Raw genomic sequence first — 56029 nt, forward strand, 5'->3', positions numbered from 1 at the left:
GCGTCCAGGCGCGACTGCATCAGCTTGGCCACGCGGCGGTCCAGGTTGCGCATGGCCGCATGGACGCGCTCGAGCTGGGCGCGGCTGTGGACCAGTTCGGCCGCGGCCAGGCGCAGTTCGGAAAATTCGGAGGACAGGATGAAGGCGACGGCGGCCTCTTCGTCGCCGTCCAGGTGCTTGAGCTGTTCGGCCTGCTGCTCGCGCGGGCTGGCTGCGCCGGCCGCCCCGTCACGCGAGGCGGACTGCCCCTGCGCCGCGGGCTGGGCCGCTGCCGACTGTCCCGCCGCGCCCGGCTGTTCGCCTGGAGCGCCGGCTGGTTTGTCGCCACCTTGCCGCTTGAAAAGGAATTCGAACATGATGAAATCGCACTTCCAAAACCCCCATCATAGCAAAGAACCACGGCGGGGCTTGCCCACGGCGCCGACCAGGCCGCGCCGCCGGCCGGCTAGTGCGCCGCATAGTGCGGGAGCTGCTGCGAAACCGTGACGAAAGGACTTTGCCTGGCCGAAATGCGGGCCATGGCGGCCGCCGGCATCGGTCCGGCCGGGCAGCCGCGGTTCTCGTTCTGCCAGGCCTCCTGGGCCAGCATCTGGTTGGCGATGGCAAACCAGACTTCGCTCGGCACATGGCCGCGCGCCAGGGGAAAGAGCTCGCGCTCCTCGCGGTCGAGCCGTTCGAGCAGCAGCGTGCAGCAGCGCTCCACGGCCTCGGCGAAGCTGCCATCCAGCACCGCCGCGGCTGCGTGCGCATCGGCGCGCGCCTCGATGGCGGCCAGGGTGAGGGCGTCGAGCTCGGCCAGCAAGGGCCCGGCCGCGCCGGCCCGCCGCAGCGCCGGGATGACGAACTTGTCGAGTTTGCGCCAGTGACACCCGTCGAAGGCCACGCGCAGGGCGTCGCAGGCCAGCTCGAGCTGGCGGCGGGTGGGCTCGGCCTGCTTGCGGCCGCTGGCCTGCCAGCGGTCGAGCAGCACCTGCAGGCCATGGCGTGCACCGGCCTGCTCGATTGACAGGGCGACCAGCGTATAGGTTGACGTCAACACTACTGTCTCCTCTCAGGATGGCTCCGCCAGCATGCGGCCCCGGCTGTGGCCGAGGTGCAATGGCTGGGGTGGCTTTTATCGGGACGGCGGCTTGGTCTTGTTGGTCTTGCCAGCCGGTGGGAACTCGTAGTGTAGAGAGATGCATCACATCGGGATTGACGTGGCGCAAACCCGACCCGGTGGACAGCGGAGACATTTCGGGGGTGGCGATGTCCAAATATTCTTTACCGGAGAGCGCTCACCCTCGCCGCTCCCCGGCGTCCTGAGAACCTTGCGCCAGCCTCGTCCGCAGCGCCGCATCGAGCTCGTGGAGCAGGCAGTCCAGCCTGCTCGCGCCTGCCGTGCGCGCATGCATTTCGCCAAGGACGGCGCAGACCTCATAGGGAGCGGCATCGATGGCGCGCCTCAGCACGGCTGCACCGGGGCCGGGACTGCCATCGCCGGCCAGTTCCAGCGCCAGCGCGGCATAGGCCGCCGGACCCACGATGTGCTTCGTCTGCGCGACGTCCCTCAAAGGATGCGTATAGGCACTGGCGGCGGCAAGTCCAGCTGCGCGCGCGGCAGCGGCGGCAGCCGCCTCGCCCACCTCGTGCGCAGCCGCGTTGGCGTCCGTTGCCGCCCGGCGCAGCGCGGCCGTGCGCCTGCCGTCGGATGCGAACTGGCGGATGGCCTGGATGGCCATGCGTGGCCGCGGGTCGCCGGGCGCCCGGCTTTCGAAGATGGGCAGCACCGTTTCGGCGGCGTCCGCGGCCCAGGCCCCGATCGCCAAAAGCGAGCGCAGGGGCAGGCTGAAATGACGGTCGTCCCTTTCGGGGCCGGCCGTCATGCCGGTTGCACCGATCCGAGGGCGGCCTCGAGCAGGTCTCCGAAACCCTCGGGCACGGCGTGGGTGACGCGCAAGCGTGGGCAGCCGTGCCAGCGCGCGCACCGCTTCACGGCCGCGGCCACGTCGGCCGCCAGCCGCTCGCTCGGCCGCACACCCGGCTCCAGCACGATGCTGCGCAGCTCGAACTCGCCCGCCTTGCGGTGCGCCTTGGCGTCGACCCGGCCGACCAGGGCGCCGCGCCGCAGGATCGGCAGGGTGAAGTAGCCGTACTGGCGCTTTTCCGCCGGGGTATAGCATTCGAGGCGGTAATCGAAGCCGAACAGTTCGAGGGCGCGGCGGCGGTCCCAGACGATCGGGTCGAAAGGCGACAGCAGGGTCGTCAGGCTCGGCCGCAGCTCGCCGTCGGCGGCGCGCGCGGCCAGCTGCGCATGGTCGGGATGGATGTAGAGCGGCTCGTCCCATCCCTCGACGCGGGCGCGCAGCAGCAGGCCCGCGTCGGCCAGCGCGGCCGGGTCCGGATGGGGCCGGCGCGTGCGGTGGTAGTCCGGAATCCAGCCGGCTTTCGCCAGCCCGAGCGAGCGCACCGCCTGCAGCACGAAGGTGCGCCGCACCTCCTCCAGGGGCGGGGTCAGGCCGTCGTGCCAGCCCGGATGCACGCGCTCGGCCAGGTCATAGATGCGCTGGAAATTATGCCGCCGGGCGATCATCAGCTGGCCCGCCGTGAACAGCACCTCGAGGCTGCGCTTTTCCGGCTTCCACTCCCACCAGCCGCCGGCCTTGCCGCCGCTGCGCTCGAAATCGGAAGAGCGCACCGGCCCTTTTTCGCGCACGTGGGCCAGCAGGGACGCGACCTCGGCGGCGCGCTCGCGCATCCAGTTGCTGGAATACTTCCAGCCCATCGCTTCCGGGTCGAGCATGCGGTGGCGGTACAGCCCGTAGTGCTCGATCGGCAGGAAGCAGGCCTCGTGCGCCCAGTACTCGAACAGGGCGCCCTCGGCCAGCAGCTCGTCCAGCCAGGCCGGCTCGTAGTCGCCCAGCCGGCTCCACAGCACCAGGTAGGGACTGCGCGCCACGACGCTGATGGTGTCGATCTGCAACATGCCCATGCGGCGGATCGCCGCCAGCACGTCGGCCTTGGCGGCGCGCCGGCGCGGCGGGCCCAGCATCTCTTGGGCGGCCAGGTGCAGGGCCCGGGCGGCCGACTCCCTCAGTTTGATTTCGCTCATGACGATATTGTAATGACAAACCAATACTACTGTAAAAAAACACAGTCTTTTTCTGGGCGATACGGCAAGTCCGCGCTATAGTAAGCGCCGACCCCGACTTACTATTTTAACCATGCGGCTGCTCCATACCTCCGACTGGCACCTGGGCCAGACCCTGCACAACTTCGACCGGACCTACGAGCACGCCTGCTTCCTGGACTGGCTCGTGGAGACGCTCGCCGCCGAGGAAATCGACGTGCTCCTGATTGCCGGAGACATCTTCGACAACGCCAATCCCTCGGCCGCCGCCCACCGCCAGCTCTACCGTTTCCTGCAGCAGGCCAAGGCCAAGGTCCCACACCTGCAGGTGGTCGTCATTGCCGGCAACCACGATTCCCCGGGCCGCCTGGAAGCGCCGACGCCGCTGCTCGAAGCGCATGGAACGGTCGTGGTCGGCAACGTCGGCCGCACGCCGGACGGCGCCATCGACCTGGAACGCCTGCTGGTGCCGCTGCGCGACCGCGCCGGCAAGGTGGCGGCATGGTGCCTGGCGATTCCCTTCCTGCGCCCCGGCGACGTGCCGCGCGCCGTGCTCGAGGCCGAAGAAACCGCCCTCGATCCCTACCTGCACGGCACCACCCTGCTCTACCGGCAAGCCTTCGCGCTGGCGCAATCGCGCTGCACCGGCGCCGAAGCCATCGTGGCCATGGGGCATTGCCATATGGTGGACGGCCAGTCCTCGCAAGATTCCGAGCGCCGCATCGTGATCGGCGGCACCGAAGCCCTGCCCGCCACCATGTTCGATCCGCAGGTCGCCTACGTGGCCCTGGGCCACCTGCACCTGGCCCAAAAGGTCGGCGGGCACGAGCACCGGCGCTACTGCGGCAGCCCGCTGCCCCTGTCCTTCTCCGAGGTCGGCTACCAGCACCAGGTGCTGGTAGCCGACCTCGACGGGGCGCACGTCCAGGGCGTGACGCCGCTCTTCGTCCCGCGCGCCGTGCAGCTGCTGCGCGTGCCGGCCCAGCCTGCGCCGCTGGGCGAGGTCCTAGCCGCCCTGGAAGCGCTGGACGTGCCCGACGCACCCCATCACGCCCAACCCTACCTCGAAGTGCGCGTGCTGCTCGACGGCCCGGAGCCGGGCCTGCGCGCCCAGGTCGAGGCGGCGCTGGCCGGCAAGCCGGTGCGCCTGGCCAAGATCGAACCGACCCGCCGCCATGCCGGCGCCGAGCAGCCCGACCAGGCGCTCACCCTAGACCAGCTGGCCCAGCTGCAGCCGGACGACATCTTCCGCCGTTTGTGGGTCCAGCGCTACGGCGACGAAGCCCCGCCCGAACAGCTCGCCGCCTTCGCCGAGCTGGCCCATGCGCTGGGAGACCAGGCATGAGGATCCTGCGCATCGCCGGCAAGAACCTGGCCTCGCTCGCGGGCGAATTCCAGGTCGATTTCGAATCCGAACCGCTCGCGTCAAGCGGCCTGTTCGCCATCAGCGGCCCCACCGGCGCGGGCAAGAGCACCCTGCTCGACGCCCTCTGCCTGGCCCTGTACGACGCCACCCCGCGCCTGCTCAAGCGCGCCGGCAGCCAGCTGCCCGACGTGGGCGCCGATACGGTGTCGGCGCTCGACCCGCGCACCCTGCTGCGGCGCGGGGCGGCCGAGGCCTGGGCCGAAGTCGATTTCGCCGGCAACGACGACATCCGCTATCGCGCGCGCTGGAGCGTGCGGCGCGCCTACAGCAAGGCGAGCGGCGCCCTGCAGCCCTCGAAGATGACCTTGCACCGCCTGCCCGAGCTCGATCCACTGGGCGGCACCAAGACCGAGGTCGCGAACGAGATCGTGGCGCGCATCGGCCTGTCTTTCGAGCAGTTCACGCGCGCCGTGCTGCTGGCCCAGAACGAGTTCTCGGCTTTCCTCAAGACCGACGAGAACGAACGCGGCGAACTGCTGGAAACCCTGACCGGCACCACGATCTACACCAAGATCTCCAAGCGCGCCTTCGAGCGCTACCGCGCGGAGCAGGAACGAACGAAGATGCTCACCTCGCAGCTCGCGAACCAGGCGCCCTTGCCGCCGGACGAGCGCGAAAAGCTCGACGCCGAGCGCGCCACGGCCGAGCTGGCGCTGGAGGCGGCCGATGCGCGCCGCTCCGCCCTCGAACAGGAGCTGCGCTGGCACCAGGAAGCGGCCAAGCTCGCGGCCAGCGAAACCCAGGCCGCCGACGCCCTCGCACACGCCCAGGCCGCGCAGCACGAATCCGGCGAACGCCGCCGGCGCCTGGCCACCCTGGACGCCGTGCAGCCGGCGCGCCCCCTGGTGGCCGACATCGTGCGCCTGGAAGAAGAGCGCAAGGCGGCCGCCGAAGCGGGCGGCAAACTCGAATCCGCCCTGGCCGTCGCCGTCGAAGCGCGGCGCCAGGCCGTGCTCGATGTCGACGCCGCCCTCGCGGCCGTCGATGCTGCGGAAAACGCCCTGCGCACCGCGGCGCCCCAGCTGGACGCGGCCAAGGGCCTGGATGCCGCCATCGCCGCGCAGGCGCCTTCGCACGCCCAGGCCACGGCGGCTCTGGAGGCGGCGCGGCAGGAGGCGCGCCAGGCGCGCGCCGTGCACCAGGCCAAGTCGCTCGAACTCGACACCGCCCGCCGGCAACGCGACACGGCCGCCGGCTGGCTGTCCGCCCACGCGCGCCTGGAGCCGATGGCCGTCCAGTGGCCGCGCTGGGACAAGCTCCTGACCCAGGCCGGACAGCTGGTGACCGTCGATGCCGCCGCAAGCACGGCCCTGGCCACGGCCAGCCGGCAGGCGCAGGATGCCGCCCAGGCCGAACAGGCGGCGGGCCTCGCCCTGGCCGACGCGGCCGGCCGCCTCGAGGCCCAGGACGGGGCGCGCCGCGAGGCGATGGCGGCGCTGGAGGCGATCGACCCGCAGGCCATCGACGAGGAACGCCAGGCTTTGGAAGCGCGCCGCGAACGCCTCGCCGCCGCCGAAAAGGCCTGGACTGCCCTCGTTACCACGCGCCAGGAACTGCAGCACGCTAGTGGCGAGCTCGACCGCGTCGACACGGCCCGCGCCGGCGCCGCCCGCCTGCTCGAGGAAGCGCGCGCCGCCGCGCCTGCCCTGATGGCTGCCATGCAGCAGGCCGAAAAATCCCTGTCCGCGGCCGAACTCGCCTGCGCCGCCAATGTCGAGGAACTGCGCGCCACCCTCGAGGAAGACACGCCCTGCCCGGTCTGCGGCGCCCACGAACATCCCTACCACGACGACGGCCGCCAGGACGTGTTGCGCTCCATGCTGGCGAATCTGCGCCAGCAAGTCACGCAGTGCCGCAATCTGGTGCGCGACAACGAAGCGGCCCAGGCGGCGCAGGCCGCCACGCTGGCGGCAACCAGCGAAGGCCTGGCGTCCCTGCAGCGCGAACGCGCCGGCCTGGCGCGCCTGGTCGAGGAACTCGAGGCCGAGTGGAAGGCCGAACCGCTGGCAAGCGAAGCGCCGTCCGACCTCGAGCGCGCCGCCTGGTTCCTCGCGGCGCGCGATGGCGTGCGCGGTGCACTGACGGCTCTCGATGCGCGCGGCGCGTCGCTGCGCCGGGCCGCCCAGGCGCGCGACGCCGCCCAGGCCGCCTACGACCGCACCCAGGCCGAACACGCGCGCCTGCGCCAGGTGCTGGACGCCGCCCGCGAGGCCGGCGCCCGCCTGCAGTCCGAGTGGCGGGCGCGCACGGTGCAGCAGGAGGCGGCCGCCGCCCAGCTGGCCGCCGTGCTCGCCGAGCTCGATCCGGTGCTGTCCGACGCCATCGGCGACGCCTGGCAGGACGCCTGGCGCCGCGACACGGAGGCATGGCGCGGCACGCGCGCCATCGAGGCTGCGCAATGGCAGGAACAGACCGCCCTGCACGGCCGAGCCGCGGCCGCCGTCGCCACCCTGGAAGCCGAAGTGGCCGGCGCCCAGGAGCGTGTCGCCCAGGCCGACCGGCACGGGGCCGGCGTCGCCGCCGAGTTCAAGCGCATCGACGAGGAACTGGGCGCCCGGCGCGGCGAACGCGCCGCCCTGTGGCAGGGCCGGCCGGTTGCTGAAGTCGAGCAGGAGCTGGTGGCAAGCGTCGCTTCCGCGCGCAACGCCCTCAATGCGCGCCAGGCGACCATCAATGAAACCAACCAGCGTGAAGCCAGCGCCCGCACCGCGCTGGCCCAGCTGGGCGAGCAGATCGCGGCGCTCGACAATGCCGGCGCCCGCGCCGCCACCGCGCTGGGCGACTGGCTGGAGGACTACCGCCGCCAGAGCGAAGAAGCCGGCAGCGGCCTCGACCCCGTCGACAATGCCGCCGAACTCGGCCGCCTGCTGGCGGTCGGCAGCACCTGGCTGGCGCAGGAACGCGCGGCATTGGCGGCGCTCGAGTCGACGGTAGCCAGCGCCACGACCGTGCTGGCCGAACGCCGCGCTCAGCGCGCCCTGCATGCCGAGGGCCGGCCCGAAAGCGGCCTGTCGGCGGAGGCGGTCGCCGCCGCCGCCGATGCCTTGACGAGCGAACGCCGCGAAGCCCACGACCGCGCCACCGAGCTGCGCATGCGCGCGGCCCAGGACGACACGCGCCGGGTGCAGGCCCAGGCCGTCGTGGCCGAGATCGAGCGCCAGCAGGCCGAGGAACGGCGCTGGGGCAAGCTGTCCGAGCTGATCGGCTCCCACGACGGCAAGCGCTTCCGCAACTACGCCCAGCAATTCACGCTCGACGTGCTGCTCGGCTACGCCAACGCCCACCTGGCCCAGCTGGCGCGGCGCTACCGCCTGGAGCGCGTCTCCCATGGCGGCGCGCCTTCGCTGGCCCTGATGGTCCGCGACCAGGACATGGGCGGCGAAGTCCGCTCCGTGAACTCCCTGTCGGGCGGCGAATCCTTCCTGGTCTCGCTGGCCCTGGCGCTGGGCCTGGCCTCGCTGTCCTCGAACCGGGTGCGGGTCGAATCGCTGTTCATCGACGAAGGCTTCGGCTCGCTCGACAGCGAGACCCTGGGCGTGGCCATGGATGCGCTCGATGCCCTGCAGTCGATGGGGCGCAAGGTCGGTGTCATCTCCCACGTGCAGGAAATGACGGAACGCATCGCCACCAAGGTGCTGGTGCGCCCGGGCGGTGGCGGCAGCAGCAGCGTCGTGGTGGAATGAGCCGGACCCTATACTCGATCACAGGAGACCTGCCATGCGTCTTCGTCCTCCCGCGCCGCGCCATGTGACGCCGCCCGCCACGACGCGGCGTGCAGGCAGGGTTTGCTTCATCGTCTTCGGCCTTGCCATGCTTTGCTCTAATCGGTCTGGTGGCCGACGTGCGTACAGCGTCCGGCGTTCCACTCGTGATCCACAATATCGGCGCCGGCACGCGCATGGAAGACCGCCTGTTCGCCTATGCGATCACAGGCCACTATCGCTATCCTGCAGCGCGGCAGGACAACAGTCGCTGACCGCCCGTGCGCCGGCGCGACGAACTTCGAGCCGGGTGCGTGGTGCTGCCCGGCACAGCCTAGTACAATGCGCCCTTTGCACGCTACCGCTCAACCACCATGAAACCCGCCCGCATCCTCACCTTCAAGTGCGCCAAGTGCACCAAACCCGTCAAGGTCTTCCTGCAGAAGGTCTCGGCCTGCTCGCACATCCAGCCCTACCAGGGCATCTGCGACTGCGGCGAGATCAAGCGCCACGCCACCGGCAACCCGGACGCCGTCAAGTCCTACCTCGAATCGACCGACGGCAACTGGCACCACCACCACTGACAAGCCCTTGATGAACCAGATTACGTGGCAGGAAGACGGCGCCGACCGCAGCGCCCAATGGCGTTCGGAAAGCGGCTGGCCGGCGCCGAAGAAGGTCGTCGTCGCCGACGACACCATGAACGCCGACGCGGCCTACCGCCTGGCGCTGGACGGCACTGCCCTGCTGTGGCGCGGCGACTTCCAGAACGCGCGCCAGCTCTTGAATGCGCTGGTGCGCCGGGTCGACCACAAGAGCGAGCGCAAGGGCCGGGCCAAATCCGGCAGGACGGACCAGGCCACGCCCACCGAGCTGTTCCACCGCCACCGCCTCCAGCAGCTGCAGCGCGCCCGTACCCTGGCCATGCTCCTGATCCCCTTCGAGGCCGGCCATGTGATTCCGCTGCGCCGCGCGCCCGACGTCCTTGATGCCTGCACGGAGGCCTACGGCCCCGCCACGGAACCCTATGTCGCCTCGCTGCGCGAACTGCTGGGCGTGATCGGCGCCCACGAGTGGCGCCGCAAGGGCGTCCACATTCCCGCCCTCGACGAGCGCATCCACCCCTGGTACGGCGTGTTCTCGCCGGTGCGCGGCGAGTACGTGGAACTGGTGGCGCAGGCGCCGCTGCAACACGGCGCCGGGCTGGCCTTCGACATCGGCGCCGGCACCGGCGTGCTGTCGGCCGTGCTGGCGCGCCGCGGCATCGCCCGCGTGGTGGCCACCGACATGGATGCCCGCGCCCTGGGCTGCGCACGCGAGAACATCGCGCGCCTCGGACTGAACGCGGCGGTCGAGGTGGTCCAGGCCGACCTCTTTCCCGAAGGCCGCGCGCCGCTGGTGGTCTGCAATCCGCCCTGGCTGCCGGGCAAGCCCAGCTCGGCCATCGAATACGCGATCTACGACCCCGACAGCCGCATGCTCAAGGGCTTCCTCGGCGGGTTGAAAGACCACCTGGAACCCGGTGGCGAAGGCTGGCTGATCCTGTCCGACCTGGCCGAGCACCTGGGCCTGCGCCCGCGCGAGCAACTGCTCGGCTGGATCGCGGATGCCGGGCTCGACGTGGTCGCGCGCCACGATATCCGCCCCACCCACGGCAAGGCCAGCGATCCGGACGACCCGCTGCATGCGGCACGCTCGCGCGAAGTCACCTCGCTGTGGCGCCTGCGCGTCGCCGCCTTGCGCTGACGCAAGCATGGCATGTCCAGAAAATATGCCGATTGCGTTGAGGCCCGGGACGCGCTATAATCTTTTTCTCAGACGCGGGGTGGAGCAGTCTGGCAGCTCGTCGGGCTCATAACCCGAAGGTCACAGGTTCAAATCCTGTCCCCGCAACCAAATACCGTACAGAAGCCCGACTCTTGCAGCCGGGCTTTTGTTTTCTACGGCGGCAAAAGTGGTGCTGATGATTGCACTGCAAGAGCCGGCAGTAAGAGCTTCGCAGTAAGAGCTTATGAGAGACAAGAAAGACAACGCAACGATCGACCTGCCGGGCTTTGAACCGGCCGCTCCTCCCGTTCCCGTTGTCGAAGCAAAGCGCGCCGCTCCACGGGCCCGCCGCGTCTCCCTGAAGCAGGAACAGCTGGAATTGCTCGATGAAACCGACACCACCGGCCTGCCGGTCTGGCGCCGCGACGACAACCTAGACCTGACCGGCCTGCCGGTCTGGGCGCCGGCCTCGACGTAGTCCGGCCTTTTGGCTCGACTACCATGCACACCCAAGCACCTTTCACCTCGCTGCCGCTGGCGCCGCGCTTCCTCGCCAACCTCGCCACGCTGGGCTACCACGCGATGACGCCGATCCAGGCCGAGAGCCTGCCGGCCGTGCTCGAAGGACGCGACCTGATCGCCCAGGCCAAGACCGGCAGCGGCAAGACCGCCGCCTTCGGCATCGGCATCCTGCACAAGCTCAATCCGGCCTGGTTCGCCGTGCAGGGCCTGGTGCTGTGCCCGACCCGCGAGCTGGCCGACCAGGTCGCCGGCGAATTGCGCCGCCTGGCGCGCGGGGTCGGCAACGTCAAGATCCTCACGCTCACCGGCGGCGTCGCCATGCGCCCGCAGATCGCCTCGCTCGAGCACGGCGCCCACATCGTGGTCGGCACCCCGGGCCGCATCCGCGACCACCTCGGCCGCAACACCCTCGACCTCTCGAAGGTCCAGACCCTGGTGCTGGACGAGGCCGACCGCATGACCGACATGGGTTTCTACGACGAGATCGCCGGCATCGTCAGCGCCTGCCCGGAACGCCGCCAGACCCTGCTGTTCTCTGCCACCTATCCGGACGACATCCGCTTCGCCACTGCCGGCTTCCTGCGCGACCCGCTCGAAGTGGCGGTCGAGAGCCAGCACAGCGCGGAGAAGATCGAACAGCGCTTCTACGAAATCGGCTTCGAAGGCCGCGACGAAGCGGTGGCCCGCCTGCTCAAGCACTACCAGCCGGTCTCCACCCTCGCCTTCTGCAATACCAAGGCGCACTGCCGCGAACTGGCCGACCACCTGCGCGAGCAGGGCTTCTCGGCGCTCGCCCTGTACGGCGAACTCGAGCAATGGGAGCGCGACGAGATCCTGGTGCTGTTCGCCAACCGCAGCTGCTCGGTGCTGGTTGCCACCGACGTCGCCGCGCGCGGCCTCGACATCGCCAACCTCGACACCGTCGTCAATGCCGACGTCTCGAAGGATCCGGAAGTGCACGTGCACCGCATCGGCCGCACCGGCCGCGGCGGGGAATCGGGCCTGGCGCTCACCCTGTGCGCGCCGAACGAAAAGAAGTGGGTGCGCCTGATCGAGGAATACCAGGACATGCCGGCCACCTGGCACCCGCTCGACGACCTGGGCGAGCACCAGGAAACCGGCGCGCCCGCGCCCATGCTGACCCTGCACATTGCGGGCGGCAAGAAGGCCAAGCTGCGCCCAGGCGACATCCTCGGTGCCCTGACCGGCGACGCCGGCCTTACCAAGGAGCAGGTCGGCAAGATCAATGTCGGCGAGTTCGCCAGCTATGTGGCGCTCGACCGCCACGTGGCCCACGCGGCCGTGGCGCGCCTGTCCGACCGCAATGCGCCCGGTCCGGAATTCGGCGCCATCAAGGGCCGCTACTTCAAGATGCGCTTCCTCGAAGTCTGAGCCTGCAAGACGTTGCTGTTAGCAAATATGTAAGTGATTTGTAACAGCTGCGCACGGTTGGCTCAGCAGCGCCACCGTCCGGGCAAATCTGGCATTATTTGTCAAAATACAAATACCGGCCGGGGCAGCGGGCTTTAGCCCGTCACGGCACGGCGCACATGCCATGATGACGAGCACACCCGTAACCCAGCAGCAGCAAACCGACGGCCGGACCGTGCGCGAGGTGGTCGAATGCAACCAGGAACTCGTCAACGAGGTCTGGTGCCGGCGGATTTTCCGCCAGGTCCTGCAGTCGCTCGAACTGCAGTACGCGATGCAGATGCCGCATCGCCCCATCGATCCCGATACCGTGCTGGTGCTCGATTCCGGCGATCCGATCCTGCTTCCCTCGCCCGAATCCGACGCGCCCTGGTCCGAAGCAGGCGACCTGCACGACCTGGCCGCCGTCGTCCATTACGCGATCACGATGGAAATGCCGCCCCGCTCGCCCCTGCACGGCCGCGCGCCGGGTGACTACAGCGACACCTTCCTGACCGCCGTCGACCGCTGCCTGTCGCCCGATCCGGCGGCGCGTCCGCGCACCATCGAGGAACTGCGCAACCTGCTCGGCATCGTGCCGCTCGGTCCCGCACTGCCGGCGCAGCCGGCCCCGGTTGCGGCCCCGCCCGTGCAGGAAGCGCCACCCTCTTTCCTGGCCGAATCGTCCGCCGCGCTCGACAAGGGCCGCCTGCGGCGCTGGCTGATGCTGGGAGCGGCGGCCACCGTGCTGCTGTGCGCGGCCGGCGCCCTGATCGCGCTGCTGCACCAGGCCGATTCGCGCGATGCTCTCACGCTGTCGTTGCCGGAGGAGCCCCTGCCCCAGGCCCCGGCCGCGCAGGCGCTGCCTGCCCAGGCCGAAGTGACCGGCGACGGCGCCGGGCTGCCGCTGCTGGCGGAACAGCCCCAGGCGGACCCGCTCGCGGCCGTCCTTCCGCCGGCCGCCGCTCCGGCCACGACGCCCCATGGCGCTGCGCAGCCCGCCACGCCCGCCGCCGGCGCCAGCTACAAGCTCGTCATCAAACCCTGGGGGATGGTGCAGGTCAACGGCGTCAACTATGGCGCCAGTCCGCCGCTCAAGCGCCTCAACCTGGCGCCAGGCGAGCACACGATCCGCATCACCAACCCCAGCTTCCCCGAACACACGGTCACGGTCAACGCCGCCAAGGGCGGGTCCTCGACCATCGAACTGGACTTTAGCGAGGAGGCCACCGAGTGAAGCCACGCTTCAAGACACCCTGCCTGCGTGCGGGCGCCCTCGCCTCCGTGCTGCTGCTGGGCGGCTGCGCCCAGCTGAATGCCGGCCTGGATTCGGTATTCGGCCCGAAGGAAACCTCGCGCCCGCGCCCTCATCCGCGCGCCGAGGACGTGCAGCGCTCCCGCGCCGAACGCCCCGAGCGCCCGGCGCCACGGCCGGAGCGGCCGGCTGCGGACCGCGACGACATCGCCCTGCGCGAAGGCATCGCCCTGTACCATGAGGGGGAGTTCAATGCCGCCATCAAGCGGCTGACGTCGAACGACATGAACGGCGGTTCGCTGCGCAACCGCGTCACCGCGCTGAAGTACACGGCGTTCAGCTATTGCGTAACGGGCCGGCCCGTCCCCTGTCGCCAGGCATTCGAGCGCGCCCGGCGGCTCGACCCGAATTTCGACCTGGCGCCGGGCGAGCACGGCCACCCGCAATGGGGCCCCGTGTTCGCCAAGGTCAAGGGCGGCGCGCGTTAGAACTTGATGTTGATGCTGGCCGGATAGGTCGGTGCGCGACGACGCTTCGAAGCCTGCTCGTAGGCGTAGGCCATGCCGATCAGGCTGGCTTCGCTCCAGGCGCCGCCGACAAACGAGATGCCCACCGGAAGCCCGCGCGTAAAGCCGGCCGGCACCGTGATGTGCGGATAGCCCGCCACCGCCGCCGGGGTCGAGAAGCTGCCGCCGTAATGGTCGCCGTTGATGTAGTCGGTCAGCCAGGCAGGGCCGCCGGTCGGGGCCACCAGCGCATCCAGCTTGTGTTCCTTCATCACCTGGTCGATGCCCTCTTCACGCGAATAGCGCAGGTCGTTCGCCAGCGCCTCCCTGTATTCTTGCGCGTCCAGCCCCGGCTTGGCCGCGGCCGCCACCAGGTGCTCCTGCTTAAAGTAAGGCATCTCCCTGGCCGCGTTCTTTTCGTTGAAGGCGATCACGTCGGCCATGGTCTTGATCGGCGCATGCGGCGCGTAGTTCTTCAGGTAGGACGCCAGGCCCGGCGCGAATTCGTAGAGCAGCACCTGCAGCTCGCTGTCGCCGTATTTGTCGGTATTCGGCACCTTGACGTCGACCAGCACGGCGCCTTGCGCACGCAGGATGTCGAGTTCCTTTTCGATGATCGCGTCGACCGCGTCGTTCGCGCCGAAGAAGTTGCGCGCCACACCGATGCGCTTGCCCTTCAGGCCGTCGGTGCGCAGCGCCGCCGCGTAGTCCTTGAGATGGCTGCCGCTGTCGGCGGTGGCCGCGTCGTCCTTGTCCGGGCCCGCCATCGCGGCCAGCATCAGGGCTGCGTCGGCGACGCTGCGGGTCATCGGTCCGGCCGTGTCCTGGGAGTGGGCGATCGGGATGATGCCGCTGCGGCTCAGCAGGCCCAGGGTCGGCTTGATGCCGACGATGCCGCAGGACGACGATGGCGAGACGATCGAGCCGTCGGTCTCGGTGCCCACCGTCAGGGTGGCCAGGGCCGCGGCGGCCGCCGCGCCCGATCCCGAGCTGGAGCCGCTGGTATTGCGGTCGAGCGCGTAGGGATTCTTCGTTTGCCCGCCACGGCCGCTCCAGCCGCTGACCGACTTGGTCGAGCGCATGTTGGCCCACTCGGACAGGTTGGTCTTGCCGATGATGACGGCGCCGGCCTGGCGCAGCAGGGTCACGATGTGGGCGTCGCGGGTGGCGCGCACGCCGTTCAGGGCCAGCGAGCCGGCGCTGGTGCTCATCTTGTCGGCGGTGGCGATATTGTCCTTCAGCAGGACCGGAATCCCGTGCAGGGGACCGCGCACCTTGCCGGCGGCGCGTTCGCGGTCCATCTCGGCCGCGATGGCGTGCGCGTCCGGATTGGTCTCGATCACCGAGTTGAGATGCGGGCCGGCCTTGTCGACGGCCGCGATGCGGGCCAGGTATTGCTTGACGAGGTTGCTGGAAGTCAGTTTGCCGGACGCCATCTGGGCCTGCTGCTCGCGCACGCCGGCATCCAGGATTCCGGGCCCTGCACTGCCGGCCGCGCTTGCCATACCGGCCGCGCCGGCCGCGCCTGCCGCGATCCCTGCGCTTAATCCGAGCTGAACGAACTCCCTGCGTTTCATACAAGCCTCCATGTCAAATAATGCATGAGCATAACAGTAAAGTTACTCATATGACACGTTTGGCTAGTTATGGCGCGCAAGTCCTCCCTGGGCACCGCGCCGGCCTACGGACGCCAGCAATCCGGGACGCGGCTGCGCGGCCGGGGCAGGCGCCGGCGCCGTTTCTGACCCGGCGTGATTGCACGATGGCGCCCCGGCTCCCTGCACAGGTGTTCTCCTGTAGCGGCAGAACATGCATACTTGAGGATTGGGCATGATTTCTCCTTTCGGGAACAGGATCGAGAGGAGTTCCGCTGCCCTGCTGGTCGAAGACCTGATACCATGTACAAAGCGGAACACGATTCCGCATTATAAACGGAACTTCGTTCCGTTTAATAGCTATTTTTTATGCATACGACACCACAAGAAGAAGGCGTGGCCGAGACCACGTCGGCGCGCGGCAAGCGCGCCGACGCCCAGCGCAACCTGGACCGGCTGCTGGAAGCGGCAATGGACGTGTTCGCCAAGTCGGGCGTGGACGCGCCGGTGCGCGAGATCGCGGAACGGGCCGGTGTCGGCGTCGGCACCTTCTACCGCCACTTCCCCCAGCGGGCCGACCTGATCATCGCGGTCATGAAGTCGCAGATCGACGCCTGCGCCGACGCGGCCCCGCTTCTCGCCGCCGAACACGATGCTGGCGAAGCCCTGGCGCGCTGGATGCAGCGCTACGTCGACTTCATCGTCACCAAGCGCGGCCTCTCCGGCGCGCTGCAGTCCGACAGCGCCGCCTATGCCGCCCTGCCCGACTATTTCTACAGCCGCCTGCGCCCGGCCTTGACCGGATTGCTGCAGGCCGCCGTCGCACAGGACGTGATCCGCCCCGGCTACGAGGCGGACGAGCTGCTCCGTGCGGTGGCGACGCTGTGCAAGGCCAATCCCGAGGAGGACACGGCCGCGACGCGCCGGATGGTCGGATTGCTGGTGGACGGCCTGCGCTGCCGGCCCGGCGCCTGAGGGCGCCAAACAAGCAAGCGAAAAAAAAGGCTGTGTTCGCGTTAACTATGCTTTCGCAGTTGCCTCTACTTACCTTGTCGTACCGCAGTAGATAACCACTGAGCTGGTGTATGCAACATTTGCGCGTCCAGTAAGCGCTGCCATCCCGAGTAGTTCGCCAGGTAGCGGCTGGCCACACCCTTGAACCGAGTGAGCCAACCCTTCAAGCGGCTGTGCCAGCCATTGACGTTCTGGATGTGGATCGCGCCGCGTGCGCGCCGGCCCGCCCTGACATTGACGGGCTCATGCGTGATCCCGGCGTCGGCGGCAAACCGGGCATACGCAGCCGCGCCATCGCTGATGAGCAGCGCGTCGCCGGGCAGCACTGGCTGCAGGCAGGCGCGTAGCTGCGCCGCGGTCACGGGACCACGTCCCGTATGAAAGTCCAGCGTGGCGCCACTGCGGTCGCGCGCTACCAGCAGGCAATCATGCTCGCGGTTGATGCCACGTCGCTGGGCAGCGCCGCCGCGCTGTCGCGGCGGCCGCGTCAAGTTGCGCGATCCCTTCTGCGATTCCAGCCGGTAGGTTTCATCGGCCTCGACGATCGCCGACAGGGTGGCCGGCCGGTGGCGCGCGGCGCCCGGCGCGAAGCGGTGGCGCCACCGGAAGCTGGTGGTGCGGTGCACGCCGGTGGCGAGCGCCGCGTCGCGCACGGTGCGCGATTCCAGCAAGCATTGAATATAGGGCAGCCAGCACGCGCGCTTGCGCAGCCGGGCCAGCGGCGTGCCGGTCAGTGCATTGAAGGAACGGCGGCAGCACAGGCAGCGAAACCGCTGCAGGCCGCTGGCGAAGCCGGACCGGTGCAGGCGCGCGCAGGCGCAATGGGGACATGGCCGGCCTGCCGCGGCCGCTTCGATGGGCACCAGGCACTCGGCTGGGTCGCGGATGCTGTCGATCCACGCGCGCAGCCGGGCCAGATCGGTGCTGGACAATGGCGCCGCGGACAAGAATGCGAACAATTCGTCAAAGCTCAGGCCTTGCATCGTCACTCCAGATGAGTTAACTCAACGATGCGTAAGACTTCGACAACACGATTTGGTTCACCCAACGACCGCGAACACAGCCAAAAAAAACGCTGCCGAGGCAGCGCTTTCTTCATCAAGCGGGGTCTGCTTAGTTGCGGACGACGCGCTTGTATTCGTTGGTGCGGGTGTCGATCTCGATGGTGTCATCGGTGCTGACGAACAGCGGCACCATCACGATGTGCTGCTTGGCTTCGATGGCGTTCTCGATCTTGGCTTCCTTCAGGACGTTGCCCGAGGTGTTGCCCTTGACGGCCGGCTCCGAGTACACGACCAGGCGTGCGATGGTGGTCGGCAGTTCGACCGAGATCGCCTTGCCGTCGTAGAACACGGCTTCGCATTCCATACCGTCTTTCAGGTAGTTGATGGCGTCGCCCATGTTCTCTTCTTCGATTTCGTACTGGTTGTACTCTTCGTCCATGAAGACGTACAGCGGGTCGGCGAAGTACGAGTAGGTCACCGGCTTCTTGTCCAGCACGACGACGTCGAACTTGTCGTCGCCGCGGAACACGTTTTCCAGCGGAGCGTTGGTCAGAAGATTCTTCATCTTCCACTTGTAGGTGAAGCCCGTGCGGCTCGAACCGTTCACGTCGGAACGCAGCACGATGAACGGCTTGTCTTCGACCATAATGATGTTGCCAACACGGATTTCTTTAGCGAATTTCATAGTTGTGTGCTTAAAAAGTAAGTTGCATTAAATCAGCGGTGGCCAGTGAGCGAAGAAGCCTGTGCAGCCTACGTCTGATCGTTTGTGATTCGTTACAGACTAACCGCGCATTATACCGGATTTTGCTGCGTAGACCCTAGCTCGCGGGCGAATTCGAGCAGCTTCGTCGTCAAATCGCCATGCGCCAGCACCTCGCGGCGCCATTCTTCTGCACGATTGGCAATGCGCGGCAGCGATGCTTGCAGGTCTTGCCACGCTTGCGGCCAGGATCCGATCTCGCACGCTCCGTTCCAGCGCAGCGAAAAAGTAGCCAGTTCGTCCAGCCCGGCTGCGTAGCGGCCGAGGAAGGCGCGCAGCTTCTTGTGGTGCAGATCCTCGTCCTGGGGATAGATGTGCCAGACAAACGGCCGGCCGGCCCATTGCGCGCGCACGAAGGAATCCTCGCCGCGCACGAAGTTCAGGTCGCAGGCCCACAGCAGGCGGTCGTAGTCCGGCTGCGGCACGAAGGGCAGCACGCGCAGCGTCAGGGCGCCCCGCGTGGCGAAGGCGCCAGCCACGGCCGGGACGCCTCCGAGAAAGTCCTGGACCGCCTCGCGCGCCACGCCTTCCGGCACCAGGCAGGTGACAGGCCTGCCGCCATCGGCCCAGGCCGCCAGTTGCTCCGCCACCGGTGCGTGCGGGTAGCAGAACAGCGAGACCTTGAGGCTGTCCATCTCGGCTTCACTCACGCCGAACGGCGCGAGGAAGCGGGCGATGCCGGCACGGTCGGCCTGGAAGGCCAGGCGCGCTTCGTCGAGGCCGGCCTCGTGCAGCAGGCCGCCGGTCTTGTCGGTGAAGCCCGGGAAGAAGAAGTGCTTGGTCAGCTTCAGGCGCGGATGCATCGAGGGCAGGCGGTGGCAGCCTTCGACCCAGTCTTCCGCGCTCAAGCCCTCGAGGTTGAACCAGACCGGGCGCGGCCGGCGCCCGGCCATCGCCGCGACGTAGCCGGGCGGGATGTCGACGGCGAAGAATTCGATGACGATGTCGGCCACCTCGTCCGCGGCGAAGCTGCCTTCCTGGTCCACCCAGTGGCGCACGCGTACCCCCTCGACGTCCTGCTCGCCGGCGGCCACGTCCACCTGCGGGCAGATGCGGCGGAAGCTCGCCAGGTCGTCGACCCAGAGCGTCACGTGCACGCCGTGTTCGCGCCACAGCTGGCGCGCCAGGCGCCAGCAGATGCCGATGTCGCCATAGTTGTCGACGACCTTGCAGAAAAGGGCCAGGGTGGTGGAAGCGCGCGGGGTGGCAGGCAGGTTCATGCGGGAGGGCTGCGGAAGGAAGGGCGCCATTCTAAGCGATTTCATGCGCACGCGCTCGGGCACGTATCGTTGAAATCGCCACGCGAAATCGCTCGTTTGCAAGCCTTGAAAGCAGCATGTCTGCGCCATCGCAAGCGATTGCGCGTCACAGGAAATGCGCCCCATCGAGCCCAAAACTTCGCCGCGCGCCCCTAGTCCAACGCCTACCTGCAGGGAGCCCGGCCGAGCAAACCCGGCCCCTGCCCTCCGTTCGCGTACCGACCTTACCCGGTATGCGGATGCCATGGTCGCAACCGCGCGTATCAGCCGCATCACGGGCGCGTAAGGGCGCCGGGGTCCCGTGCATTGCGCACGCGATGCCGAACCGTTGCGCGCGGACGCAACACCTCGAAAAGGAGTTGAATATGTACGAATACCAGCAATACGGCCAACCCCAGATCGCTCCCCAGAGCCTGTTCGGCGGCATGATCGGCAGCCCGCTGGGCGGCCTGATCGGCCGCGGCATCGGCACCATCTTCGGCAATCCGAACCTGGGCGGCCGCATCGGTGAAGTCGCCGGCGGCATCGGCGGCGGCCTGCTGCCCTTTGGCGCCGATCCCACGGGCCAGGCCCAGCAACTGCAACAACTCCAGCAGCTGCAGCAGCTGCAGCAGCTGCAGCAGCTGCAGCAGATCCAGCAGCAACAGCAACAACAGCAACTGCAGCAGCTGCAGCAGCAACAGGGCCAGCTGGCGCCGCAGGGCTTCGTCGGCGACCTGTTCAGCCAGTACGGCAAAGGCGCCGGCAACGTCCTCGGCGACATCACGGGCAATTCGACGCTGGGCAATATCGCCGGTGGCGTGCTGTCGGGCCTCGGCGGCCTGCTGCCCTTCAGCGCCGGCCCGCAGGGAGCCGGGGTGCAGCAGCATCCGGTCGTCCAGCAACTGCAGCAACTGCAGGTGCAACAGCAGCAACTGGTACAGGCCCTGCAACAGATCCAGCAACAGCAGGCGATGCTGCAGCAGCAGCTGGCCGCAGAACAGCAGGGTGGCCAGATGGCGCCGCAGGGCTGGCTGGGCAATGCGATCAAGCGGGTCGCGCAACCGGTCGGCGGCTTCATCGGCGGCCAGCTCGGCAACAGGAACCTGGGCACCACCATCGGCGGCATCGCCGGCCAGATCGGCGGCATGCTGCCCTTCTCCGCCGATCCATGGACGACCTACGCCCAGCAGGCGCAACTCGGGGCTCAGCAGACCCTGCACTGATTGCAGGCATCGCTGATTTACTGCAGCACCATGCCGCCTCCCGCCGCGGGAGGCGTTTCATAAGCCAAGAGGTCATGCCTATGCCGAGTTCCACCAGCGGGCCATTCCATGGCCGCACCAGCAGCCGCTACATCGTCCGCGCCGCCGCCGACAGCCGCGCGCTGAGCGCCTTCATCGACGACATCGCCGCCAACCCCGCCGTCCGCCTGGTCGACACGATCGGGCCGAGCGCCGGACCACCGCATACCGCTGTCGTCGAAACCGATCCCGATACCGCCGAGCAGCTCCGGCGACGCAATCTCAACCAATTAACGATCGAACCGGACCAGCCGCTGTCGCTCTTCGACTAGCGCATCCGGCGATCAAGCAAGGAGACGCCATGCCAAAAACTCCACCGGTCGCAGGCGAGCAGCCGGGACAGCCGCCTGACGGCCCCGACGGCCGCCCGAGCGCCGACGATCCCTCCACCGCGCGCACCCGCGAGGCCGCGCGCGAAGCCCCGCGCGGCCGCGCCGTTGCCGAACGCAAGAAAAAATACCTGGTGGCGCCGCGCAGCCTGTCCGCCGCCGGCTTCCTGGCCCCATCGGCGCTGATGGCGCCGCTTTCTCTGTCCTCCGTCCGGCAGGCGCTGCAGGGGATCGGCGACATCGACATCGTGGACACCGTCGGGGGCCAGGGCGGCCTCGGCGCGTCCAGCCTCGGCGGCCAGCCGGACGGCGTCATCGTCGCGCGCATGACCGACCAGAAGGCGGGCGAACTGCACCGGCGCGGCCAGGGCCGCCTGGTCGTCGAACGCGACCAGCACCTGCAACTGCTCGACCCGATGCTGCGCCGGCCCGACCTCGTCAGCTCCCTCACGCCCTACAGCGGGCCGAGCGTGGAGGTCGTGGTCGCCGTCGTGGGCAAGGACGGCGCGCCCGTGCCGGAGGCCGAGGTCTCGCTGTTCGGCGGCCTGCTGCCGAGCACGGCGGTGACCGGTCCCGACGGCAGCGCCCGCCTGCGTCTCTACGGCGAAGACGCGCACACGATCAGCGGCCTGTACGTCAAGCCGCTCGCCGATTACTGGAGCTTCTACCAGCGCGACCCCGACCTCAGCGCCAGCGAACCGAATGTCGTCATGCTGCGTGCGCTGGCGGACTGGCCGGCCCTGCAGAACATGCCGCGCCAGAACGCGCTCGGCTGGGGGGCGCGCGCGATGCGCCTCGACCAGGTGCCGCCGCCCCTGCGCGGGTTGGGCGTGAAGGTCGCCGTCATCGATTCCGGCGTCGCGACCACCCACGGCAACCTCAACCGCATCCGTGCGGGCTTCGACGTCATCAACAAGCAGGTCGACCGCACTACCTGGAACAGCGACACCCTCGGCCACGGCTCGCATTGCGCGGGCGTGATCGCCGGCGCCGATCCGAGCTGGGGCATCCGCGGCTTCGCGCCGGACGCCGAGATCCACGTGTGCAAGCTGTTCCCGGGCGGACAGATCAGCCAGCTGATCGACGCCCTCGAGTACTGCATCGAGCAGCAGATCGACATCGTCAACCTGAGCCTGGGCGGCAGCGCGCCCTCGGAAGCGCTCGAGCGCCAGATCCAGCGCGCCAAGCAGGCCGGCGTCGCCTGCATTGCGGCGGCGGGCAATTCCGGCGGGCCGGTCCAGTACCCGGCGTCCTCGCCACACGTGCTGGCCGTGGCGGCGGTCGGCAAGGTCGACGAGTTCCCGCCCGACAGCTATCACGCCGAAACCATCGGCCAGGACATCGACCAGCAGGGCTTCTTCACCGCGCGCTTCAGCTGCGCCGGGCCGCAGGTGGACGTGTGCGCGCCGGGAGTGGCGGTGGTGTCGTCGGTGCCGCCGAATAACTTCGCCGCCTGGGACGGCACCTCGATGGCGGCGCCGCACGTGACCGGCCTGGCCGCCCTCGTGCTGGCGCATCGTCCGGAATTCCAGGGCGCGCTGCGCGCGCGCTCGGTGGAACGGGTCGAGCGCCTGTTCCAGGTCTTGCGGATGAGCGCACGGCCGGTCACGCTGGGCGATCCGGCCCGGGTCGGCTACGGCATGCCGGACGCGCTGGTCGCACTAGGACTGTCGGTAGCGGCCGGCCAGGTGGGACACTGGCAGTTGCCGGCGGCCGCATTCGGCATGGCGCCGGGAATGATGGCCGGCATGCTGGCCGGCGCGCCCGATGGCGGCATCCGCTATGCGGCCGGCTTCGCGCCCCAGCAAGCGACGGGCATGCAAGGCTTCCCCTTCGGCCTGGGCATGGGAGGGCTTCGCCCGGCCGGCTGGTGAGTGCGGTGCGGTGCGGTATGTGCAGGCTGGTGAGCGTCGCCGCCGGGGTAGATGCGTCGTGCAGCGCTGCTGTTCCGCTCGTCTCTCCTGCAGTTCATCTGCTGCGCTGCTCATCCGCGGCCGACTGGGCCGGCTCGCGCTTGCAAGGTGTCTTGCGACGAGTGCCGGCACGGGGAAATCCTGCGCCGGACCTCGGGGAAGAACGCGAAACGGAAGAAACCGTGGAAACGGAGAGGCGCGAACAGGGACAACAGGAACAGGAACAGGAACAGGAACAGGAACAGCGAAACAGGACAGCCGCCAACGGCATCCGGAATCTGCAGATCTGTGGAATATGCGGAAGAAGGCAGGCTGCGCGCGCAATCCGGCGCGCAAAAATGAAAAACCGGAGCACCTCTCCGCGCAAGCGCGTTGGTCTACTCCGGTTTTATGCTGGCGTCCCCACGGGGATTCGAACCCCGGTACTCACCGTGAAAGGGTGATGTCCTAGGCCTCTAGACGATGGGGACCTATGAACTGTACTTGCTGCTGTTTACTACAACTGCGCCGCACCGCGGCATCAGCTTACTACCAAATTCTTGGCGTCCCCACGGGGATTCGAACCCCGGTACTCACCGTGAAAGGGTGATGTCCTAGGCCTCTAGACGATGGGGACCCGGACGGTCAGAACTGTTGTTTTTCCTACGTGGTGGAGGTAAGCGGGATCGAACCGCTGACCTCTTGCATGCCATGCAAGCGCTCTCCCAGCTGAGCTATACCCCCTACGGGAAAACAACATTCTAACATACTGCTGGTGCTTCTTCTACTCACTTACTACTCGCGCGCTGCTGGGTGCGCGCTTTGCCAGAATCGAATCGCTCCGGATTCTTGGCGTCCCCACGGGGATTCGAACCCCGGTACTCACCGTGAAAGGGTGATGTCCTAGGCCTCTAGACGATGGGGACCTCGGAACTACCGTACTGCCTTGCTACATACTGCACTTCAGGGTGTTGGTGGAGGTAAGCGGGATCGAACCGCTGACCTCTTGCATGCCATGCAAGCGCTCTCCCAGCTGAGCTATACCCCCCTCTTTTCACACTGTATCTACTGCTCTTTGCTACCGTGTGCTGCTGAAGTGCGAGCATTATAGCGGAGCGCCTTGCATTTCGCAAATACCTGTTTTCAGAAAATGCGCGCTCCGCGAACAGGCCATTACAAATACTTTGCCACACGCGCCAGGACGACGTCGCGGCCGAACAATTCGAGCACCGCATCGATCGCCGGCGTCTGCAGCTGGCCGGTCACGATCAGGCGCAGCGGCATCGCAATCTGCGGCATCTTGAGGCCATGGGCCGCCAGCACTTCCTTGAACATGGCGGCGATCGCGGCCTTGTTCCATTCCACGTCCTTGCAGCGCTCGGCGAAGGTGGCCAGTGCGGGGCGCACCGCATCCGTCAGGTGCTGGGCCAGGAGGGCCGCATCCGGCTTCGGCTCGCGGTAGAACAGCATGGCGGTATCGGCCAGCTCGTTGATGGTGTTGGTGCGGTCCTTCACCAGGGCGATCACGGTGGCAAGTGCCGGCGCACCGTCGAACTGCGCGCCTTCACGCTCGAGCACCGGGCGGGCCAGGCCGGCCAGGCGCTCGTTGTCCGCCTGCTTGATGTAATGGTTGTTCAGCCAGGCGAGCTTCTCCGGGTTGAACTGGGCCGCCGACGCGGTCAGGTGCTCGAGGTTGAACCACTCGGTGAACTGCTCCATCGAGAAGATCTCGTCGTCGCCGTGGCTCCATCCCAGGCGCGCCAGGTAGTTCAGCATCGCTTCCGGCAGGTAGCCCTGCTCCGGGTACTGCATCACGCTGACCGCGCCGTGGCGCTTGGACAGCTTCTGGCCGTCGGCGCCCAGGATCATCGGCAGGTGGCCGTACTGCGGCAGCTCGGCGCCGAGCGCGCGCAGGATGTTGATCTGGCGCGGCGTGTTGTTCACGTGGTCGTCGCCGCGCAGCACATGGGTGATCTTCATGTCCCAGTCATCCACCGACACGCAGAAGTTATAGGTCGGGGTGCCGTCCGGGCGCGCGATGATCAGGTCGTCGAGCTCCTTGTTGGCGATGGTGATCGGACCCTTGACCACGTCGTTCCAGGTGACTTCGCCGTCCAGCGGATTCTTGAAGCGCACCACCGGCTTCACGCCTTCCGGCACGGGCGGCAGAGTCTTGCCGGCTTCCGGTCGCCAGGTGCCGTCGTAGCGCGGCTTCTCGCCCGCTGCGCGCATGCGCTCGCGCATGGCCTCGACTTCTTCCGGCGAGCAGTAGCACAGGTAGGCGGTGCCGGCTTCCAGCATCGCCGCCACCACCTCGCGGTAGCGGTCCATGCGCTGCATCTGGTAGAACGGACCTTCGTCGTGCGACAGGCCGAGCCACTGCATGCCGTCCAGGATGGCCTGCACGGCTTCCGGGGTCGAGCGCTCCAGGTCGGTGTCTTCGATGCGCAGGATGAAGGTGCCGCCGAAGTGGCGGGCATAGGCCCAGGAGTACAGCGCGGTGCGCGCGCCGCCGAGGTGGAGGTAGCCGGTCGGGCTGGGTGCGAATCGGGTGCGGACGGTCATGGTGAGAGATGCGAAATAGGTAAAGGAGTTATTTTACCGCGTCGCCCCCACACCGCCACACCGCAAGGCCGCCCTGCCCCGTCCGCCCTCCCCGCTCAGCCCTGCCTTGACGGCGCCAGCGCCGGCTGCGGCTCCCCGGCGGCCTTGCGCACCGCCTGCGCCAGCAGGGGCGCGGCGCGCCGGATCTGGGCCGGGGTGTGCTGGGCCATCAGCTGCAGGCGCAGGCGCGCCGCACCCAGCGGCACGCCGGGGAATTCCATGGGGTTCACGAAGACCTGCTCGCGCGCCAGCAGCATGCCCGCGATGCGGCAGGCGGCTTCCGTTCCCGTCCACAGCGGGACGATCGGCGACGGTGCGCCGATGCAGCGCATGCCCTCCTGTTTCAGCAGCGCGCGCAGCTCGACCGCGTTGCGCATCAGCGCGGCGCGCAAGGTCTCGCCTTCCTGGCCGGCGACGATCCGCAGGCAGGCGAGGATGGTGGCGGCCTGCACCGGCGACAGGGCATTGGAAAACATGTGCGGCCCGGCGAACAGCTGCAGCTGCCGGCGCACGCACGCCGAGCCGCAGGCCACGAATCCGCCGTTCGAGGCGAAGGTCTTGGAAAACGCGCCCATTACCAGGTCGATCTTGCCGAGCATGCCCTGGGCCCCGATCACGCCGCCGCCGCCCGGCCCCATTGCGCCCAGGTCGTGGGCGACGTCCACCAGCAGAGTGGCGCCGTACTCGTGGCAGAGGTACTGCAGGAGCGGCAGGTCCGGGCTGTCCGCATCCATGCTGAACAGGCCCTCGGTGACGACCAGGATGGCGCCCTGGCTGTCCGCAGCGCGGATGCCGGCCAGCAGTTCGCGCACGTGGTCGCAGTCGAGGTGGCGGAACGGCGTCACGTTGCGGGTCGCCGCCATCGCCCCCTGGCGCAGCGAGGCATGGGCCAGCTGGTCGATCAGCACGTGGTCGGCCCCGTGCACCAGCGCGGTGACGGCGCCGAAGGCCGCGCCCCAGCCGGTCGGGAACAGCACCACGTGGCGGCAGCGCAGCAGTTCGCCGAGTACGCCCTCCAGCGCCCCGGAATAGCGGCTGTTCCCCAGCAGGACCGCCGAGCCCGCGCTGTGCGGCCCGCATTCGGCCAGCGCCGCCATCGCCGCCGCCAGGACCTCGGGATGGGAGGCCAGCGACAGGTAGTCCTGCGAAGCGAAGTTGATGCCGCGCGCCGCCACCAGGCCATCGCCCTCGACGGTGCTGAGCGGGGTCGGCGCCCCCTCCAGGCAGCGGTTGTAGGGCCAGACCCCGTGGCGCGCAAGCAGCGCGCACCACTCGTCCAGGGGCTGGGCGCGGCGCATCAGGTCGGGGCCGCGCGGCTGGCGGAACAGGGCGACATTGCCACCCAGGGCGCCGGAGGCGGCCAGCGCCGGCAGGTCCCGGGAGGGATCGAAAGGGATGGCTTCGTTCTGCATGACATTCTCCGGTATGGGTGCGAATGCTTACTTCAGCAAGGGCGCGAGCGAGGGTGCCGTGAGCTGCGCGCCCGGTGGGGCGGCCTTGTCCTGGCGCGCCAGCATCGCGCCAGGCGCGGTTCTGCAGGCAGGCGGTGCGCAGCCCAGTCGCCGATCGGGACGATCATGCCGGTCTCCTCGGCCAGCGCGATGAAGCGCCCCGGATCGAACCGCCCGCAGACCGGGTGCTGCCAGCGCAGCAGCGCTTCCACGCCGATGACGCGGCGCGCGTCCGGCATGCAAGGATCAAGGAACATCGCCACCACCGGCGCCGTTACCAGCCAGCTGGCGGTCGGGGCGGCGCTGCCGCCCAGGCGCCGGGTCAGCCAGATGAAATTGAAGAACAGCGCGCAGAGGAACAGCTCGCGCGCGGCCACGATGCTGCCGGAGAGGCGCAGCATGGGCGGCGCCAGCAGCATGACCAGGCAGCAGGCCAGGATCTCGGCGGCCGCGACGCGCAGGTCCAGCAGCCAGTAGACCAGGGCATAAAAGGGGCCGGCGGTCGCCGCCATGAGGGCCGCGTTGACGACGTTCTCGGCGCGTGCGCGCGGGGCCGCGTCCAGGTAACGGCCGCGCCAGCGCTGTGGACTGCCTGTGAGGCTGATCTCGCTCATCGGGATCCCGCTTGCATACGCTCCAAAACGACGAGTGTATGCAGGGAACACCGAGCGTTTTTATTTTCGAGCAGAACGTCGTGAGATAGGCGAAGCCACCATCACAGTTCGCCGAATTCGGCGGCAATCAGGATCAGTTCGCCGGTCTCGTGCCTCCACAGGTGCACCGGCGCACCGAAGGCATTGTCCTGGCGCAGGAACAGCAACTGGTCGCCGCCGCCATTGCCCGCGATCGCCAGGGCGCCCGGCGGAAAGCCGCGCCACTCCCGGCAGGCCCGGGTTTCGGACAGGATGTCGTTGCAGGTGCGCGCGATGCGCTTGCGGTCGCTCCCGTCGCGGATCGGGTACAGCTCCCAATCCTCGTCGTCCAGGGCGATGCTGCCGCCGTTACGGCGCATCATGGCGGCGCGGTAGCCGGCCGGTAGCCGCGCGCAGAGCCGCGCTTCGGTCTCGATGACCCACGCTTCGGAAAGATCGAACGCCACCCTTTCCCCCTCAGGCGCACCGCATGGGATGGTGCGCCCTGCCCGCGCCCGCTGCCGGCCTCAGTCGTTCTTGACGACGATGCTCGGGAACTTGCTGCTCATGTCCTTCGCCTTTTCCGCCACCTTGACCGCCACCTTGCGCGCGATCTCCTTGTAGATGGTGGCGACCGGGCCTTCCGGATCGGCCACCACGGTGGGGCGGCCCGAGTCGGTCTGCTCGCGGATCGACAGGGTCAGCGGCAGCTTGCCGAGGAAGTCGACGCCGAAGTCGCGGCACATCTTCTCGCCGCCGCCTTCGCCGAAGATCGACTCATGGTGGCCGCAGTTCGAGCAGATGTGGGTACTCATGTTCTCGACCACGCCGATGATCGGGATGCCGACCTTCTCGAACATCTTGAGGCCCTTGCGCGCGTCCAGCAGGGCGATGTCCTGGGGCGTGGTGACGATCACGGCGCCCGTGACCGGCACCTTCTGCGACAGGGTCAGCTGGATGTCGCCGGTCCCCGGGGGCATGTCGACGATCAGGTAATCGAGGTCGCGCCAGTTGGTCTGCTCGAGCAGCTGCTGCAGCGCGCCGGTCACCATCGGGCCGCGCCAGACCATCGGTTCGTCCGGGTCGATCATGAAGCCGATCGACGAAACCTGCACGCCGTGGTTCTCCAGCGGCTCCATGGTCTTGCCATCCGTGCTCTCGGGACGGGCGTTAATCCCCAGCATCATCGGCTGCGATGGGCCATAGATATCGGCGTCCAGGATGCCGACGCTTGCACCCTCCGCGGCCAGTGCCAGGGCCAGGTTGACGGCCGTGGTCGACTTGCCCACCCCGCCCTTGCCCGAGGCAACGGCAATGATGTTCTTCACGTTCGGCATCACCTTGAGGCCACGCTGGACCGCGTGCGAGAGGATCTTGCTATAGACCTTGACGGTGACGTTGCCCACGCCGGGGATCGCCTTCACGCCGGCCAGGACCTGGTCGCGGATCGCGGCGACCTGGCTGGCGGCCGGATAGCCCAGCTCGACGTCGAGGCTGACCTTGTCGCCGTCGAATTTGATGTTCTTGATGGATTTGGAAGAGACGAAATCCTTCCCGGTGTTAGGATCGATGACCGCCGACAATGCCGTCTTGATATCGTTCTCGGTGATGCTCATGTGTTTCTCCAATGTGATTGGGGCGAAGTGTAGCGCAAAATGCATCATTATCGTGGGCGCGCGATCATACCCCCTAAGCATGTAGGGCCTTCCGCTGTTAAAATGCTTCTTTTCATATAACCCTAGCGCTTCGACCATGACCCGCAAGCTGTTCGTCACCACCGCCCTGCCCTACGCCAACGCTGCCTTCCATATCGGCCACATGATGGAGTACATCCAGGCCGACATCTGGGTCCGTTTCCAGCGAATGCAGAAGGACAATGGGCAACAGCGCCAGGTCCATTTCGTCTGCGCCGACGACACCCACGGCACGCCGATCATGATCGCGGCCGAGAAGGAAGGCATCACGCCCCAGGAATTCGTGGCCAAGATCGCCGCCGGCCGCCCGCAATACCTGAACGGCTTCCATATCGCGTTCGACAATTGGTATTCGACCGATTCGCCGGAAAACGTCGAACTCTCGCAGGGCATCTACCGCAAGCTGCGCGATGCCGGCCTGATCGTCACCAAGACCGTCGACCGCTTCTATGACCCGGTCAAGGGCATGTTCCTGGCCGACCGCAACATCAAGGGCGAGTGCCCGGTCTGCCACGCCAAGGACCAGTACGGCGACAACTGCGAAGTCTGCGGCGCCGCCTACCAGCCGACCGAGCTGATCAACCCGTTCTCGGTCTTCACCGGCTCGACCCCGATCCTGAAACCGTCGGAACAGTACTTCTTCAAGCTGTCCGACCCGCGCTGCTTCACCTTCCTGAAGGAATGGCTGAACACCCCGGGCCGCCTGCAGCCGGAAATGGTCAACAAGGTCTCGGAATGGCTGGGCGAATCCGGCGAAAAGCTGGCCGACTGGGACATCTCCCGTGACGCGCCCTATTTCGGCATCCCGATCCCTGACGCGCCGGGCAAGTTCTTCTATGTGTGGCTGGACGCGCCGGTCGGCTACTTGGCCTCGCTCAAGAACTATTTCGACAAGCAAGGTCTCGATTTCGAGGCCTTCCTGAAGGATCCGGACGCCGAACAGGTCCACTTCATCGGCAAGGACATCGTGTCCTTCCACCTGCTGTTCTGGCCGGCGATGCTGAACTTCAGCGGCCACCCGATCATCGACAAGCTGAAAGTGGCGGTGCACGGCCACCTGACCGTCAACAACGAAAAGATGTCGAAGTCGCGCGGCACCGGCATCTCGCCGCTGCGCTACCTGGAACTGGGCATGAACCCGGAGTGGCTGCGCTACTACCTGGCCTTCAAGTTGAATGCGAAAGTCGAGGACCTGGACTTCAACGGCGAAGACTTCGTCGCCCGCGTGAACAGCGACCTGATCGGCAAATACGTCAACATCGCCAGCCGCTGCGCCGGCTTCATCGCCAAGAAATTCGACGGCAAGCTGGCCGATTCCCTGTCGCCGACGGCGAAAGAGTGGATCTGCAAGGCCCTGATGGTCGACGGCGCCGAGCGCCAGGCCAGCATCGCCGCCGCGTTCGAAGCGCGCGAATACGGCCGCGCCCTGCGCGAGATCATGGAGATCGCCGACGTCGTCAACCAGTACGTGGACGAGTACAAGCCCTGGCTGCTGGCCAAGGACGAAGCGAAGGCGGCCGAGCTGCACGACGTCTGCACCACCGCCCTGATCCTGTTCCGCCAGCTGACCGTCATGCTCTCGCCGGTGCTGCCGCACATCGGCGCGCGCGTCAGTGAATTCCTGGGCGACAGCGCATTCTCTTGGGCCGACACCCACGGCGCCGCCGTCTACGAATCGATGCTGGGCCGCACCATCGGCGCCTACAGCCACCTGATCCAGCGCGTGGATGCGAAGATGGTCGAGAACCTGTTCGACAAGCCGGCCGTCGCCGCTCCGGTTGCCGCCGCGCCTGCCGCTGATACCGCTGCGCCCGCCGCGGATGCGCCTGCCGCCGCGTCGGCTGCCCCTGCGGCAGCCGACGCCATCGAAGCGCTGGCCCCGGAAATCTCGATCGACGATTTCACCAGGATCGACCTGCGCGTGGCCAGGATCGTCAACTGCGAACACGTGGAAGGCGCCGGCAAGCTGCTGCGCCTGACCCTGGACGTGGGCGAAGGCCGCTACCGCAATGTGTTCTCGGGCATCAAGTCGGCCTACAAGCCGGAAGACCTGGTCGGCAAGCTGACCGTCATGGTCGCCAACCTGGCGCCGCGCAAGATGAAGTTCGGTGTCTCCGAAGGCATGGTGCTGTGCGCCTCCGCGGCTGACGAGAAGGCGAATCCGGGCCTCTACCTGCTGGATCCGATGCCGGGCGCGACTCCGGGCATGCGCATCCGCTGACTGGACGTGAACAACATTGGATCCCGGCCTTCGCCGGGATGACGGTCTTCAGGCTGGCGGCATATTGCAGCAACCGTAGTCCGCGTCCTCAAGACGTCGCCCCGGCGCAGGCCGGGCCCAGGTTCCCCAGCAGACCTTCGCAGCAGCCTCCCCGCCAGCCTCCGCCAAAATCAATCCCGCGCCCGTCAGCGGCGTTATAATGCCACGTTATTTTTCTGAAATCCGCGCCCCTACGGCCCTCGCCGGCAGGCCTCTTCAGACCATTACAAATAGGTAGATAATAAGATGACCGAATTCACTCCTCTTCGCCATATTCCCCAAGCCAATGTGTTCCGCAAGGGCGACGTCTTCGTCCTGTTCGGCGAACTGTTCGGCCGTGGCTATGTGAATGGCCTGATCGACGAGGCGCGCGCTGCCGGCATGAGCATCGTCGGCATCACCGTCGGCCGCCGCGACGAAACCGGCGCCCTGCGCGCCCTCACCGCTGAGGAACACGCGGAGGCGGAAGAGAAGCTGGGCGGCAAGATCGTCAATGTGCCGCTGATGGCCGGTTTCGACATGGATGCCCCGGAAGGCGAGCAGAACCCGACCGAACTGCTGGCTGACGTGAAGCTGAAGACCTGGCAGGACGACAAGCTGGACTGGGAAAAGATCGAGCGCTGCCGCGAAGCCGGCGTGCGCCGCTTCACCACCAGCGCCGCCCAGGCGATGGCTGAGATCGACAAGTTGATCCCGGAAGGCGCCAACGTCTTCTTTGCCCACACCATGGCAGGCGGCATCCCGAAGATCAAGGCCTTCCTGGCAATCGCCAACCGCATCTACAAGGGCCGGGGCGAGCGCTTCGAATCCTCGCGCGCCCTGCTCGACAGCGACCTGGGCAAGCTGATCCTGATGAACTTCGACGAAGTCACCGCCAACACCCTGAAATACCTGATCGACGCGTCCGCCCCGATCCGCGAGCGCGTGACCAAGGCCGGCGGCGAAGTGCGCTACACCGCCTACGGCTACCACGGCACCGAGATCCTGATTGGCGGCAAGTATGTCTGGCAGACCTACACCAACTACACCCAGGGCTACGCCAAGATGCGCCTGGAGTCGATCGCCGAAGCGGCCTGGAAGCAAGGCATCTACGCGACCGTCTTCAACTGCCCGGAAATCCGCACCAATTCCTCGGACATCTTCGTGGGCGTCGAGCTGTCGCTCTTCCCCCTGCTTACCGCACTGAAGAAGGAAGGCGGCGGCGCCTGGGCCGAACAGCAATGGCAGATCTGCCAGGACCTGCTGGGCGAAGGCGTGTCCCTGCAATCGCTGCTGGACAAGATCGAGCAGTACAATAACGACGCCACCAGCGCCCTGTTCCGCAACTTCGAAGCCTGGCCGATGGACAACACGCCGGAGCTGGCCGACGTCATGATCGGCACCTCGGAAGAGATGACCGCCATGCACAAGGACCGCAAGGCCCTGATCACCGACCACCTGTCCAGCCTGGTGCTGGAAGGCGCCGGCCCACTGATGTTCCATGGTGCATCGGAAAAGATTTCCCCGGTGCTGTGGCTCAGCCACGACATCATCGCGCGCCAGCTGAACGAACTGCACAAGTAAGCTTGACGCAGCCGCCCCGCTGCAGAAGAATCTGCCGGGGCTTCTTAACTCTTTCTTAGAATCATGATCTTCAAGAAACAACACTCGCTGTACGAATCCGAGCACACCAAGTTCATCAAGGAACTGAAGGCCAAGACGCCGGGCATGGAAGAGCGCCAGGTCGAAGGCCGCTCCCTGCTGTGGGACAAGGCCCCGCTGTCGCTGGACGAGCAGGAGCGCATCAAGCAGTCGCGCCTGAGCCAGCAGGCTTACCCCTACCAGACCAAGGTCTGATTTCCAGGGACGCGCCCCATGCTGCCAGAGCAGGCCGCACCGCTGGTGCCGGCCGGTCCCCAGCAGGACGGGGCGCCTCCCCCTCTCGATGATGCCGCCCTGAATGCGGCTGCCGAGGCAGCCGAAGGGGCGATCGCGCGCCTGTACGGCGAGCCGCTGACGCGCCTGCCGAACGACCTGTACATTCCGCCGGATGCGCTCGAGATCTTCCTCGACGCCTTCGAAGGTCCGCTCGACCTCCTCCTCTACCTGATCCGCAAGCAGAATTTCAACATCCTCGACATCCCGATGGCGCAGGTGACCCTGCAATACCTGGAATACGTCGAACAGATCCGCCAGCGCAACCTGGAGCTGGCCGCCGAGTACCTGCTGATGGCGGCGATGCTCATCGAGATCAAGTCGAGGATGTTGCTCCCCAAAAGGCAGGACGACCTGGTCGAGGACGTCGGCGACCCGCGCGCCGAGCTGGTGCGCCGCCTGCTGGAGTACGAGCAGATCAAGGTGGCGGCGCTGGAGATCGGCGCCCTGCCCCAGGAGGGACGCGACTTCGTGCGCCCCCAATTGTTCGTGGAACAGGGCCTGGCGCCCGTCTTCCCCGACGTCGATCCCTGGGACCTGCAGCGCGCCTGGCTGGACGTGATGCGGCGCGCCAAACTGACCCAGCACCACCGCATCTCGCGCCAGGAGCTGTCCGTGCGCGAGCACATGTCGGCCATCCTGCGCACCCTGCAGTCGCAGCGCTTCGTCGAGTTTTCCGAATTGTTTGCGGGCCAGCACACGGTTCCGATTGTGGTTGTACACTTTGTCGCCATGCTTGAACTGGCGAAGGAAACCCTGATCGAGATCACGCAGGCGGAACCTTTCGCGCCGATCTACGTGCGCCTGGCCTATTCCCCGGCTTGAGAAACCGGTTACTTTATACCCTTCGATTACCCATGAAAATTATTTCTTCCATCGACGACCTGCGCGACCAGCTGCACGGGCAACTGCGCACCGCCTTCGTGCCGACGATGGGCAACCTGCACGAGGGCCATCTTTCCCTGATGCGCCTGGCGCGCAGGCACGGCGACCCGGTGGTCGCCTCGATCTTCGTGAACCGCCTGCAGTTCGGCCCGAACGAGGATTTCGACAAATACCCGCGCACTTTCCAGGCCGACGTCGAGAAACTGGAAAAGGAAGGCGTCTACGTGCTGTTCGCCCCGACCGAGAAGGACATGTATCCGGAACCGCAGGAATACCGCGTGCGTCCGCCGGATGGCCTCGGCAATACGCTGGAAGGCGAATTCCGACCCGGCTTCTTCGAGGGCGTGTGCACGGTGGTGACCAAGCTGTTCTCCTGCGTGCAGCCACGCGTTGCCGTGTTCGGCAAGAAGGACTACCAGCAGCTCATGATCGTCCGTAACATGGCGCGCCAGCTTGGCCTGCCGACCGAGATCATCGGCGCCGAAACCTTCCGCGCGGAAGACGGACTGGCCCTGTCGTCGCGCAATGGCTACCTGTCGGTGGAGGAGCGGATTGAAGCCCCGGTGCTGTACCAGCAACTCAATGCCGTGGCCGGCGCGCTGCGCGGCGGCGAGCGCGATGTGGCGGCGGTCGAAGGCCAGGCCATGGCCCACCTGGCCGGGCGCGGCTGGAAGCCGGACTATGTCTCGGTACGCAAGCGCATCGATTTGCAGGCGCCGAGCGCTGCCGACCTCGAGGCCGGCGAAGCCCTGGTGGTGCTGGCTGCCGCCAAGCTGGGCAATACCCGCCTGATCGACAACCTGGAAATCTGAGGCGATAACAAAACAATATGTATTCTTGTTAAATTGCAACTTTAGCGCGTCTGGGCTTATACTTGTCGCGCTTTCATGCCTTCATGTAGACAGGCGCACAAACCTTCAGGAACCCTTGCCGTGAACGCAACTGCCGCTCCATTGAACCGCAAAGGTACGCCCAAGCCGTCCGATGCGCTGAGCCGCATCGGTGGCAATGTCCAGCCGCACGAAATGCGCGACCCCTTCGATATCGGCGAGGCCCTCACCGCTCTCGCCGAGTCGGGGGCGCCGATCACGGTCTTCCCTGCCGACTGGATCGAGCCCCTGCTGGCGCGCATCGAATCGGTCGACCCTGAACTGCCGCATTTCGTGATCGACTTCAGCGGCAGCGAACGCCCGCCCGGCGGCAAGGCGATCCTGGTCGCCTCATTGGGCGGCAACGCCAAGCTGCAATTCGAGCTCGACCAGTCCTGGACCCCGCTGCCGGCCAATCCCATGCATGTCGCGGCCGAATTCCCCGAGGCATGCCTGGTGCTGAACCGTCGCGCCGCACGCCGCGTGGAAACGCCGGTGGGCGTGAACTACACCGCCAGCTTCCGCCTTCAGGGCCGGCAGCACCACCTGCCCCTGTACGACTTTTCCAAGGGCGGCGTCGGCCTGCGCGCCAGCCCGGAAGAATGCTTCGGCCTGCACGTCGGCAAGAAGCTCGAAGGCGTGCGCCTGGAGCTGGGACCCAACCTGATCCTCACCGCCGACCTCGAAGTGCGCCTGATGCGCCCCTTCCGCACCTTCCTCCTGGGCGAGCAAGTGCAGATCGGCTGCAGCTTCGCGGCGATCTCGATGCAGATGCAGCAGACACTGGAACGCTTCGTCACCAGCGGGGCGGTGGAGCGGCGCGCGCGTTGAGGATTTTCGTAGGGTGGACGGCGAAGCCGTCCACCCTACGCCGCGACGCTCTGCGCCCAGGCCAGCGCCGACAGGTGCGCCTTGTTCACGTCATGCGGACTGATGTCGAGCGAGGCCGCCAGCGAAGCCACCAGGTTGGAGTTCAGCTCGCAGGCCTCGGCCAGCGCCAGATAGGGCCCGTAGATGCCTTCCCGTCCCAGCAGCGCCTTGACCACCTCTTCCGGCAGCGGCACCGTCTCCAGCACCTCCTTCATCGGCAGGCCCAGCAGGCGGTCCAGCAGGGAGAACATGCCGGCCACGAACAGGTTCTCCGCCTCCCCGCGCAGGGACGTCATGCCCAGCAGCTCGGCCAGGCGCCCGCGCACGACGGCGGTTTCCATCAGCACCGGCGAGAAGCCGCTGGTGCTGGCGGTGGCCAGCAGCAGCACCAGCCAGCGGTACAGGGGCGCATAGCCCATCAGGGCGATGGCCTGGCGCAGCGACTCCACCCGCCGCGCGGCGCCGAAGCCGGCCGAGTTGATGTAGCTCAGCAGCTTGTAGGTGAGCGCCGGATCGCGTTTCAGGACGTTCTCGAGCTTCGGCACGTCCTCGTTGTTCTGCACCATCTGCATCAGCTGCAGGATGGTGCTCTGGGTCGGGTTCATGCCCTTGACCGGCTTGCCCGGACGCGGGGTCAGGTGCAGCTTGCCGACGAAGGCGTCCAGGCCGAGGGCGGCGCAGGCGTCGAAGTCGGCCCAGGTCGCAACCGGCCGGCCCACCATGCGCACCGCCGCGTGCTTCGCGGCCGCATAGGTGCGCGCCTGGGCAGCCACGTCAACGCCGGCGAACTGCACCTCGACATAAGAGGCATAGGGCGACAGGTTGCGGCCCAGCAGGTTGATGTCGGCGCCGCGGATCGATACCCCCACCCCGCCCACGCGCACGGCCTGGACGGCGGCGCGCACGTCCGGATCGGTCAGCTTGCGGATATTCAGGGTGAGGACGGTGCGTTCCGGCGGCAGGCAGTGCAATGCGTCGGTGGACAGCATTTCGGGCACCGCGTCGAGGAACAGCAGCTTGTCGCGCAGCAGCCAGCCATGCTCTTCATGGCAGACGTGCTCGGCAACAAAAGCCACCAGGTCTTCCAGCTCCTGGTCGCTGGGGATCTTGCCGTCATGGTGCTGCCACGACAGCTCGTAGCCGATGACCCGCTGCTTCGGATCGAGCAGCGGTTCACGAACGATAAAGTTGGTTTGGTGCATGTGGGCGCGTGTGTGAAACCTGATGCAGTATGCGCGGCCCGGCGCGAGTCAGAAGCCGAGGCTGTCCAGCAGGTCGTCGACCTGTCCCTGGTCGGCCACGACTTCGCTCTTGCCTTCCGGGTTGATCTGCGGACCGTTGAGCAGGCCGTTGTCGATCTCGCGCTTGATCTCGCTCGGTGCAAAGTCGATCAGCACCTGCACCAGCTGCTTCTCGAGGTTCTGGGCGATGCCCGTGATGCGGCCGATCACCTGGCCGGTCAGGTCCTGGAAGTCCTGGGCCATCATGATGTCCATCAGCTGGCCGCGGGTGGCGGCCGCGCCGACGCGCGATTCATTCAGGCCGGCGATGGTGCGCTGTGCCAGCGCACGCCAGTCCGCGTCCGAGGCGCCGTTATCCAGCAGCGCCTGCCACGAGCCGGCCAGCTCTGCCGAGCGGGTTTCGATGGCGTCCTGCACGGGACCGGCGGCATCGGTGGCGTCCAGCACCTTCTTGGCCGCCTGCTCCGACAGGCGCGCGACGTAGTCGAGGCGGTCACGCGCATCCGGGATGTCGCTGGCCGCTTTTTCGATCAGCTTGTCGAGGCCGAGTCCGCGCAGGCTCTCGTGCAGCGCGCGCGTCATGTGGCCGATGCGGCTCAGGACCTCCTCGTGGGAAGTCTCGACCTGGCCCACGGTCTGCTCAATCATCTCAGCCGCCCTTGTCCATCTTTTCGAAGATCTTGTTCAGCTTCTCGTCCAGGGTCGCGGCCGTGAAGGGCTTGACCACGTAGCCGCTGGCGCCGGCCTGGGCGGCGGCGATGATGTTTTCCTTCTTTGCTTCCGCGGTCACCATCAGCACCGGCAGCTTGGCCAGGGCGGGATCGGCACGGATGTTCTGCAGCATGGTCAGGCCGTCCATGTTCGGCATGTTCCAGTCCGAGACCACGAAGTCGAACTGCTCGCTGCGCAGCTTGGCCAGGCCCATCACGCCGTCTTCGGCTTCGTCGACATTGGCATAACCCAGTTCTTTCAACAGATTCCGGACGATGCGGCGCATCGTCGAGAAATCGTCAACAACCAGGAAACGCATCTTTGGATCAGCCATGAATTACTCCGTTTTGAATCTTGTACTTTGGGTTATTGGATGAAGACTGCATAACAGCCTCCAGAATAGCATTTTTGTTGCCGTACGGCGATAAAACAGCATCAATACGACGGTATTCGGATCAAACGCGCAACGCTCGGCTGCCTTGAGCGGCCAGATGTTCGAGCACCATGCGTGGCAAGGCCTGCAAAGGCCCCACATCGTGGGCTGCGCCGAGGGCGATCGCCTCGCGCGGCATGCCGAATACGACGCAGCTCGCCTCGTCCTGGGCGAAATTGTGCGCGCCCGCGTTGCGCATGTCCAGCATGCCCGCCGCACCATCCTTCCCCATGCCGGTCAGGATAACACCAACCGCGTTCTTGCCCGCCGCTTCAGCCGCGCTGCGGAACAGTACGTCCACCGACGGACGGTGGCGGTTGACCGGCGGGCTCTGTTCGATCTTCGTCATGTAGTTGGCGCCGGAACGGGTGAGCAAGAGGTGCGAATGCCCTGGAGCAATATATGCGTGACCCGGCAGCACCCGCTCATTGCCCTGGGACTCGACCACACTGATCTTGCACAGGGAATCGAGGCGCTTGGCGAAGGAACTGGTGAAGCCCTCCGGCATGTGCTGGGCGATCAGGATGCCCGGACAGTCCGAGGGCATCTGCATCAGGAATTCGCGGATCGCCTCGGTGCCACCGGTCGACGCGCCGATGATGATCAGCTTTTCCGACGAGATCAAGGGGCTGCGCAGGGCCGACAGCTGCGGCGCGGGCACGCTGCCGGGCACCGCGCGCTTGATGCGGGCGCGCGAGGCGGCGCGGATCTTGTCGGCAATGAGTTCCGTGTATTCGCGCATGCCGGTCTGGATCGAGATCTTCGGCTTGGTGACGAAGTCCACGGCGCCCAGTTCCAGCGCGCGCATGGTGATCTCGGAGCCGCGCTCGGTCAGCGAGGACACCATCAGCACCGGCATGGGGCGCAGGCGCATCAGCTTTTCCAGGAAGTCGAGGCCGTCCATCTTCGGCATCTCGACGTCCAGGGTCAGCACGTCGGGGTTGTGTTTCTTGATCAGTTCGCGCGCGACGAGGGGATCGGGGGCGGTGGCCACCACTTCCATGTCGGGCTGGGAGTTGACGATTTCGCTCATCACGCTGCGGATCAGCGCAGAGTCGTCGACGATCAGTACCTTGATTGTCATGAGTCGTCCCTTTCAGGTCTTTTTTATTGTGAAGGCAAGCCTTAGAACAGGTCGATATCGCCGCCGACCGGTTCGACCTTGAGTCGTTTGGCGTAATCGAGTTCGCGCTTTGCCAGCGTATCGTTCTGGGTTTGCATCAGCTTCTTCACCAGCACCTTGCCGGTCTTCGGGAAGAAGTACACCTTGCGCGGGTAGATGTCGTTCAGGTCCGAGGCCAGCACCGGGATGCGCTCGGTTTTCAGGAAACTGGTGACGAAGGCCGCATTGCGCTCGCCCACGTTCATGGCCGTGAAGCCGCGCAGCACCGCGCCGCCGCCGAAGACCTTGGCTTCCAGGTTCTCGCGCCGCGCGCCCGCCTTGAGCAGGTCGTTGATCAGGATCTCCATCGCGAAGCTCCCGTAGCGCATCGAGGCCGACACCGGGCTACCGCCGTCGCCGCCGCCGTCCGGCAGCATGAAGTGGTTCATGCCGCCCATGCCGGTGATGCGGTCGCGGATGCAGGCCGAGACGCAGGAGCCGAGCACCGTGACGATCAGCATGTTCTTTCCGGTGTAGTAGTATTCGCCCGGAAGGATCTTCGCCGCATCGACGTCGAAGGTACGGTCGTAATAGACGTTGGTGGCAAACTGGTTGTTCATGGTTCTCGCCGCTTCAGCGGCCCACCTTGTCGAGCTCGTAGACGGTCTTGCCGCGCAGGCGCAGCGAATCGGACACGTAGAGGAAGTTTTCGGAGTGCCCGGCGAACAGCAGGGCGTGCGGCTTCATCAGGGGCACGAAGCGCGACAGGATCTTGCGCTGCGTGTTCTTGTCGAAGTAGATCATCACGTTGCGGCAGAAGATCGCGTCGAACTGCCCTTTCACGGGCCAGTCGTCGGCCAGCAGGTTCAGCTGGCGGAATTCCACGAGCTTGCGCAGCTCGGGACGCACGCGCGCCATGCCCTCGTTCGCGCCCTTCCCCTTCATGAAGAAGCGCTTGAGGCGCTCGGCGCCGACCTTGTCGACCCGCTCCATCGGGTACACGCCATTGGAAGCGGTGGCCAGCACGTTGGTGTCGATGTCGGTCGCGATCACCTGGACCGGCGGGGTGAGCGTGTTGAAGGCCTCGCAGGCCGTCATCGCGATCGAGTACGGCTCTTCGCCCGTGGAGGCGGCCGAGCACCAGATGGTGATCGGGCCGTCCTGGCGGCGCAAGGTCCCCAGGTGGTCGGCCAGCAGCGGGAAGTGGTGGGATTCGCGGAAGAACGAGGTCAGGTTGGTGGTCAGCGCATTCGTGAAGGCCTCCCACTCGGCGCCCATGCGGCCCGCTTCCAGGTCGTCGAGGTAGCGCGCGAAAGACTGGATGCCGGTCGCGCGCAGGCGGCGCGCCAGGCGGCTGTAGACCATCTCCTGCTTGCTCTCGGCCAGCGAGATGCCGGCGCGCTGGTAGATCAGCGCGCGGACCCGTTCGAAATCACTGCGCGTGAAGTCGAATTCCTTCACCGTGTCGGTTTTCTGCTGCGGCACTTGCTTGCCTCTTCGTTGCTATCTGATTCTGTTCTGCTTGTGCCGTTGTCAGGTGGGCCTCGCGCTTTTCGCGGCCCGGCACACCCGACAATACCTTAAGCTGCCAGCTTGTCCATCAGGCCCATCTCGCTCGACGACATCAGCTTGTCGATGTCGACCAGGATCAGCATGCGCTCGTCCACCGTGCCCAGGCCGATCATGTAGTTCGAGTCGAATGCGGTGCCCATTTCCGGGGCCGGCTTGATCTGGTCCGGGGTGAGCGTGGTCACGTCCGAGACGCTGTCCACCACCATGCCCATGATACGGCCGCCGATGTTCAGGATGATCACGACGGTGAACTGGTCGTACACCGGGGTGCCGAGCTTGAACTTGATGCGCATGTCCACCACCGGGATGATGATGCCGCGCAGGTTGATCACGCCCTTGATGAATTCGGGCGCATTGGCGATGCGGGTCACGGCTTCGTAGCCGCGGATTTCCTGCACCTTGAGGATGTCGATGCCGTATTCCTCGGAGCCCAGGGTGAAGGCCAGGAATTCGCTGCCGGCGCCTTCGACGGTGCTCTCGACCGGCTTGTTGTTCTGTACAGTAGACATGGTGGGTCCTCTTGGTCTTGGGGTTGCTGAGTCTTTATGAAACGATGGTGTCGTCGAGCAGCTGGCGCGAGGAGCGCACCAGTGCGGCCACGTCCAGGATCAGGGCGACGCCGCCGTCGCCCAGGATGGTGGCGCCCGAGATGCCGGCCACCTTGCGGTAGTTGGCTTCAAGGTTCTTCACCACTACCTGCTGCTGGCCCACCAGCTCGTCGACGAAGAGCGCGGCCTTCTTGCCCTCGGTCTCGAGGATCACCACGATGCCTTCGGCAGGGTCGGTGATGCGCGGTTCGATGTCGAACATCTGGTAGAGCGGAATCAGGGGCAGGTATTCGCCGCGCACCTTCAGCACGCGGCCGCGGCCGGCGATGTCGCGGATGTCTTCCGTGGCCGGCTGCAGCGACTCGACGACAAAGGAAAGCGGCAGGATGTAGATCTCTTCGCCGCTCCGGATCGACATGCCGTCCAGGATGGCGAGCGTGAGCGGCAGCGAGATCGAGATCGTGGTGCCGAAGCCGCGCGCCGAACGGATGTCGACCGTGCCGCCCATCGAGGCGATATTGCGCTTGACGACGTCCATGCCGACGCCGCGGCCCGACACGTCGGTCACCTGCTCGGCGGTGGAGAAGCCCGGCGCGAAGATCAGCTGCCAGACTTCCTCGTCCGTCATGTTCTCGCTCACGGCCAGGCCGTTCTCGCTCGCCTTGGCCAGGATGCGATCGCGGTTCAGGCCACCGCCGTCGTCCGAGACTTCGATGACGATGTTGCCGCCCTGGTGGCCGGCCGACAGGAACAGGCGCCCCGCTTCCGACTTGCCGGCGGCGGCGCGTGCGGCCGGCATCTCGATGCCGTGGTCGATCGAGTTGCGCACCAGGTGGGTCAGCGGGTCGACGATGCGTTCGATCAGGCCCTTGTCCAGTTCCGTGGCGGCGCCATTGGTGATGAAGTCGACCTTCTTGCCCAGTTTCGACGCCAGGTCGCGCACCATGCGCGGGAAGCGCGAGAACACGAAGTCCATCGGCATCATGCGGATCGACATGACCGCTTCCTGCAGTTCGCGGGTGTTGCGGCCCAGCTGGCTGATGGAATTCAGCAGGCGCTCGTGCCCCATCGGATCGAGGGTGCTGGAGCGCTGCTCGAGCATCGCATTGGTGATCACCAGTTCGCCGATCAGGTTGATCAGCTGGTCGACCTTCTCGACCGAGACGCGGATCGAGGAAGATTCGGCGTGCGGGTCCTTCTTCGCCGCCTTTTTCTCGGCAGCCAGTTCGGCCGCGACCTCGCTCACCTCGACCGGATCCGGGCGCTGCTGGGCTGCCGGCTGCGGCGCCTCATTGGTGATGCCCGCGAGGGCGCGGATCTGCTCGATCGGCTGGAAGAAACCGTAGCCACGTTCGTCGTCCGAGATGTCCTCGCTGGCGGCGGCGCCGGCTTCCTCGTCCATGTCGAAGAAACCCCAGCCCTGCTCGTCCTCGATGCGCTTGCGCTCGGCGGCCTCGATGGCGCGCTGCTCCGGCGTGAGGGCCGGGGCTTCGAAGATCTTCAGGTCTTCGGGATTGAGCACGAAGGAGCAGATCGCGATGATGTCTTCCAGGCTCTCGTGCGTGGTGATGACGATGGCGCTGCGCCCGCCGTCGAGCGGGGTCACCTTCACGCGGCCCATCAGGCCGAGTTCGTCGACCAGGGCGCTGATGTCGCGCTGCTCGACGTGCGGCAGCTCGATCTTGTAGCGGTGCGCCCCTTCGGTCGGGTGGTGGGTCTTCGCCTCTGCGGTCAGGTAGGATGGGGCCACGACGGGCGCCTGCGGCACCAGGCCTTCGGCCAGGTCGTGCAGCACCATGCGCACGTTGGCGACCGCTTCCTGGTCGACGGAGGCGCCGTGGCGGTGGCCGTCGAGCTGCATCTTGAGGCTGTCCTTGGCCGCAAGGAAGGCGTCCACGTGGTTCGAGGTCAGCGCCATCTCGCCCTTGCGGATGCGGTCCAGCAGCGACTCGAGCACGTGCGTGACTTCGCTCATGTCGGTCAGGCCGAAGGTCGATGCCCCACCCTTCACGGAGTGGGCGGTGCGGAAGATTGCGTTCAGGTCTTCCGGATCCGGCGACGCGACATCGACGCCCAGCAGCAGCCGCTCCATTTCGGCGAGCAGTTCCTCTGCTTCGTCGAAAAAGACCTGGTAAAACTGGCTGATGTCGATCGTCATGTTAAATACCGGTTGGAGGCCCGATGCGTGAGCATCAGCCGATGACTTTTTTCACGACCTCGATGAGGCGTTGCGGATCGAAAGGCTTGACCAGCCAGCCGTTGGCGCCGGCGGCGCGGCCCTTGGACTTCATCTCGTCGGACGATTCGGTGGTCAGCATCAGGATCGGGGTCTTGGCGTAGTTCGGCAGCGTGCGCAGGGTCTTGATCAGGGCCAGGCCGTCCATGCGCGGCATGTTCTGGTCGGTGAGGACCAGGTCCACGCTCTGCTGCTTCGCCTTGTCCAGGCCATCCTGGCCGTCGACCGCTTCCACCACGTTGTAGCCAGCCGCCTTCAGGCTGAAGGCCACCATCTGGCGCAGCGAACTGGAATCGTCGACCGCGAGAATCGTTTTTGCCATGTTTTGCTCCTGCTGTTTTAAGTCCGGACTGTGCCGGTTGAATGTTAAGTGGCTGAATAATGCGTCATTATGCGGGCGTCAGGCTCAGAAGAGCTCGATGTCCCCGCTTGCCAAGTGATGCTGGTCGACCGATTTGCGCAGCATGCTGCGCAGCTCCAGCGACTGGATCGCCAGGGCCATGCTGACCTTTCCCAGGCGTTCGACGATCTCGTCGCTGTCGGTCTCGGGCGCGATTTCCGCGCCATGTTCGCTCAGGGTGCCCAGGAATTCGCGCAGGCCGGCCACGCGCCTGAGCGTGCGGTCGATCAGCTGGCTGGTCATGTCCTGGAACTGCATGCTGGTGATGGCCGTGTTCACGTGCTGGCCGATCTCGCCGGACATGTCCGACAGGCGCGCGCTGTCTTCGGCGCTCGGCTTCTCGCCGGCCAGCAGGCGGTCGATCGCTTCCTGGCGCGCGCCCACCGCGCTGTGGATCGCCATGAAGCTGCTGGTCAGCTTGTCGATGGCTTCCTCCAGCAGCAGCTCGGTCTGCAGCAGGTCGGTCTCGACCTCGGTCAGGTGACGGCGGCCGTGGATGGCGACGCCGGACAGCAGGCGCTTCACGTGCGATCCCAGTATCTTTTTTCTTTTCATTCGAGTCTCCAGGGTCAAACGTCAGCGTCCGCCGGCGGCGGCATTGGCCACCTCCGCCACGGCCTGGGGTTGCTGTGCCGGCACGTCGAGGGCGGCCGCGTCGCGCTGGACCGCTTCCTCGGTGCGCTTGTTCATCACGATGATGCTGATGCGCCGGTTGATCGGGTTGAACGGGTCCGTGCGGTCCAGGTTGACCGCCGAAGCCAGGCCCACCACGCGCAGCACCTTGTCGTCGGGGAGGCCGCCCTTGATCAGCTCGCGGCGCGAGGCGTTGGCGCGGTCCGCCGAGAGCTCCCAGTTGCTGTAGCCGGCTTCGCTGAAATACGGGGTGGCGTCGGTGTGGCCCGACAGGCCGATCTTGTTCGGCACTTCGCCCAGCACCATGCCGATGACGTTCAGGATTTCCTTCGTATAGGGCTGCAGCTCGGCCTTGGCCATCGCGAACATCGGGCGGTTCTGCTCATCCACGATCTGGATGCGCAGGCCTTCGCTGGTGATGTCGAGCAGCAGCTGGTTCTTGTACTTCTTGAGCAGCGGGTTGACCTCGATGATCGATTCGATCTTCGATTTCAGGGACTGCAGGCGCTCGGCTTCCGCGCGCGCCACCTGGGCCTTGGCCGCTTCCAGGTTGTAGGTCTTCGAGCTCGGATCGATGTCGCCCTTCTTGACCTGGCCGTTGCGGCGCGTGAGGTCGGTGCCGCCGCCCTTGATCACGGACGAGGAGTCGCCCGCGCCGGAGCCGCCCGCCATCGCGACCTTCAGCGGGGTCTTGAAGTATTCGGAGATGCCTTCCAGGTCGCCCTTGGCCGTCGAACCGAGCAGCCACATGAGCAGGAAGAAGGCCATCATCGCGGTCACGAAGTCGGCGTACGCGATCTTCCAGGCGCCGCCGTGGTGGCCGCCGGCGACCTTCTTGATGCGCTTGACGACGATGGGACGCATATTGTCGTCAGCCATGGTCCCCTCCCCGTCTCACGTCCTGCGGTTGAATGAAATGCAGCATCACGGCTTACTTCTTCTTCTTGATGTGCTCTTCGAGCTCGGCGAAGGTCGGGCGTTCGGTCGAGTACAGCACCTTGCGGCCGAATTCGACGGCCAGCGCCGGCGCATAGCCGTTCAGGCTCGCCAGCAGGGTGACTTTCACGCACTGGAACATCTTGGTCGATTCTTCCAGTTTCTGTTCGAGCACGCTCGCCAGCGGGGTAACAAACGCGTAGGCCAGCAGAATACCCAGGAAGGTACCGACCAGCGCCTTCGCGATCAGGATACCGAGTTCCGCCGGCGGCAGGCCCACCGATTCCATGGTGTGGACCACGCCCATCACCGCCGCCACGATACCGAAGGCCGGCAGGCCGTCGCCCAGCTTGGAAATGCAGTGGGCCGGGATCGCGCCTTCGTGGTGGTGGGTCTCGATCTCGTTGTCCATCAGGTTTTCGATCTGCATCGCGTCCATATTCCCCGAGACCATCAGGCGCAGGTAGTCGGTCATGAATTCGATGATGTGGTGGTCGGCCAGCACGGCCGGGTATTTCGAGAACAGCGGCGAGGCTTCCGGATTCTCGATGTCGCCTTCGATCGACATCAGGCCTTCCTTGCGGACCTTGGAGAGCACGTCGAACTGCAGCGCCATCAGCTCCATATACATGTCGCGCGTGTAGTGCGAACCCTTGAACACGGTCGGCAGCGCCTTCATGGTCGCCTTGACCGACTTCATGGTGTTACCGACGAAGAAGGCGCCGACGGCGGCGCCGCCGATCATCAGGAGTTCGATCGGCTGCCACAGGGACGCCATGTGGCCGCCGGCCATGGCAAAGCCGCCGAACACGCAGGCGCAGACGACGATGTAACCAATAATGACTAACAAGGGAATACCGCTCCAGAAAGGCCGGGAATGGTTCGTCCGGCTGGCTCAAACAAAACGATTCGAAAAAGTGATTTCGGGCAAAGTTGATGCAGGGAACCACTCTAGCGGGAGAACGGTCCACGGGCAAGTAAAAAGCCCCGGTTTGTCGCCTAAAAGTGCCAGATATGGAGGGCTTGACCACCCTTTGTGGGGTACACGGTACGGTTCGGTAAACGATCGTCAATAACGAATTCGTAACTGACTAGCAGTGTCCCGGGCCGCATCTCGCGCGAGGCCTTGCGCCACAGCGCGCCCATCGCGGCCGGCGACAGGTAGGCGAAGACCAGTTCGTAGTCGGCAAAGTTCAGGTCGTTGTAGTCGCCGCGGAGGAAGCGCGCCGTGCTGCCGGTGAGGCGCGCGCGCAGGCTGCTGACGAACCAGGGCAGCGGCGCCAGCTCGATGCCGCTGGCCTCGATGCCGGGCCGGCGGCGCGCCATGTCGAGGGTAAAGCCGCCCAGCCCGCTGCCGATGTCGATCACCCGCGCCCGCCCTTGCGGCGGCAGCAGGCCGGCGACGGCATCCCAGACCCGGCGGTTCGAGGGGTAGTACGGCACTTGCGTGCGGTAGGTCGACCAGTACAGGAGCAGCAGGAAGAGGAACAGGGCCAAGAAGGCGGCTGGCGGAATGTCCAGCTGGGCCGTGGCGTAGAGAGCCAGGGGGAACAGCAGCTGGATGAGGCGCCACCAGCTGGCCAGGCCGCGCCACCAGGTCAGGCTTGAAGCGATCACACCCTGAACCAGGGCGACGCCTGCGTAGGACATGGGGATGCCGGCGCGGGCCAGCAGCCACGTCGCCCCAAGGGTCAGGGGGATGGCGGCGGCCTGCAGCAACAGCGCCGCGACGGCGGGTTTCAAGTTGACCCGCTCACTCGCCCTGGTTGGCCGCCGCTTCCTTGGCCTTGCGGGTCTTGCCCGCGCGCGAAGGCATGTGGCACAGGCCGCACAGGTAGTCGGCGTTCAGGTCGAGGGAATTCACGATGAACTTGCCCTGGCATTTCTGGCAGGGCGCCAGCACCAGCATGCCGCTCTGGAAGAAACGCACCAGGGTCCAGGCGCGCGTCAGGGACAGCAGCGGCTCTTCGCCCGGCTCGGGCGGCATCTGCTCGAGGTAGAGCTTGTAGGCCTTCATCACCGCCTGGATGCCGGTGGCGCCGGCGTGTTCGACCAGGAAGTTGTGGATGTTGATGAAGAGCGAGGAGTGGATGTTCGGCTGCCAGGTCAGGAACCAGTCGGTCGAGAACGGCAGCATGCCCTTGGGCGGGGAGACGCCCTTGAGCTCTTTGTACAGCTTGAGCAGGCGCTCGCGGGACAGCGACACTTCGGTCTCGAGCAGCTGGAGGCGCGCCCCCAGGTTGATCAGTTCGATCGCAAGCTGGATTTCCTGGGCTTCCGAAACGACGCTCTTCTTGCTCATGTGCTGCTCCCGCTAGGTATTACCAGTGCAGCCCCGGCGGGACCGCTACAGCGGATTTTATACGATCTCTTCAACAGGCTGGCCGGCCATCAGGATGGCGGCGTGCGACTGGGCCAGGCTGCGTTCCTTGGTGTGGCTGGTCAGCATCGACAGGATGGCGGTGTCGTCGAAGCGGAAACGGGCCAGCATCATGTTGCCGCCTGCCAGCTTCAGGATCTGGGCATTGCTCATGCCTTCGATCAGGTCGGCGATGTCGGCCGAGATACCGAGACGGAAGATCGCGGTGACTTTATCGGCGCGGATCATCTGCTGGGCCAGCATCAGGTAGCTCAGGTTCGCGTCGCGGATTTCAGCCATCATGTCGTTCATCGTCATTTTTCTCTCCGTATCCGTGTTGAAGCAGGGAATGTGTGTTGCCGTTGAGATAGATTCTCGCCGTAGGGCAACTTTTGCGGAATTGGACGAAGTCTGTATTTTTCGTCCGCGAATGACGGACATGACCCGTAGGAGTTTGTCTGACAAACCCTTCTGGATCACTCTGGCGCCCCTATGAAAAGGGGGTTCTGGGAGGTGCCGGGAACCGGCCAAATTGTTGGCGCTCGACGCTGCTGCTGTCGTGCGCTTGATACGGTTTACGTCAAGCTCTCGGCGAACTTTAGGGTTTTCGCAAAATATTTTTTCAATCTCTTGCTGCCCTCTCTCCTCCTGTAACGGCACACTTGGAGAGAACTTGAGGGTTTTTGAAAAATAATTTTCGAGACCCTTTACCGCGCTTCTGGATTGGGTAACGGCAGGACTTTTGGGAACTTTAGGGTTCTTGAGAAAATTTTTTGAAAATTTTTTGCCCCTCCAAAAAGTTATGGCCGTATCAACAAATGCAGACACCGGCCGCTGGAACTTGCTACACTGCGAGGCTAGGAAATACTTTAAGCTTCAACTATCCAAGGCAAGACAAGGACTCCCATGCCCACTACCATCACCCGCGCCGATTGCGAAGCGCGCGACCGGCAAGACCCGCTGGGCGCCCTGCGCGACCGCTTCGACCTGCCCGAGGGCCTGATCTACCTGGACGGCAACTCGCTCGGCGCCCGCCCGACAGCCTCCCTGGCCCGCGCCCAGGACGTGGTCAGCCGCGAATGGGGCGTCGACCTGATCAGGAGCTGGAACACGGCCGGATGGTTCGAGCTGCCCAAGCGCCTGGGCGACCGCCTGGCGCCGCTGATCGGCGCGCGAAGCGGCGAAGTGGTCGTCACCGACACCACCTCGCTCAACCTCTTCAAGGCGCTGGCCGCCGCCCTGCAGATCCAGTCCACGGGGCCGAACGCCGCCCGCCGCACCATCGTCACCGAGCGCAGCAACTTCCCGACCGATATCTATATGGCAGAGGGCTTGACCGGGTGGCTGCAGCAGGGCTATTCGGTGCGCCTGGTCGACTCCGTGGACGAGATCCCGGCCGCGGTGGACGCCGACTGCGCGGTACTGATGCTCACCCACGTCAACTACCGCACCGGCTACCAGCACGACATGGCGCAGCTGACCCGCCACGCGCACGCCAATGGCGCGTTGGCGGTCTGGGACCTGGCCCACTCGGCCGGCGCCGTGCCGGTCGACCTGCATGCCGCCGAGGCCGATTTCGCGGTCGGCTGCACCTATAAATACCTGAACGGCGGCCCCGGTTCGCCGGCCTTCATCTGGGTGCCCGAGCGTCACCAGGCCGCCTTCGGTCATCCGCTCACGGGCTGGTGGAGCCATGCCCGCCCCTTCGCCATGTCGCATGGCTTCGCGGCCTGCGAGGGTATCGGCCGTGCGCTGTGCGGCACGCAGCCGGTGCTGTCGCTGTCGCTGGTCGAATGCGGACTGGAAGTGTTCGAAGCCACCACGATGGCCGCGATCCGCGAAAAATCGCTGGCCCTGACCGACCTCTTCATCGAGCTGGTCGAGTCGACCTGCGCCGGGCACCCGCTCGGCCTGGTGACGCCGCGCGAGCACGCCCGCCGCGGCAGCCAGGTCAGCTTCACCCATCCGCACGGCTACGCCGTGATGGCGGCCCTGATCGGACGCGGTGTGATCGGCGACTACCGCGAGCCGGAGATCATGCGCTTCGGCTTCACGCCCTTGTATACGAGCCATGCCGATGTGTGGGACGCGGTGGCGATCCTGAAGGACATCCTCGACAATGGGGCCTACGACACGCAGCTCGAACGCAGCGCCGTGACCTGAGGAGGGAGACGATGAACGACAAGGCCAATAAGGCAGAGTGGCACGGCGCCAGGCTCGATTTCAAGGAGTCGATGAGCTATGGCGACTACCTGGGGCTCGAGAGCATCCTCACGGCCCAGCATCCGCTCTCGCCCAACCACAACGAGATGCTCTTCATCATCCAGCACCAGACCAGCGAACTCTGGATCAAGCTGATGCTGCACGAGCTGCAGGCGGTGCGCCGCCACATCCGGGAAGACAACCTGCCGCCGGCCTTCAAGATGCTGGCGCGCGTCGCCCGCATCATGGACCAGCTGGTGCATGCCTGGGACGTGCTGGCGACCATGACGCCGCCCGAGTACACGGCGATCCGCCCCTACCTCGGCGCCTCCTCCGGCTTCCAGAGCTTCCAGTACCGCGAGCTCGAGTTCATCCTCGGGAACAAGAACCCGAACCTCCTTGGGGTGCACGAGAAGTCGCCGGAACACCACGCCATTCTCGAACGCGAGCTGCACGCGCCCTCCGTCTACGACGAGGCGGTGATGCTGCTGGCGCGCAGCGGTTTCGCGATCGCATCCGAACGCCTGCAGGCCGACTGGACCCAGCCGACCAGGTGCGACGAGAGCGTGAAGGCGGCCTGGCTGGGCGTCTACAAGGATACCGGGCACCACTGGGCGCTGTACGAACTGGCCGAGAAGCTGGTCGACCTGGAAACCGCCTTCCGCTTCTGGCGCTTCCGCCACGTGAGCACGGTGGAGCGCATCATCGGCTTCAAGCAGGGAACCGGCGGGACGTCGGGCGCCAGCTACCTGCGCAAGATGCTGGACGTGGTGTTGTTCCCGGAGCTGTTCGCGCTGCGCACCGAGCTCTGAGCCGGCCGGGCCCGGGCCGGCGCGCTGTATCCTCGCTCATGTATCATCGCGCTATTGTCCAGCTTCCGTCCGATATGCCGTCCCCTCCGCCCGCACTCACGCCAGCGTTTTCGCTCTACCTCGACCTCGTCCGCGTGTCGAGCGCGGCGGCCGTGGTGGCCGCGCATTTCGCCTACACCGGCGCGGTGGCGCCCGGCGCCTGGGGCGTGGCCAGCGAGATGGGGCGCGAGGCCGTGATCGTGTTCTTCGTGCTGTCCGGCTTCGTGATCGCCGCTTCGACCAGCCAGCGCCGTCCGGACGGCCGCGCCTATGCGCTGTCCCGGCTGGCGCGCCTGTACTCGGTGGCGCTGCCGGTCCTGCTGCTGGCCTTCGCCGCCGGCGCCGTGTTCCGCCTCCTTGACGTCCCCGTCCCCACCGCCGCCTACGCCCTCGACAAGCCGCTGCTCTACCTCCCCTTCCACCTGCTGTTCCTGGGCCAGAACTGGACGCTCACCGAAGCGCCGCCCTTCATGATTCCCTACTGGTCGCTGTGCTACGAGGCCTGGTACTACCTGCTGTTCGGACTGGCCTGCTACCTGCGCGGCAAGCGGCGCGTGCTCTTCGTCGCCGTAGCCCTGGCGCTCATGGGCTACAAGATGTGGCTGCTGTTGCCGGTTTGGCTGGCCGGCGCCTGGCTCTACCATGCCGGCGGCAAGCCCTGGCTGCCGCCGCCAGCTGCCCGCCTCGGCTGGCTCGCCAGCCTGCTGGCCTTCGGCCTCTACGCCGGCCTGGGCCTGGAAGCGCCGCTCCGCGCGCTCGGCAGCGCGGCCTGGCCCTTCGCCGCCCTGCCGCTGGGCAGCGCCGACCGCTTCCTGGCCGACTACCTGGTGTGCGCCATCGTGCTGGCCAACTTCGCCTGCGCCCGCGATGCGCATTTCGGCGGCCTGCTGCGCCTGGCGGCCCCGATCCGCCTGCTGGCCTCCCACACCTTCACCCTCTATCTGTCGCACATGCTGGTGATCCGCTGCTGGCTCGCCTTGTATCCGCACCGGCGCGACTCCGGCGCCGACCTTCTCGCCCTGCTGCTCGCCATCGTCGCGGCCACGATCCTGCTGGGCGGCGTGACCGAGCGCCGCCTGCCGGCCTGGCGCGCCCTGTTCGCCCGGCTGCCGGGCCTGCGTCCACGCAGGCAGGCGACGATGCCAGGCCGCGAAACCCTGGGCGCCTGAAGGTCACAGCGCTTTCACGTACAATCGTCGTTGATCTTTTTCCAACGGCGGAGGCGTGATGAAGTGCGACGTACTGATCCTGGCAGGCTTGTGGAACTCCGGCCCCGACCACTGGCAAAGCCATTGGCAGGGGCGCTACCCGAAGTGGACCAAGGCCGAGCACCGCGACTGGAACTGCCCCGACCGCGACGAGTGGGTGGCCGAACTGGACGCCGCCATCGCCGCGTGCAAGGGCGCGCCGATCCTGGTCGCGCACAGCCTGGGCTGCATGCTGGTGGCGCATTGGGCCGCCAGCGGCTCGCCCCTGAAAATCGCCGGCGCCTTCCTGGTGGCGCCCAGCGACGTCGAGGCGCCCAGCTACCCGGTGCCGGTGAATGGCTTCGCCCCGATCCCGCTTGCGCCCCTGCCCTTCCCCAGCATGGTGGTCGCCAGCACGGACGACCCCTATGTCTCAAACGCGCGCGCCGACGCCTTCGCCGCCAGCTGGGGCAGCCGCCTCGTGAAGATCGGCGACGCGGGCCACGTGAACGGGGATTCCGGCCACGGCGCCTGGCCCGAGGGCGAGCGCCTGCTGCAGGAATTCTGCGACGAGATCGGTCATGAGCAGCGCTGATGAAAACCCGCCATGGCAGCTGCCATTGCGGCAGCATCCGGTTCGAGGCCGACATCGACCTCGCCGCGGGCACCATCAAATGTAACTGCACGATCTGCAGCAAGATGCGCTTCTGGGCGGCGCAAGTTCCCTCCGAGCGCTTCCGGCTGCGCAGCGGCGCGGGCAGCCTGCGCGAATATCGCTACCACACGCGGCGCGATGCCCATTACTTCTGCGGAAACTGCGGGATCAATGTGTTCTCGACCGGGGAGTCGGCGGCGCTGGGCGCCTTTCATGCCCTGGCGGTGGTGTGCCTGGATGATGTGCCGCCGGAGGAGTTACTGGCGGCGCCGGTGCGTTACCTGGATGGGCTGAATGACAACTGGGTCACGCCGCCGTCGCAAACCGGGCATTTGTAGGGTGGACGGGGGAATTTAGTCCAGTGGACTAAATTCCGCCCACGCGTTCAAACCGAGTGTGCGTGGACGCGACGCCGATTTGGACGCGCGGTCGGCGAAGCCGACCACCCTACGAAAACCGGGGCTCGCGGCCCCGGTTCCAGTTGACGATTACTTCGTCGCCAGCAGCATCTCGTTGAGACGCTTCACGAACGATGCCGGATCCGTCAGGCTGCCGCCTTCGGCCAGCATGGCCTGGTCGAACAGGATGTGCGACCAGTCGCCGAAGCGCGAACCGCTCGCGTCCTCGTACTTCAGGCGCTGCACCAGCGGGTGGTTCGGGTTGATCTCGAGGATGGGCTTGGATTCCGGCGCGTTCTGGCCGGCGGCCTTCAGCATGCGCAGCAGGTTACCCGACAGCTCGTTCTCGTCCGCGACCAGGCAGGCCGGCGAATCGGTCAGGCGGAAGGTGACGCGCACGTCCTTGGCCTTGTCGCCCAGGGCGCCCTTCATCTTCTCGACCAGTTCCTTGTAGCCGGCTTCGACCTCCTGGTGTTCCTTCTTCTCGGCCTCGTCTTCCAGCGCGCCCAGGTCCAGGCCGCCCTTGGCAACCGACACCAGTTCCTTGCCGTCGAAGTCGTTCAGGAAAGACAGCATCCACTCGTCGACGCGGTCGGTCATGAGCAGCACTTCGACGCCCTTCTTGCGGAAGATCTCGAGGTGGGGGCTGTTCTTGGCCGCGGTGTAGCTGTCGGCGGTGACGTAATAGATCTTGTCCTGGCCTTCCTTCATGCGCGCGACATAGTCGCCGAAGGACACGGTCTGCTCGTCGGCGTCATTGGCGGTCGATGCGAAGCGCAGCAGCTTGGCGATGCGGTCCTTGTTGGTGGCGTCCTCGCCGATGCCTTCCTTGAGCACCTGGCCGAACTCCTTCCAGAAGGTCGCGTATTTATCCTTGCCGGCCTGCTCTTCCGAGTTGGCCATCTCTTCCAGCATGCCCAGCACGCGCTTGGTCGAGCCTTCGCGGATCACCTTCACGTCGCGCGATTCCTGCAGGATCTCGCGCGAGACGTTCAGCGGCAGGTCCGACGAGTCGATCACGCCCTTGATGAAGCGCAGGTAGGTCGGCATCAGCTGCTCGGCGTCGTCCATGATGAAGACGCGCTTCACGTAGAGCTTGATGCCGGCGCGCTTGCTGCGGTCCCACAGGTCGAACGGGGCGTGCGCGGGCACGTAGAGCAGCTGGGTGTATTCGCTGCGGCCTTCCACGCGGTTGTGGGTGTAGGCCAGCGGGTCCTGGAAGTCGTGCGAGACGTGCTTGTAGAACTCGGTGTACTGTTCCTCGGTGATGTCCGACTTCGAGCGTGCCCACAGCGCGCTGGCCTGGTTCACGGTCTCGAACTCGTCCTTCAGGACGGTCTGCTTCTTCTCTTCGTCCCACTCTTCCTTCTGCATCACGATCGGCAGCGAGATGTGGTCCGAATACTTGCGGATGATGGATTTGAGCTTCCAGGACGAGAGCAGCTCTTCCTCGCCGGCGCGCAGGTGCAGGATGATGTCGGTGCCGCGGCCGGTCTTCTCGATGGCCTCGATGCTGTAGTCGCCCTCGCCGGTCGACTCCCAGCGCACGCCTTCGGAGGCGAAGGCGCCGGCGCGGCGGGTATTGACGATGACCTTCTCGGCCACGATGAAGGCCGAGTAGAAGCCGACGCCGAACTGGCCGATCAGGGCCGCGTCCTGCTGCTGGTCGCCCGAGAGCTTGCTGAAGAATTCCTTGGTGCCCGACTTGGCGATGGTGCCCAGGTGCGAGATGACTTCGTCGCGGCTCATGCCGATGCCGTTGTCCGAAATCGTGATGGTGCGCGCGTCCTTGTCGAAGGCGACCTTGATCTTCAGTTCATGGTCGTTGCCGTAGAGGGCGTCGTTGTTGATCGCCTCGAAGCGCAGCTTGTCGGCGGCGTCGGACGCGTTCGAGATCAGTTCGCGCAGGAAGATCTCCTTGTTCGAATACAAGGAGTGGATCATCAGTTGCAGCAGCTGTTTTACTTCAGCTTGAAAGCCAAGGGTTTCTTTTTCGGCGACAGCCATCTTATTCCTCGTTAAAAGACATGGTGGTTGGTTAAGCTCGTGGCATATAAGGGTAGCGAGAGAATTTTCAAGAGCTATTTTTTTGACAACGTTCGCGCGAGGCGCATCTTTTTCTGGGCAGCGTGTCGAATCCCCGCATCCCCGTTCGTCATGGGGATGGCAGCACCCGACAACCAGAACAGGAGATCCAACCATGAAACAGGCGACCCGCGCCATCCCCGAAGGCTTCCACACCATCACCCCGCACCTGGTCTGCGAAGGCGCGGCCAGGGCGCTGGACTTTTACCACGAGTGCTTCGGCGCCGTCGAGGTATCCCGCATGCCCGGTCCGGACGGCAGGATCATGCACGCCGAGATGCGCATCGGCGACTCGATGTTCATGCTGTGCGACGATTTTCCCGACTATGGCAGCCCCGGTCCGCTCGGTCTGAAGGGTTCGCCGGTCGTCATCCACCTCTATGTGCGCGACGCCGACGCCGTATGGGAACGCGCCATGGCGGCCGGCGCCAGGGCGACCATGCCGCTGGGCGACGCCTTCTGGGGC

53 protein-coding genes, 6 tRNA genes and 1 pseudogene (2 of these 60 cut by a window edge) are annotated in these 56029 nt (G+C 66.3%); 26 read left to right on the forward strand and 34 right to left on the reverse strand.

Annotated elements, in window-relative coordinates; all coding sequences use genetic code 11:
* The 4 genes from ACQ7JA_RS05820 to ACQ7JA_RS05835 form a co-directional block, all read right to left on the reverse strand.
* Positions 1–356, reverse strand: the start of a protein-coding gene (locus ACQ7JA_RS05820) for a DUF349 domain-containing protein (protein ID WP_430895503.1). 2263 nt of this gene lie to the left of the window's left edge; 356 of the gene's 2619 nt are visible here — the first part of the coding sequence; its start codon is at positions 354–356; its stop codon lies beyond the left edge, outside the window.
* An 89-nt stretch (positions 357–445) separates the two neighbouring features.
* Positions 446–1039 (reverse strand): hypothetical protein, encoded by a 594-nt coding sequence (locus tag ACQ7JA_RS05825; RefSeq protein ID WP_430895505.1) that lies wholly within the window; start codon positions 1037–1039, stop codon positions 446–448.
* A 238-nt stretch (positions 1040–1277) separates the two neighbouring features.
* Positions 1278–1865 carry a putative immunity protein gene (locus ACQ7JA_RS05830; RefSeq protein WP_430895507.1) on the reverse strand — a complete coding sequence of 196 codons (588 nt, stop codon included), beginning with the start codon at positions 1863–1865 and terminating at the stop codon, positions 1278–1280.
* Positions 1862–3091, reverse strand: a complete 1230-nt coding sequence (locus ACQ7JA_RS05835; protein WP_430895509.1) for a winged helix-turn-helix domain-containing protein — start codon at positions 3089–3091, stop codon at positions 1862–1864. Before ACQ7JA_RS05835 ends, ACQ7JA_RS05830 begins: the two co-directional genes overlap by 4 nt.
* A 112-nt stretch (positions 3092–3203) precedes the next feature.
* On the opposite strand from ACQ7JA_RS05835, the gene ACQ7JA_RS05840 reads away from it, so the two are divergent.
* The 10 genes from ACQ7JA_RS05840 (at position 3204) to ACQ7JA_RS05885 (ending at position 13678) form a co-directional block, all read left to right on the forward strand.
* A complete protein-coding gene (locus ACQ7JA_RS05840; protein ID WP_430895511.1) occupies positions 3204–4454 on the forward strand; it encodes an exonuclease SbcCD subunit D C-terminal domain-containing protein in 1251 nt (416 codons plus the stop codon).
* Complete coding sequence (locus ACQ7JA_RS05845; RefSeq protein ID WP_430895513.1) at positions 4451–8218, forward strand: AAA family ATPase; 3768 nt, start codon at positions 4451–4453, stop codon at positions 8216–8218. The genes ACQ7JA_RS05840 and ACQ7JA_RS05845 overlap by 4 nt, the downstream gene beginning before the upstream one ends.
* Positions 8219–8367: 149 nt before the next feature.
* Entirely contained in the window at positions 8368–8511 is a 144-nt protein-coding gene (locus tag ACQ7JA_RS05850; RefSeq protein WP_430896104.1) for a DUF1287 domain-containing protein, read from the forward strand.
* 99 nt (positions 8512–8610) lie between these two features.
* Positions 8611–8820, forward strand: a complete 210-nt coding sequence (locus ACQ7JA_RS05855) for a hypothetical protein (protein WP_430895515.1) — start codon at positions 8611–8613, stop codon at positions 8818–8820.
* 10 nt (positions 8821–8830) lie between these two features.
* Positions 8831–9982: a methyltransferase gene (locus ACQ7JA_RS05860; protein ID WP_430895517.1), complete on the forward strand. Its 1152-nt coding sequence runs from the start codon at positions 8831–8833 to the stop codon at positions 9980–9982.
* 73 nt (positions 9983–10055) lie between these two features.
* A tRNA-Met gene (locus ACQ7JA_RS05865) sits at positions 10056–10132 on the forward strand.
* Between the two features lie 115 nt (positions 10133–10247).
* Entirely contained in the window at positions 10248–10481 is a 234-nt protein-coding gene (locus tag ACQ7JA_RS05870; protein WP_430895519.1) for a hypothetical protein, read from the forward strand.
* A 23-nt stretch (positions 10482–10504) separates the two neighbouring features.
* Positions 10505–11917 carry an ATP-dependent RNA helicase DbpA gene (gene dbpA, locus ACQ7JA_RS05875; RefSeq protein ID WP_430895521.1) on the forward strand — a complete coding sequence of 471 codons (1413 nt, stop codon included), beginning with the start codon at positions 10505–10507 and terminating at the stop codon, positions 11915–11917.
* 163 nt (positions 11918–12080) lie between these two features.
* Positions 12081–13172 carry a hypothetical protein gene (locus ACQ7JA_RS05880; RefSeq protein ID WP_430895523.1) on the forward strand — a complete coding sequence of 364 codons (1092 nt, stop codon included), beginning with the start codon at positions 12081–12083 and terminating at the stop codon, positions 13170–13172.
* On the forward strand, positions 13169–13678 hold the full coding sequence (locus ACQ7JA_RS05885) for a TssQ family T6SS-associated lipoprotein (RefSeq protein WP_430895524.1): 510 nt from the start codon (positions 13169–13171) through the stop codon (positions 13676–13678). Before ACQ7JA_RS05880 ends, ACQ7JA_RS05885 begins: the two co-directional genes overlap by 4 nt.
* On the opposite strand, the gene ACQ7JA_RS05890 is transcribed toward ACQ7JA_RS05885, so the two are convergent.
* Entirely contained in the window at positions 13675–15273 is a 1599-nt protein-coding gene (locus tag ACQ7JA_RS05890) for an amidase (protein WP_430895526.1), read from the reverse strand. The two genes, ACQ7JA_RS05885 and ACQ7JA_RS05890, sit on opposite strands and share 4 nt — an antisense overlap.
* A 387-nt stretch (positions 15274–15660) precedes the next feature.
* Here ACQ7JA_RS05890 and ACQ7JA_RS05895 point away from each other — a divergent pair, with 387 nt between their 5' ends.
* Positions 15661–16266, forward strand: a complete 606-nt coding sequence (locus ACQ7JA_RS05895; protein ID WP_430895528.1) for a TetR/AcrR family transcriptional regulator — start codon at positions 15661–15663, stop codon at positions 16264–16266.
* Between the two features lie 65 nt (positions 16267–16331).
* Here the strand turns inward: ACQ7JA_RS05895 and ACQ7JA_RS05900 are convergent, their stop codons facing one another.
* The 3 genes from ACQ7JA_RS05900 to earP form a co-directional block, all read right to left on the reverse strand.
* Complete coding sequence (locus tag ACQ7JA_RS05900; protein ID WP_430895530.1) at positions 16332–17237, reverse strand: IS1595 family transposase; 906 nt, start codon at positions 17235–17237, stop codon at positions 16332–16334.
* 181 nt (positions 17238–17418) lie between these two features.
* Positions 17419–17994, reverse strand: a complete 576-nt coding sequence (locus ACQ7JA_RS05905; RefSeq protein ID WP_159697749.1) for an elongation factor P — start codon at positions 17992–17994, stop codon at positions 17419–17421.
* Positions 17995–18104: 110 nt separating this feature from the next.
* Positions 18105–19292 (reverse strand): elongation factor P maturation arginine rhamnosyltransferase EarP, encoded by a 1188-nt coding sequence (earP, locus tag ACQ7JA_RS05910; protein ID WP_430896106.1) that lies wholly within the window; start codon positions 19290–19292, stop codon positions 18105–18107.
* A gap of 404 nt (positions 19293–19696) precedes the next feature.
* On the opposite strand from earP, the gene ACQ7JA_RS05915 reads away from it, so the two are divergent.
* The 3 genes from ACQ7JA_RS05915 to ACQ7JA_RS05925 all read left to right on the forward strand — a co-directional run bounded on the left by ACQ7JA_RS05915 (position 19697) and on the right by ACQ7JA_RS05925 (position 22817).
* Positions 19697–20536: a hypothetical protein gene (locus ACQ7JA_RS05915; RefSeq protein ID WP_430895532.1), complete on the forward strand. Its 840-nt coding sequence runs from the start codon at positions 19697–19699 to the stop codon at positions 20534–20536.
* Between the two features lie 74 nt (positions 20537–20610).
* A complete protein-coding gene (locus tag ACQ7JA_RS05920; RefSeq protein ID WP_430895534.1) occupies positions 20611–20886 on the forward strand; it encodes a hypothetical protein in 276 nt (91 codons plus the stop codon).
* Between the two features lie 29 nt (positions 20887–20915).
* Positions 20916–22817 carry a S8 family peptidase gene (locus tag ACQ7JA_RS05925; protein WP_430895536.1) on the forward strand — a complete coding sequence of 634 codons (1902 nt, stop codon included), beginning with the start codon at positions 20916–20918 and terminating at the stop codon, positions 22815–22817.
* Positions 22818–23250: 433 nt separating this feature from the next.
* On the opposite strand, the gene ACQ7JA_RS05930 is transcribed toward ACQ7JA_RS05925, so the two are convergent.
* The 10 genes and pseudogenes from ACQ7JA_RS05930 to apbC all read right to left on the reverse strand — a co-directional run bounded on the left by ACQ7JA_RS05930 (position 23251) and on the right by apbC (position 29138).
* Positions 23251–23326: transfer RNA gene (locus ACQ7JA_RS05930), tRNA-Glu, on the reverse strand.
* Positions 23327–23396: 70 nt separating this feature from the next.
* Positions 23397–23472: transfer RNA gene (locus ACQ7JA_RS05935), tRNA-Glu, on the reverse strand.
* A gap of 31 nt (positions 23473–23503) precedes the next feature.
* Positions 23504–23579: transfer RNA gene (locus tag ACQ7JA_RS05940), tRNA-Ala, on the reverse strand.
* Between the two features lie 106 nt (positions 23580–23685).
* Positions 23686–23761 (reverse strand) — tRNA-Glu (locus ACQ7JA_RS05945).
* A gap of 46 nt (positions 23762–23807) precedes the next feature.
* Positions 23808–23883 (reverse strand) — tRNA-Ala (locus ACQ7JA_RS05950).
* Between the two features lie 125 nt (positions 23884–24008).
* Entirely contained in the window at positions 24009–25400 is a 1392-nt protein-coding gene (gene gltX / locus ACQ7JA_RS05955) for a glutamate--tRNA ligase (RefSeq protein ID WP_430895538.1), read from the reverse strand.
* Positions 25401–25495: 95 nt separating this feature from the next.
* Positions 25496–26851 carry an aminotransferase class I/II-fold pyridoxal phosphate-dependent enzyme gene (locus ACQ7JA_RS05960; RefSeq protein ID WP_430895540.1) on the reverse strand — a complete coding sequence of 452 codons (1356 nt, stop codon included), beginning with the start codon at positions 26849–26851 and terminating at the stop codon, positions 25496–25498.
* Positions 26852–26942: 91 nt separating this feature from the next.
* Positions 26943–27114, reverse strand: a pseudogene (locus ACQ7JA_RS05965) (EAL domain-containing protein); the annotation flags it as partial.
* 491 nt (positions 27115–27605) lie between these two features.
* The gene (locus ACQ7JA_RS05970; protein WP_430895542.1) at positions 27606–27989 is read right to left on the reverse strand and encodes an SMI1/KNR4 family protein; all 384 of its coding nucleotides are present in this window, start codon (positions 27987–27989) and stop codon (positions 27606–27608) included.
* 60 nt (positions 27990–28049) lie between these two features.
* Positions 28050–29138, reverse strand: coding sequence for an iron-sulfur cluster carrier protein ApbC (gene apbC / locus ACQ7JA_RS05975; RefSeq protein WP_430895544.1), 1089 nt, complete (start codon positions 29136–29138; stop codon positions 28050–28052).
* A 136-nt stretch (positions 29139–29274) separates the two neighbouring features.
* On the opposite strand from apbC, the gene metG reads away from it, so the two are divergent.
* The 6 genes from metG to ACQ7JA_RS06005 all read left to right on the forward strand — a co-directional run bounded on the left by metG (position 29275) and on the right by ACQ7JA_RS06005 (position 35975).
* Positions 29275–31437: a methionine--tRNA ligase gene (metG, locus tag ACQ7JA_RS05980; RefSeq protein ID WP_430895546.1), complete on the forward strand. Its 2163-nt coding sequence runs from the start codon at positions 29275–29277 to the stop codon at positions 31435–31437.
* Between the two features lie 285 nt (positions 31438–31722).
* Positions 31723–33039 carry an enoyl ACP reductase FabMG family protein gene (locus ACQ7JA_RS05985; RefSeq protein WP_430895548.1) on the forward strand — a complete coding sequence of 439 codons (1317 nt, stop codon included), beginning with the start codon at positions 31723–31725 and terminating at the stop codon, positions 33037–33039.
* Between the two features lie 63 nt (positions 33040–33102).
* The gene (locus ACQ7JA_RS05990) at positions 33103–33312 is read left to right on the forward strand and encodes a DUF3460 family protein (RefSeq protein WP_430895550.1); all 210 of its coding nucleotides are present in this window, start codon (positions 33103–33105) and stop codon (positions 33310–33312) included.
* A gap of 18 nt (positions 33313–33330) precedes the next feature.
* The gene (locus ACQ7JA_RS05995) at positions 33331–34215 is read left to right on the forward strand and encodes a segregation and condensation protein A (RefSeq protein ID WP_430895552.1); all 885 of its coding nucleotides are present in this window, start codon (positions 33331–33333) and stop codon (positions 34213–34215) included.
* Between the two features lie 32 nt (positions 34216–34247).
* Entirely contained in the window at positions 34248–35087 is an 840-nt protein-coding gene (gene panC, locus ACQ7JA_RS06000) for a pantoate--beta-alanine ligase (protein ID WP_430895554.1), read from the forward strand.
* Between the two features lie 120 nt (positions 35088–35207).
* Entirely contained in the window at positions 35208–35975 is a 768-nt protein-coding gene (locus tag ACQ7JA_RS06005; RefSeq protein WP_430895556.1) for a flagellar brake protein, read from the forward strand.
* 35 nt (positions 35976–36010) lie between these two features.
* Here the strand turns inward: ACQ7JA_RS06005 and ACQ7JA_RS06010 are convergent, their stop codons facing one another.
* The 15 genes from ACQ7JA_RS06010 to flhD form a co-directional block, all read right to left on the reverse strand.
* Positions 36011–37216 carry an EAL and HDOD domain-containing protein gene (locus ACQ7JA_RS06010; RefSeq protein WP_430895558.1) on the reverse strand — a complete coding sequence of 402 codons (1206 nt, stop codon included), beginning with the start codon at positions 37214–37216 and terminating at the stop codon, positions 36011–36013.
* A 48-nt stretch (positions 37217–37264) separates the two neighbouring features.
* Entirely contained in the window at positions 37265–37903 is a 639-nt protein-coding gene (gene cheZ, locus ACQ7JA_RS06015; protein WP_430895560.1) for a protein phosphatase CheZ, read from the reverse strand.
* Position 37904: 1 nt separating this feature from the next.
* Positions 37905–38300 carry a chemotaxis response regulator CheY gene (cheY, locus tag ACQ7JA_RS06020; protein WP_430895562.1) on the reverse strand — a complete coding sequence of 132 codons (396 nt, stop codon included), beginning with the start codon at positions 38298–38300 and terminating at the stop codon, positions 37905–37907.
* A gap of 121 nt (positions 38301–38421) precedes the next feature.
* Positions 38422–39483 (reverse strand): protein-glutamate methylesterase/protein-glutamine glutaminase, encoded by a 1062-nt coding sequence (locus ACQ7JA_RS06025; protein WP_430895564.1) that lies wholly within the window; start codon positions 39481–39483, stop codon positions 38422–38424.
* 41 nt (positions 39484–39524) lie between these two features.
* Complete coding sequence (gene cheD / locus ACQ7JA_RS06030) at positions 39525–40121, reverse strand: chemoreceptor glutamine deamidase CheD (RefSeq protein WP_430895566.1); 597 nt, start codon at positions 40119–40121, stop codon at positions 39525–39527.
* A 13-nt stretch (positions 40122–40134) separates the two neighbouring features.
* Positions 40135–40986, reverse strand: a complete 852-nt coding sequence (locus ACQ7JA_RS06035) for a CheR family methyltransferase (RefSeq protein WP_430895568.1) — start codon at positions 40984–40986, stop codon at positions 40135–40137.
* Between the two features lie 95 nt (positions 40987–41081).
* Complete coding sequence (locus tag ACQ7JA_RS06040; protein ID WP_258830429.1) at positions 41082–41582, reverse strand: chemotaxis protein CheW; 501 nt, start codon at positions 41580–41582, stop codon at positions 41082–41084.
* A gap of 34 nt (positions 41583–41616) precedes the next feature.
* Positions 41617–43779 carry a chemotaxis protein CheA gene (cheA, locus tag ACQ7JA_RS06045; protein WP_430895571.1) on the reverse strand — a complete coding sequence of 721 codons (2163 nt, stop codon included), beginning with the start codon at positions 43777–43779 and terminating at the stop codon, positions 41617–41619.
* Between the two features lie 34 nt (positions 43780–43813).
* Entirely contained in the window at positions 43814–44179 is a 366-nt protein-coding gene (locus ACQ7JA_RS06050; RefSeq protein ID WP_258830427.1) for a response regulator, read from the reverse strand.
* An 84-nt stretch (positions 44180–44263) separates the two neighbouring features.
* Positions 44264–44812, reverse strand: coding sequence for a chemotaxis protein (locus ACQ7JA_RS06055; protein ID WP_430895573.1), 549 nt, complete (start codon positions 44810–44812; stop codon positions 44264–44266).
* A gap of 21 nt (positions 44813–44833) precedes the next feature.
* Positions 44834–45769, reverse strand: coding sequence for a flagellar motor protein MotB (gene motB, locus ACQ7JA_RS06060; RefSeq protein WP_430895575.1), 936 nt, complete (start codon positions 45767–45769; stop codon positions 44834–44836).
* A gap of 52 nt (positions 45770–45821) precedes the next feature.
* Entirely contained in the window at positions 45822–46676 is an 855-nt protein-coding gene (gene motA, locus ACQ7JA_RS06065; RefSeq protein WP_430895577.1) for a flagellar motor stator protein MotA, read from the reverse strand.
* Between the two features lie 149 nt (positions 46677–46825).
* Positions 46826–47569 carry a class I SAM-dependent methyltransferase gene (locus tag ACQ7JA_RS06070; protein ID WP_430895579.1) on the reverse strand — a complete coding sequence of 248 codons (744 nt, stop codon included), beginning with the start codon at positions 47567–47569 and terminating at the stop codon, positions 46826–46828.
* Positions 47570–47579: 10 nt separating this feature from the next.
* The gene (gene flhC, locus ACQ7JA_RS06075) at positions 47580–48128 is read right to left on the reverse strand and encodes a flagellar transcriptional regulator FlhC (RefSeq protein WP_258830422.1); all 549 of its coding nucleotides are present in this window, start codon (positions 48126–48128) and stop codon (positions 47580–47582) included.
* 57 nt (positions 48129–48185) lie between these two features.
* Positions 48186–48503, reverse strand: coding sequence for a flagellar transcriptional regulator FlhD (gene flhD / locus ACQ7JA_RS06080; protein ID WP_258830421.1), 318 nt, complete (start codon positions 48501–48503; stop codon positions 48186–48188).
* Between the two features lie 588 nt (positions 48504–49091).
* Between flhD and kynU the strand changes: the two genes are divergently transcribed.
* The 5 genes from kynU (at position 49092) to ACQ7JA_RS06105 (ending at position 53418) form a co-directional block, all read left to right on the forward strand.
* Positions 49092–50348, forward strand: coding sequence for a kynureninase (gene kynU / locus ACQ7JA_RS06085; protein ID WP_430895582.1), 1257 nt, complete (start codon positions 49092–49094; stop codon positions 50346–50348).
* A gap of 11 nt (positions 50349–50359) precedes the next feature.
* Positions 50360–51199, forward strand: coding sequence for a tryptophan 2,3-dioxygenase (gene kynA / locus ACQ7JA_RS06090; RefSeq protein ID WP_430895584.1), 840 nt, complete (start codon positions 50360–50362; stop codon positions 51197–51199).
* Between the two features lie 74 nt (positions 51200–51273).
* On the forward strand, positions 51274–52407 hold the full coding sequence (locus tag ACQ7JA_RS06095; protein WP_430895586.1) for an acyltransferase family protein: 1134 nt from the start codon (positions 51274–51276) through the stop codon (positions 52405–52407).
* Positions 52408–52465: 58 nt separating this feature from the next.
* Positions 52466–53020, forward strand: a complete 555-nt coding sequence (locus ACQ7JA_RS06100) for an RBBP9/YdeN family alpha/beta hydrolase (RefSeq protein ID WP_430895588.1) — start codon at positions 52466–52468, stop codon at positions 53018–53020.
* A complete protein-coding gene (locus ACQ7JA_RS06105; RefSeq protein ID WP_430895590.1) occupies positions 53020–53418 on the forward strand; it encodes a GFA family protein in 399 nt (132 codons plus the stop codon). The genes ACQ7JA_RS06100 and ACQ7JA_RS06105 overlap by 1 nt, the downstream gene beginning before the upstream one ends.
* A 150-nt stretch (positions 53419–53568) precedes the next feature.
* On the opposite strand, the gene htpG is transcribed toward ACQ7JA_RS06105, so the two are convergent.
* Complete coding sequence (gene htpG, locus ACQ7JA_RS06110; RefSeq protein WP_430895592.1) at positions 53569–55485, reverse strand: molecular chaperone HtpG; 1917 nt, start codon at positions 55483–55485, stop codon at positions 53569–53571.
* A gap of 193 nt (positions 55486–55678) precedes the next feature.
* On the opposite strand from htpG, the gene ACQ7JA_RS06115 reads away from it, so the two are divergent.
* A protein-coding gene (locus tag ACQ7JA_RS06115; RefSeq protein ID WP_430895594.1) for a VOC family protein crosses the window boundary here: on the forward strand, positions 55679–56029 show its 5' portion. The gene runs 132 nt beyond the window's last position; the window shows 351 of its 483 coding nt (coding positions 1–351); its start codon is at positions 55679–55681; its stop codon lies off the right edge, out of view.

Source organism: Massilia sp. BKSP1R2A-1 (genome assembly GCF_050586525.1).
Lineage (GTDB): Bacteria > Pseudomonadota > Gammaproteobacteria > Burkholderiales > Burkholderiaceae_D > Telluria.

Excerpts from the sequence above, each read along its gene's own strand:
- cheZ (WP_430895560.1), bottom strand. The coding sequence starts at position 37,903 with ATGATTGAGCAGACCGTGGGCCAGGTCGAGACTTCCCACGAGGAGGTC.
- motB (WP_430895575.1), bottom strand. The coding sequence starts at position 45,769 with ATGGCTGACGACAATATGCGTCCCATCGTCGTCAAGCGCATCAAGAAG.
- ACQ7JA_RS05830 (WP_430895507.1), bottom strand. The coding sequence starts at position 1,865 with ATGACGGCCGGCCCCGAAAGGGACGACCGTCATTTCAGCCTGCCCCTG.
- ACQ7JA_RS05985 (WP_430895548.1), top strand. The coding sequence starts at position 31,723 with ATGACCGAATTCACTCCTCTTCGCCATATTCCCCAAGCCAATGTGTTC.
- ACQ7JA_RS05845 (WP_430895513.1), top strand. The coding sequence starts at position 4,451 with ATGAGGATCCTGCGCATCGCCGGCAAGAACCTGGCCTCGCTCGCGGGC.
- cheY (WP_430895562.1), bottom strand. The coding sequence starts at position 38,300 with ATGGCTGATCCAAAGATGCGTTTCCTGGTTGTTGACGATTTCTCGACG.
- ACQ7JA_RS06100 (WP_430895588.1), top strand. The coding sequence starts at position 52,466 with ATGAAGTGCGACGTACTGATCCTGGCAGGCTTGTGGAACTCCGGCCCC.
- ACQ7JA_RS06105 (WP_430895590.1), top strand. The coding sequence starts at position 53,020 with ATGAAAACCCGCCATGGCAGCTGCCATTGCGGCAGCATCCGGTTCGAG.
- metG (WP_430895546.1), top strand. The coding sequence starts at position 29,275 with ATGACCCGCAAGCTGTTCGTCACCACCGCCCTGCCCTACGCCAACGCT.
- dbpA (WP_430895521.1), top strand. The coding sequence starts at position 10,505 with ATGCACACCCAAGCACCTTTCACCTCGCTGCCGCTGGCGCCGCGCTTC.
- ACQ7JA_RS05905 (WP_159697749.1), bottom strand. The coding sequence starts at position 17,994 with ATGAAATTCGCTAAAGAAATCCGTGTTGGCAACATCATTATGGTCGAA.
- ACQ7JA_RS06025 (WP_430895564.1), bottom strand. The coding sequence starts at position 39,483 with ATGACAATCAAGGTACTGATCGTCGACGACTCTGCGCTGATCCGCAGC.
- earP (WP_430896106.1), bottom strand. The coding sequence starts at position 19,292 with ATGAACCTGCCTGCCACCCCGCGCGCTTCCACCACCCTGGCCCTTTTC.
- cheD (WP_430895566.1), bottom strand. The coding sequence starts at position 40,121 with ATGAACAACCAGTTTGCCACCAACGTCTATTACGACCGTACCTTCGAC.
- ACQ7JA_RS06055 (WP_430895573.1), bottom strand. The coding sequence starts at position 44,812 with ATGAAAAGAAAAAAGATACTGGGATCGCACGTGAAGCGCCTGCTGTCC.
- gltX (WP_430895538.1), bottom strand. The coding sequence starts at position 25,400 with ATGACCGTCCGCACCCGATTCGCACCCAGCCCGACCGGCTACCTCCAC.
- ACQ7JA_RS05920 (WP_430895534.1), top strand. The coding sequence starts at position 20,611 with ATGCCTATGCCGAGTTCCACCAGCGGGCCATTCCATGGCCGCACCAGC.
- ACQ7JA_RS05890 (WP_430895526.1), bottom strand. The coding sequence starts at position 15,273 with ATGAAACGCAGGGAGTTCGTTCAGCTCGGATTAAGCGCAGGGATCGCG.
- flhD (WP_258830421.1), bottom strand. The coding sequence starts at position 48,503 with ATGACGATGAACGACATGATGGCTGAAATCCGCGACGCGAACCTGAGC.
- ACQ7JA_RS05995 (WP_430895552.1), top strand. The coding sequence starts at position 33,331 with ATGCTGCCAGAGCAGGCCGCACCGCTGGTGCCGGCCGGTCCCCAGCAG.
- ACQ7JA_RS05840 (WP_430895511.1), top strand. The coding sequence starts at position 3,204 with ATGCGGCTGCTCCATACCTCCGACTGGCACCTGGGCCAGACCCTGCAC.
- ACQ7JA_RS05990 (WP_430895550.1), top strand. The coding sequence starts at position 33,103 with ATGATCTTCAAGAAACAACACTCGCTGTACGAATCCGAGCACACCAAG.
- ACQ7JA_RS05895 (WP_430895528.1), top strand. The coding sequence starts at position 15,661 with ATGCATACGACACCACAAGAAGAAGGCGTGGCCGAGACCACGTCGGCG.
- ACQ7JA_RS05960 (WP_430895540.1), bottom strand. The coding sequence starts at position 26,851 with ATGCAGAACGAAGCCATCCCTTTCGATCCCTCCCGGGACCTGCCGGCG.
- ACQ7JA_RS05915 (WP_430895532.1), top strand. The coding sequence starts at position 19,697 with ATGTACGAATACCAGCAATACGGCCAACCCCAGATCGCTCCCCAGAGC.
- ACQ7JA_RS06010 (WP_430895558.1), bottom strand. The coding sequence starts at position 37,216 with ATGCACCAAACCAACTTTATCGTTCGTGAACCGCTGCTCGATCCGAAG.
- apbC (WP_430895544.1), bottom strand. The coding sequence starts at position 29,138 with ATGAGCATCACCGAGAACGATATCAAGACGGCATTGTCGGCGGTCATC.
- htpG (WP_430895592.1), bottom strand. The coding sequence starts at position 55,485 with ATGGCTGTCGCCGAAAAAGAAACCCTTGGCTTTCAAGCTGAAGTAAAA.
- ACQ7JA_RS05880 (WP_430895523.1), top strand. The coding sequence starts at position 12,081 with ATGATGACGAGCACACCCGTAACCCAGCAGCAGCAAACCGACGGCCGG.
- kynU (WP_430895582.1), top strand. The coding sequence starts at position 49,092 with ATGCCCACTACCATCACCCGCGCCGATTGCGAAGCGCGCGACCGGCAA.
- ACQ7JA_RS06095 (WP_430895586.1), top strand. The coding sequence starts at position 51,274 with ATGCCGTCCCCTCCGCCCGCACTCACGCCAGCGTTTTCGCTCTACCTC.
- ACQ7JA_RS05925 (WP_430895536.1), top strand. The coding sequence starts at position 20,916 with ATGCCAAAAACTCCACCGGTCGCAGGCGAGCAGCCGGGACAGCCGCCT.
- flhC (WP_258830422.1), bottom strand. The coding sequence starts at position 48,128 with ATGAGCAAGAAGAGCGTCGTTTCGGAAGCCCAGGAAATCCAGCTTGCG.
- kynA (WP_430895584.1), top strand. The coding sequence starts at position 50,360 with ATGAACGACAAGGCCAATAAGGCAGAGTGGCACGGCGCCAGGCTCGAT.
- ACQ7JA_RS05860 (WP_430895517.1), top strand. The coding sequence starts at position 8,831 with ATGAACCAGATTACGTGGCAGGAAGACGGCGCCGACCGCAGCGCCCAA.
- ACQ7JA_RS06050 (WP_258830427.1), bottom strand. The coding sequence starts at position 44,179 with ATGGCAAAAACGATTCTCGCGGTCGACGATTCCAGTTCGCTGCGCCAG.
- ACQ7JA_RS05835 (WP_430895509.1), bottom strand. The coding sequence starts at position 3,091 with ATGAGCGAAATCAAACTGAGGGAGTCGGCCGCCCGGGCCCTGCACCTG.
- cheA (WP_430895571.1), bottom strand. The coding sequence starts at position 43,779 with ATGACGATCGACATCAGCCAGTTTTACCAGGTCTTTTTCGACGAAGCA.
- ACQ7JA_RS05855 (WP_430895515.1), top strand. The coding sequence starts at position 8,611 with ATGAAACCCGCCCGCATCCTCACCTTCAAGTGCGCCAAGTGCACCAAA.
- ACQ7JA_RS06040 (WP_258830429.1), bottom strand. The coding sequence starts at position 41,582 with ATGTCTACTGTACAGAACAACAAGCCGGTCGAGAGCACCGTCGAAGGC.
- panC (WP_430895554.1), top strand. The coding sequence starts at position 34,248 with ATGAAAATTATTTCTTCCATCGACGACCTGCGCGACCAGCTGCACGGG.
- ACQ7JA_RS05870 (WP_430895519.1), top strand. The coding sequence starts at position 10,248 with ATGAGAGACAAGAAAGACAACGCAACGATCGACCTGCCGGGCTTTGAA.